The organism is Lactonifactor longoviformis DSM 17459 (genome assembly GCF_900129135.1).
GTDB lineage: Bacteria > Bacillota > Clostridia > Lachnospirales > Lachnospiraceae > Lactonifactor > Lactonifactor longoviformis.
Window position 1 is genome coordinate 1 of the sequence record NZ_FQVI01000020.1, and the last position, 57298, is coordinate 57298.

Consider the following 57298-nt stretch of genomic DNA (forward strand, 5'->3'; position numbering starts at 1 on the left):
CGGAAGTATGGGCAAAGGGCGGCGAAGGCGGAATGGCCCTGGCAGAAGAGGTAGTGAAGCTGGTGGAAGAGCCCAACGACTTTACCTTCTCCTACACGGACGACATGACCATCGAAGAGAAATTAAATGCCATCGTAACCAAGATATATCACGGAGACGGTGTAGTGCTTACCCCGAATGCCAAGAAACAGGCAAAACAGCTGACGGAGCTTGGATTCGGCAAATGCCCGATCTGTGTGGCAAAGACCCAGTACAGCTTTTCAGACAATGAGAAATTGCTGGGAGCCCCCAAGGGATTTGAGGTAACCATCCGTAACCTGAAGATTTCTGCAGGCGCAGGATTCATCGTAGCATTATCCGGAGACATCATGACTATGCCGGGACTTCCGAAAGTACCGGCTGCTGAGAAGATTGATGTGGATGAGACAGGCAAGATTTCCGGATTATTCTAACTGTAGTAATAACACGGAAACTGTGAACTCTACACATAGTTGCGTGTTTCAGTGGGACGGAGGAAGTATTTCTCCGTCCCAAAAAAATATTACATACCATTAAGGAGGACAACATGGGATTTTCAACAGTACCTTGTAATGAATTTGTAGAAGTATTAGCATCAAAGGCCCCTGTGCCGGGCGGCGGCGGCGCATCTGCTCTGGTGGGCGCCGTCGGAACTGCCCTTGGCAATATGGTGGGAAGTCTGACCGTAGGCAAAAAGAAATATGCAGATGTGGAAGAAGAGATGTATGAGCTGAAAGCAAAATGCGACAAGCTGCAGGCAGACTTGCTTACACTGGTAGAAAAGGATGCGGAGGTTTTCGAGCCCCTGTCAAAGGCCTATGGTATGCCGAGAGAGACAGAAGAAGAAAAGGCTGAGAAGGCCAGAGTGATGGAGATTGTCTTAAAAGATGCGTGCTCTGTACCTATGGAAATTATGGAAAAGTGCTGTGAAGCAATTGATATTATTGCAGAGTTTGCAGCAAAGGGTTCTGCCCTGGCAATCAGTGATGCCGGCGTGGGCGCAGCCTTCTGCAAAGCTGCTCTGGAGGGCGCCAGCTTAAATGTGTACATCAACACAAAATCTATGAAAAATAGAGAGTATGCAGAAGAGTTAAATAAAAAAGCTGATCATATGCTGGATGTATATCCGAAAAAAGCAGATGAAATTTTTGCGAGCGTACTTGGCAGACTGAAATAGGAAAGGGGAAGAGACATGGCAAAGCAATTACTGGGAAAAGAAGTAACCGCAGCATTAAATGAGAGAATCAAGGCTGATGTGGCCGGATTAGCAGAAAAAGGAATTCAGCCTAGACTGGGGATCATCCGTGTAGGGGAAAGACCTGATGACGTATCCTATGAGAGAGGAGCTACGAAGCGCTGCGAGACACTCGGTGTTGAGTATGAAAAATTTCTGCTTCCCGCTGATGTAACTCAGGAAGAGTTAATGGCAACACTTGAGAAAGTAAATAATGATGATAAGATTCACGGTATTCTTATCTTCCGTCCTCTGCCCAAGCATCTGGATGAAGCGGCAGTAATTAAAGCCCTGAAGCCGGAAAAGGATGTGGATGGTATTACCGATGGCTCTATGGTCGGGGTATTTGCGGGAACAAAGCAGGGCTTCCCTCCCTGTACCCCTCAGGCGTGTATGGAGATCTTAGACCATTATGGAATCGACTGTAAAGGTAAAAAGGCAGTGGTTGTGGGCAGAAGCCTTGTTGTGGGAAAACCTGCTGCTATGATGCTTCTTCAGAGACACGCCACAGTAACGATCTGCCATACCAGAACGGTAGATATGCCGTCCGTAGTAAAGGAAGCAGAACTGGTAATCGTAGCCGCCGGACGGGCCGGGGTTGTGGACGACAGATATCTGTCTCCTGGACAGATTGTAGTAGATGTGGGAATCAATGTAAATGAAGAAGGGAAGCTTTGCGGAGATGTTGACTACGCAAAGGCAGAACCTGTTGTTGAGGCTATCACTCCGGTTCCGGGAGGCGTGGGAAGTGTTACCACTTCTGTTTTAGTGGGCCATGTGGTAGAAGCTGCTAAGAGGACTTTGGAATAAGCAGAATAGAGAAGCAAAAAAGAATCTGGATGGCCAGGTTCTTTTTTGCTTTATAGAATTCCCTAGGGCAGAAACTCTGTCATGTGTTTGCGGTACCACAGGGGCATCATGGTTCTCTGGCACTGATAATTTTTTCGTTCCTGTATCCCAATAGTACGGAAAAAAGATTTCCACAGGGCAACATAAGGGTCTGTAGTCTCCCTGTGGGCATTCAATTGTTCCAGATCTGCCTGGCCAAGCGGAGTGAGGTAGTATTCCTCGTCTGCCGGGTGTACGGCAGCCAGATTCCTGGTATCATCGATAATCATCCAGTTTTCCGAGGGCATGCGATCGGAAAACTGGGGACCCAGGATTGTGAGAATATTGCATTTGGGTGAGATGCGGGCCATCAAAACGTTCTGATCCATGCGCTCGAAGCGGAGAAATTCACGAAATAAGTGGGCCTCATTCGTGACTTTTCTGCTCAGCTCAAAAACAGTTATCACCTGAGGAGCCTGGAGCATTTGGAGAACCCGGGGACCGGCGGCAAAACCGAGAATCAGAAATCGGTAGATAGCGTCCAGCTTATTGGAGGCAAAAGACATGGCTGATTTGTAGACCAGCTGATAGGCCTCCCAGTTTAGTTTTTTATGGATTGTGCGTATGACCTTCTGTACCTTTTGGGGATCCGGGTCTACGTGTCTGTATTCACAGAATAGTTCCATATCACCGGCCGGCTCTGTCATAAGACGTACACTGCTGTGTCCGATGGCATTGGCCTCTGCCCATGCATCATAGATGCAGGTCATCATATCTTCGAATATATCCTTGCAGGTAAATATAATCATAGGGCAGCTCCTTACATTAAATACTAGAATTGACCGCTGATACTTTTCGCCGCATCCTCAACAGTCGGGGAAGCTGTAAGATTCATATCGTCAAAAAGTGACAGCTGGCGGTAGGTCTGAGGGTGCTCGATTTCCCAGTTAGCCCGGGCGTCCTCTCCGGTCAGCTGCCTGGTAAGGAAATCCTCCTGTATGGGAATGCGGTACATCATCCGTCCTTTGCAGGTGATAAAATATTTCGCCCGCTTTAACACAATTCCCATTCGCTTCAAATGCTCAAAGTCCAGCATCCCCTGGCGTCTGGACTGGACAATCCGGGAAGCTGATTTCATCCCTATCCCTGGTATCTTCAGCAGATCTTCGTAGGAGGCACGGTTGATCTCCATAGGGAAGAACTCAAGATGGCGAAGGGCCCAGTCGCACTTGGGGTCCAGAAGAATATTAAAGTTTGGCTTTTCGATGCTCAGCAGATCTTCGGCGTGGAAACCATAGTAACGAAGAAGCCAGTCTGCCTGATAAAGCCTGTGTTCCCTGAGAAGCGGAGGCGCAGTATCCAGTGATGGGAGACAGGAGTCTTCGTTGAGCGGCACATAGGCGGAAAAGAAGACTCTTTTCAGGTCATACTGCTGATACAGATGCTGGGTAGCAGTAAGAAGCTGGAAGTCATTCTCCGGGGTTGCGCCGATGATCATCTGTGTACTCTGTCCCGCAGGCACAAAGGGAGCAGGCTTGTTGCCGGTATGGTGAACCGGCTGTACGCCCGCGGGCAGGGATACAGATGGCGGGGCAGCTGTCTCAAGCCTTGGAGCAGGACCGGACTGAAAGATCGTATTGCTCAGATAGCGGTTGGAGAAGCTGCGTTCCATGCGGGGATCCTTTCCTATCTGCAGACGGTAGCCGGTGATGCCGGATTGTATCTGCTCCATTGGTTTCAGAATACCGGAAAAGGACTTGTTGGGAGCCAGTGCCTTCAGGCTTTCCCGGGTAGGAAGCTCCATGTTGACACTCATGCGGTCCGCCAGGTATCCGGTTTGGAGAAGCAGTTCCCGGGAGGCACCGGGAATGGCTTTTACATGCACATAGCCGTTAAAGTGATAGCTGGTGCGGAGAAGAAGGAGAGTGCGGTACATCAGCTCCATGGTATAGGTTGGGTTCTTGCATACACCGGAACTCAGAAATAAGCCCTCGATATAGTTCCTTTTATAAAATTCTATGGTTAAGGTACAGAGCTCTTCCGGAGTAAAGGTCGCACGTACCTTGTCATTGGACGCGCGGTTGGGACAGTACTTGCAGTCATAAATGCACTCATTGCTTTGAAGAACCTTGAGAAGGGAAATACACCTTCCGTCGGATGCAAAGCTATGGCAGATTCCTGCTGCACAGGAGTTCCCAAGACTTCCCTTCTGTCCCCGGCGGTCAACCCCGCTGGAAGTGCAGGCCACATCATACTTGGCGGCATCTGCCAAAACGGTCAATTTATCCTGAAGTGTAAGTTGATTTGCAGTATTCATATTGGCTCTCCTGTCAGATAATTAATGCAAACATATGTTCTTTTACAATTATACCATAGTTTGCGGCCAGAAGCAAGATTAAATCGAACAAACGTTTGCAAAAGCCGGATTGCATGTAATAAAGAACAAGCAGAGAGGTTGATTTTGCATACTTCCTATACTATAGTATAAGCGAATGATCGTATACCCGGGGGCCTTACGGCATTGTCCCCTGGCGAAAACAGCTGCATCAGAGGAGGACTATTATGAGAGGACTGGAAACACCTGTAACAAAGCTGAGAAGAAAAGTATTTACGGAGATTGCCAGGCTGGGATTTGAATCCAGCGCGGAGTCATTGAATGACGACATTGAGGCTATTCCCTATAAAATTGTGACGGAGAAACCCCAGTACCGGGAAAGCATTTACCGGGAGAGGGCGGTTGTCAGTGAGAGAATCCGGCTGGCTATGGGGATGGCACTGCGTCCGGAGAACCGATGGGTACATCTGACGCAGGGGATTGAAGAGAGCAATATAGATGAGAAATATTATGAGCCGCCGCTGATGCAGGTGATACCATCTGCCTGTGATGCCTGCGAGCCGAAAAAATATGAGGCCAGCAATATGTGCAGAGGCTGCATTGCTCACCCCTGTATGGAAGTGTGTCCCAAAGACGCCATAAGCAGAGTAAATCAGAAAGCGTTTATTGATCAGGAAAAGTGCATCAAATGCGGGAAATGCAAGGCAAAATGCCCCTATGATGCCATATCCAGAAAGGAACGCCCCTGTGCGCGTGCCTGTGGAGTGAATGCCATTGGCAGCGACGAGCAGGGGAGAGCCAGCATCCAGACAGACAAATGTGTCTCCTGCGGCATGTGCATGGTCAGCTGCCCCTTCGGGGCTATCTCAGACAAATCTCAGATTTACCAGCTGGCCAAAGCGTTAAGAGAGAATGAGGAGATCATTGCGGAGCTTGCGCCTGCGTTTATCGGACAGTTCGGTCCGGAGGTTACCCCGGGGATGCTGAAGCAGGCCTTAAAGGACCTGGGCTTCCGGGGCGTATACGAGGTGGCTGTGGGGGCTGATATAGGGGCTGCCAGCGAAGCCCACCACTATGCGGAAAAGGTATCGACAGGAGAACTCCCCTTCCTGCTGACATCCTGCTGTCCGTCCTGGTCTGTTCTGGCAAAGAAATATTTTCCTGATATGATAGATAAAATTTCTCAGGAACTGACTCCAATGGTGGCTACTGCAAGAAGCATAAAGAAGGAACACCCCAATGCCAGAGTGGTATTTATAGGACCCTGCGCATCCAAAAAGCTGGAAGCCTCCAGAAAAGCGGTGAGAAGTGATGTAGATTTTGTGATCACCTTTGAGGAGCTGGCAGGTATGTTTCTGGCCAGGGATATTCAGGTGGAAGACTACCCGCGGGACATCTCCTCTTTGGAAGAGGGGGATGCAACGGGCGCCGGACGGGGATATGCAGTGGCCGGAGGTGTGGCACAGGCGATTGAAAAATGTCTGGAAGCTTATTATCCGGATATTCAGGTGAATATTAAGCACGCGGAGGGACTGGCAGAGTGCAGAAAGATTCTGAACCTGGCCAAAGCGGGAAAACTTGACGGATGTCTGATTGAGGGCATGGGATGCCCCGGCGGCTGTGTGGCAGGTGCGGGCACCAATATCCAGGTTGAAAAAGCGGCCAGGGAGGTAGAAGAATTTGTGAAAACTTCCTCCAGAGAGATACCGGCTAAAGATCTGTTTGAACTTGAGCTGAAATAGCATGAAAAAGAAAAGAGGACTGTACTGTCTCCATGGAGGCGGTGCAGTTTTTTTGGATAATCAGACAGGATAAATTGTTAATAAAAATTATCAAAATTCATTGTGAAAAAGACGGCAATAAGGTATAATACTTTTTAGGGCATGTGCAATTTATACATATTTTTCAGGGGTGCAGCAGCACATAGCTCTTTTATTATTGGGCAGAACACCAAATTTAAGGAGGAAAACAAATGCTAGATCAGTCTTATTACACCAAGACAGATGAGTTCATCGAACATTATGGACGAAAAGCCAGTTCGCTCATTCCCATTATGCAGGACATCCAGGGGGAATACCGGTACCTGCCAGGGGAATTACTTACTTACGTGGCAAAAGAGATTGGAGTGAAGGAAGCAAAGGCATACAGTGTAGCGACCTTCTATGAGAATTTTTCCTTTGAGCCGAAAGGCAAGTACATAATCAAAGTATGTGACGGAACTGCATGCCATGTCCGCAAATCCACACCTATTTTGGAAGCTTTGTTTAAAGAATTAGGATTAAGCCAGAAAAAGCACACCACAGATGATATGCTTTTTACTGTTGAAACAGTATCCTGTCTGGGTGCCTGCGGACTGGCTCCTACCTTGACCGTGAATGATGAAGTGCATCCTAATATGACTCCTGAAAAAGCGTTGGCTTTAGTGGAAGAACTGAGAGGTGAAGGCTTATGATTATCAATAGCAGAAAAGAATTGGAAAAGCAGAGAAAAGCTGCTTCTGAAGAGATCAAATCCTACAACTGCAGAATTTTAGTATGTGCCGGAACCGGATGTATTGCCACTGGTTCTCAGAAGATTTACGATGAGATGAAAAAGCTCTGCGCAGATCTGGAGGGTGTAACTGTTGAGATGGAAAAGGATGTTCCTCACATTGGCGTTGTAAAGACAGGATGTCAGGGCATTTGTGAGTTAGGTCCCCTGATCCGGATAGAACCCTATCACTACCAGTATGTGAAGGTACAGCTTGAGGACTGCCGGGAGATCTTTGAACGCACCGTGCTGAAGGGAGAACCGGTTGAGCGTTTGTTCTATCACAAGGGAGAAAAGGCTTTTGCGAAACCTAAGGATATCCCCTTTATCGCAAAACAGACAAGAGTTGTATTGGAGAACTGCGGAAATATAGACGCAGAATCTATAGATGAATATATTGCCTCCGGCGGTTTCAAAGCGCTGGCGAAGGCTATTTTTGATATGAAACCGGATGAGGTGGTGGAGGTTGTCGACCAGTCCGGTCTCCGCGGACGGGGCGGCGGCGGATTCCCTGCGGGCAGAAAGTGGAAACAGGTGGCCAGGCAGCCGGAAAAGGTACGCTACGTAGTCTGCAACGGCGATGAGGGAGACCCCGGAGCATTTATGGACGGAAGTGTAATGGAGGGCGATCCCTTCAAGATGATTGAGGGTATGATCATTGCGGCGTACGCGGTAAGCGCCCAGGAAGGCTACATATATGTTCGTGCGGAGTATCCTCTTTCTGTAGCCCGTCTGAAAATGGCGATCGCTCAGGCGGAGGAGTATCATCTGCTTGGAGATAAAATTATGGGAAGTGATTTCTCCTTCCATCTTCATATTAACCGGGGCGCCGGCGCCTTTGTATGCGGCGAGGGAAGTGCGCTGACGGCATCGATTGAAGGCAACAGGGGAATGCCCCGTGTGAAGCCTCCGAGAACTGTGGAGAAGGGACTGTGGGAAAAGCCTACCGTACTGAATAATGTGGAGACATTTGCCAATGTTCCGAACATTATCCTCAAAGGCGTTGAGTGGTTCCGCAGCATTGGTTCCGAGGGCAGCCCGGGAACCAAGACATTCTCTATTACAGGAGCCATTGAGAATACCGGATTGCTGGAAGTGCCCATGGGAACTACTCTTCGGGAGATTATCTACGATATCGGCGGCGGAATCAAAGGCGGCGGAGAATTCAAGGCGGTACAGATCGGCGGACCCTCCGGCGGATGTCTGATTACTCCTCACCTGGATGTGGGCCTGGACTTTGACTCTGTAAAGAAATACGATGCAATTGTAGGATCCGGCGGTCTTGTTGTTATGGATGAGCACACCTGTATGGTAGAGGTTGCCAGGTTCTTTATGAGCTTTACCCAGAGAGAATCCTGCGGCAAGTGTGTCCCCTGCCGTGAGGGAACTAAGCGAATGCTGGAGATTCTGGAACGGATTGTAAAGGGAGAAGGAAAACTGGAAGACCTGGATCAGCTGGAGGAACTGGCTGAGATGGTGCGGAGCATGGCTCTCTGCGGACTGGGCAAGAGTGCGCCTCTGCCGGTATTAAGTACTCTGCGTACCTTCCGTGACGAATACGTGGAACATATTGTGGAGAAGAAATGTGTATCCAAAACCTGTGAGGCTCTTCGCTCCTTTAAAATCAATCCTGAATTCTGCAAGGGATGCAGCAAGTGTGCGAAGAACTGTCCGGTTGGGGCAATTACAGGTAAGTTAAAGGAAGCGTATACCATCAACAACGATCTCTGTATTAAGTGTGGTGCCTGCAAGGATAACTGTGCATTTGATGCAGTATATATTGAAGCATAGGAGGATTTGACATGGGATATATGATGATTGACGGTAGAAAAGTGGAATTTACCGATGAAAGGAATGTTCTTTCTGTAATCAGGAAAGCGGGTATCTCCCTGCCAACCCTGTGCTACCATTCAGAAGTATCTACTTTTGGTGCCTGTCGCTTATGCACAGTAGAGGATGACCGGGGCAGAACCTTTGCCTCCTGTTCCGAAGAGCCAAGGGACGGAATGGTAATCTATACGAATACAGGAAAAATCAAGAAATATAGAAAGTTAATTGTAGAACTCCTGCTGGCAGCACACTGCAGAGACTGTACGACCTGTGTGAAGAGCGGGGAGTGTGTACTCCAGGAGCTGGCCCACAGAATGGGTGTTACCAACGTTCGGTTCGAGAATACCAGGGAGATTCGTCCTCTGGATACCAGTTCTCCATCCATCGTAAGAGATCCGAACAAATGTATTCTCTGCGGTGACTGTGTGAGAGCCTGTGAGGAGATTCAGGGAATCGGCGCTCTCGGATTTGCCTTCCGGGGCACAGAAGCTATGGTTATGCCGGCTTTTGACAAACCATTGGCCGAAACGGACTGTGTAAACTGCGGACAGTGCCGGGTATATTGTCCTACCGGTGCCATTTCCATTAAAACTCATATGGATGAGGTGTGGGATGCCCTGGCGGATAAGGATACAAGGGTAGTGGCCCAGATTGCTCCTGCGGTCAGAGTAGCAGTGGGGGATTCTTTCGGTCTTACAAAAGGCAGAAGCGTGATGGGCAAGATTGTCAATGTTCTCCACAGAATGGGATTTGATGAGGTATATGACACTGCCTTCAGTGCCGACCTTACCGTAATGGAGGAGTCAGAAGAATTTCTGGAGAGACTGGAGCAGAATGAGAATCTGCCGCTTCTTACCTCCTGCTGCCCGGCGTGGGTTAAGTTTGTACATGACCAGTATCCGGAATTTGTTGAAAATATATCAAGCTGCCGTTCCCCTCAGGGAATGTTCTCAGCTGTGATCAAAGAATATTACCGGAGTCCTAAAAATTCCGGCGGAAAGAAAACAATTGTAGTCTCTGTTATGCCATGTACAGCGAAGAAGATGGAGGCAATCCGTCCCAACAGCTTTACAAGAGGCAAACAGGATACAGATATCGTAATCACTACCACGGAATTAATCCGCATGATCCGCAATTCCGGCATTGAATTTGAGACGCTGGATCCAGAAGCCTGTGATATGCCGTTTGGCTTCAGCTCAGGCGGAGGTATGATTTTCGGCGTGACCGGAGGTGTGACAGAGGCGGTTCTGCGCCGTATGACAGAGGGACACAGCAAAGTAGAACTGGATGCCATCTCTGAATGCGGGGTAAGAGGCAGTGAGGGAATCAAAGAGGTTACATTGCCATACAATGATACTCAGCTTAATATCTGTATCGTTAGCGGGCTGGCCAATGCCAGAACGGTGATGGAACGGGTTAGGAATGGAGAGGCCAGCTATCATTTAATAGAAGTAATGGCCTGCCGCAGAGGCTGTATCATGGGAGGCGGACAGCCGCCAAGAGCCGGCGACCGCACAAAGGCTGCCAGAGAAAAAGGTCTGTATAATGCGGACAATGTAACAATTATAAAGAAATCAGACGAGAATCCTTTGATTGCTCCTCTGTATGATGGATTATTAAAAGGCAAAGTACATCAGTTATTACATAACCAAGAATCATAGACACCAGTGTAGACGAATAAAGATGGGGCTCGCCTGCTTCGGCTGGCCCTATCTTTACAGTCTATATGTCAAAAATTTAACATTCCGGAAACAGCAGGCTGGTGATATGGGAAGTCACTGAGCAACTGTTTTAATAAAGGGAACTAGATTCCCAAAGCGTTAAAAAAAGCAGAAAGAGATTGGAAAGGAGGTACTCATGAGTAGACTGAGTATAATTACACAAAACAAAGCACAGACAACAGTAGAAGAACTCTACAAAGATCTGGAGCGAAGAATTGTAGCCAGTCCTCCGGGACTTTGTCCTGTCGATTTAGCGGTATCTTTTCTAAAGGTCTGTCACGCGCAAACCTGTGGAAAATGTGTTCCCTGCCGTGTAGGATTAGGACAGTTGCAATGTTTAATGGAGGATGTATTGGAGGGAAATGCCACCCTGGAAACCATCGATTTAATCGAAAAAACGGCCAGAGGCATTTATTACTCCGCTGACTGTGCCATCGGATACGAGGCAGCCAATATGGTGCTGAAAAGTATCAATGGTTTCAGAGAAGATTTTGAAGAGCACGTATTAAGGGGCAGGTGTACCTGCGAGCTGAATCAGCCGGTACCCTGTGTCGCACTGTGTCCCGCAGGCGTTGATATTCCCGGTTATGTTGCTCTGGTTGCAGAGGGAAGGTATGCAGATGCAGTTTCCCTGATCCGCAAAGACAATCCTATGCCCTCTGTATGTGCTCTGATCTGTGAACACCCCTGTGAGGCTAGATGCCGGCGCAATATGATTGACGACGCCATCAATATCCGGGGGCTCAAGAGATATGCGGTAGATCATGCAGGAGATGTTCCCCTTCCCGCACCTGCGCCTAAAACGGGCAAAAGAGTTGCCGTGATCGGCGGCGGACCCGGAGGCATCAGCGCTGCCTATTACCTGGCGCTGATGGGACATGAGGTTACAATCTTTGAACAGAGAAAGCAGCTGGGAGGCATGCTCCGGTATGGAATCCCCAATTACCGGCTGCCCAGAACTGTGCTGGACAAGGAGATCGAAACCCTGCTGTCCATCGGGGTAAAGGTCGAGACAGAGGTAACCATTGGTGAAAACCCCAATATTGTTGATATCCGCAACCAGTTCCATGCCGTTTACATAGCGATCGGTGCCCATATCGATAAAAAGATAGGGATTGAAGGAGAAGATGCGGACGGAGTAATCTCCGCGGTAGAGCTTCTGAGAAGCATTGGAGATAATGAGGTTCCAGACTTTACAGGAAAAGATATTGTAGTAATCGGCGGCGGCAATGTGGCAATGGACGTAGCCCGCTCGGCGGTGCGTCTGGGGGCTGACAGGGTTCGTATTGTATACAGGAGAAGGATTCCTGATATGACAGCTATGCCTGAGGAAGTACAGGGCGCCATTGCGGAGGGCTGTGAAGTGATGGAACTTATGGCCCCAACCCATATCGAGAAGGATGAGGACGGAAAGGTGGCTGCACTCTGGGCACAGCCTCAGATTATCGGTGAGGTAAGAGGCGGACGCCCCACGCCAAAAGCCGCAGATGCCCCGAAAGTGCGTCTGGAATGTGATACCGTTATGGTGGCTATAGGCCAGGGCATTGAATCTAAATCCTTTGAGGCTTACGGAATACCTGTGAAGCGGGGTGTAATTGAGGCCCTCAGCTGGAGCGGAATCAAGGATATCCCCGGTGTCTTTGCCGGCGGAGACTGTGTCACCGGACCGGCAACCGTGATCCGGGCAATCGCAGCGGGCAAGGTAGCTGCCGCTAATATTGACGAGTATCTGGGCTACAACCACAAGATTACCACTGATGTGGAGATTCCGAAGATCCGTCTGGATGACAGACCCGCCTGCGGCCGGGTAAATATGAAGGAAAGGGATGCCGCGGAACGGAAGGATGATTTTGAACTTATCGAGTGCGGTATGACCCATGAGGAGGCCTGCCAGGAATCAAAGAGATGTCTTCGCTGCGATCACTTTGGATTCGGCGTGTTTAAAGGAGGGAGGATTGACAAATGGTAAAACTGACGATAGACCATCAGGTAGTAGAAGTGCCGGAAGGCACTACCATTCTTGACGCAGCAGCGTCTGCCGGCATTCCTGTCCCTACCCTTTGTTATCTGAAGGAAATTAATGAAATTGGTGCCTGCCGTGTCTGCGTGGTAGAAATAGAAGGAAAAGAAAAGCTGGTTACCTCCTGCAACAATGTTGTGGAAGAGGGGATGACCGTATATACAAACAGCCCCAAGGTAAGGGAGACAAGAAAGACAAATGTAAAATTGATTCTGTCCCAGCACGAAGGGAACTGCCCCACCTGTGTGAGAAGCGGAAACTGCAATCTTCAGAAAATATCCAATGACCTGGGAATTCTGGAAGTCCCCTATGAAACACAGCTTCCCCACAGCAAATCTACAAAAGATTTTCCGCTGTACCGCAATTATAAGAAATGTATTAAATGTATGCGCTGCATTCAGATCTGCGATAAGGTACAGGGGCTTGGCATCTGGGATCTGGCTAATACAGGCTCACGCACCACGGTAGATGTGTCGGGAAACCGAAAGCTGGAAGCTTCTGACTGTGCACTCTGCGGACAGTGTATCACCCACTGCCCGGTAGGGGCTTTGAGAGAACGGGATGACACAGATATCGTATTCGATGCGCTGGCTGACCCGGATAAGATAACGGTAGTACAGATTGCACCTGCTGTCCGTGCCGCCTGGGGTGAAAGTCTGGGGCTAAAACGGGAGTTTGCCACTGTGAAACGCCTGGTATCCGCTCTGAGAAGGATGGGATTTGACTATATATTTGACACGAATTTTTCGGCTGACCTTACGATTATGGAGGAGGGCAGTGAATTTTTGAAACGTCTGGGAAATAAAGAGAAAGAAACATTCCCGATGTTTACTTCCTGCTGTCCCGGATGGGTGCGCTTTGCCAAATCCCAGTTCCCGGATATGGTAGATCAGCTGTCTTCTGCAAAGTCACCCCAGCAGATGTTCGGCGCAATGGCCAAGAGTTATTATGCAGATCTTTTAGGCGTAGATCCGGAAAAGATTTTTTCCGTATCCATTATGCCCTGCCTGGCCAAGAAGCATGAGTGTGCCCTGCCCAACATGAATGATGCGGGAGCCGGCCAGGACGTTGACGTTGTATTAACCACCAGAGAGGTAGACCGCCTTATCCGTGCGGAACATATCGTTGCGGCAAATCTGGAGGAGGAAGAGTTTGACATGCCTCTGGGCGTGGGATCCGGTGCGGGCGTAATCTTTGGAGCTACCGGAGGGGTTATGGAGGCTGCTCTTAGGAGCGCTTACTATCTTGTGACAAAGACGAATCCCGATCCGGATGCCTTTAAAGAAGTGAGAGGAATGGACGGCTGGAAGGAAGCCACCTTTGACTTGGCCGGAACCCCCCTTAAGGTTGCCGTGGCCAGCGGTCTGGGCAATACCAGAAAGCTGCTCCGCGCCCTGCAGAAAGGCAAAGTACAGTATGATTTTGTGGAAATCATGGCGTGTCCCGGCGGCTGCTCAGGCGGAGGCGGACAGCCGATTAAAGACGGAGAAGAACTGGCAGGCGTCCGTGCCGATAATCTCTACGGCCTGGATAAGGTCAGTGATCTGAGATTTTCCCACGAGAATCCATCGGTTCAGAAGTGCTATGAGTGCTATCTGCAGAGACCTTTGTCACACCGCTCCCATGAGCTGCTGCACACGGATCACCATGCCTGGAAGATGCCCGGAGAGCAGTAAGATTACACGGCGTGCGATTTGCTTTAAAATAGTGTCATAGAAAGGATACCCCCCTGCATATACTGTATCAGTATAACAAGGGGGTATTTTGAATGGATACATATAATGTGTATAAAGATATACAAGCCCGCACAAAAGGGGAAATCTACATCGGCGTAGTAGGCCCGGTACGCACCGGGAAATCTACCTTCATCCGCCGCTTCATGGAGCTGGTTGCCCTGCCGAATATGCCGGAGGACCAGCAGGCAGAAGTTAGAGATCAGCTGCCTTTGAGCGGTTCCGGAAAGCTGATTACCACTGTAGAGCCGAAATTTATTCCCAAGGAGGCAACAGAGGTTACACTGAGTGATGATGTGAAAGCAAAGATACGGCTGATAGACTGTGTGGGCTATATGGTGCCGGAAGCCACCGGGAATATGGAAGAGGAAAAGGAACGCATGGTCAAAACACCCTGGTTCAGTTATGAGATCCCCTTTCACCAGGCGGCAGAAGTAGGGACACAAAAGGTAATTCAGGAACACTCCAGCATAGGTCTTGTGGTTACCTGCGACGGCTCCTTCGGTGAAATCCCCAGAAATAATTACATAGACAGTGAAGAGAAGACAATCCAGGAGTTAAAAAAGCAGGGGAAGCCGTTTTTGGTGCTTGTAAACTCGCAAAAACCATATAAAGAAGAAACCGTACAGCTGGTACAGTCTCTGCAGAAGAAATACAACGCATCGGTGATTAGTGTCAACTGCGAACAATTAAGAAAAGATGATATCGTGCGGATTCTGGAAAAGGTTCTCTATGAATTTCCGGTAGTTCAGCTGGAATTCTACATACCTAAATGGGTGGAGATGCTGCCTCCCAGCCACTATCTGAAGTCTGACCTGATTGCTAATATTAAAGAGCTGCTGGGGAAGGTGAAGTATGTCAGAGATATCTCAAAGGATAATCTCCAGATGTCTTCTTCCTACATTAATAAAGCTGTTATTGATCAGGTAGATCTTGCCACAGGCAAGGTAAAGGTACATCTGGAAATGGATGAAAAATACTATTACGAGATATTGAGTGAAATGACAGGGGTAGATATCTCTGACGAATACCAGCTGATACACACCATGAAAGAGCTTTCCAGAATGCATGAAGAGTACATTAAGGTCCAGGATGCCCTTTCCTCTGTTAGGGGTAAAGGATACGGGGTGGTAACTCCGGATCGCAGTGAAATTGTTCTGGAAGAACCGGTTGTCATTAAGCAGGGCAATAAATACGGAGTCAAAATAAAGTCCTCTAGTCCGTCCATTCATATGATAAAAGCAAACATCGAGACGGAGATTGCCCCTATTGTGGGAAGCGAGGAGCAGGCAAAAGATCTGATTGCGTATATCAAAGCCGGGGAACAGCGCCAGGAAAGCATCTGGCAGACAAATATCTTTGGTAAATCCATTGAGCAGCTGGTAGAAGACGGAATCCATACAAAGCTCGTACAGATCAGCGACGAAAGTCAGGTGAAGCTCCAGGATACCATGCAGAAAATTGTAAATGACAGCAAAGGCGGCATGGTTTGTATTATAATCTGACCAGATACTGGCAAGTCCTGTCTGCCGGCGCTGAATTGTAATTTCAGAAACGTGGATGGCTGTATGCAAGGCATAATTTATGTGCTGCATACAGCCATCTTTTTTCGCGTTTTTGGGACACTGCCCCCAGTTCCTTCCGATTGACTTTTACCGAATAAAATTATATAATGGATAAGTCTAAGCAGCATGATCGGACAAAGAATGACATAAGAAAAAGGGGTACAGCATGAAACGAGACTTGAAAGTACAGGCCTTACTATATCTGCTGACCTTCAGTATGTGCGCACCTGTCACTGCCCGGGGGGAGCAGCTGGAGGCAGGACAATTTGCGGATATTCTGGAGAATGCAGAACCGGCAGAAGCAGAAACAGACCCGTCCGGAGAAGAGATTCCTGCGGAAGAAAATCCTACGGAAGAAGTACAGACAGAGACTGGAGACATGCGGACAGCCAGTGAAGGATGGGTGAGTCAGGAAACTTCCGCACAGGGTACAAAGTGGTGGTACCGGTATGCGGATGGCACATATCCGGCAGACGGACTCTATGAAATCGGAACAAAGACCTATTATTTTGATGCAGACGGGTGGATGAAAACAGGCTGGGTTCTCCTGGAGGACAGGTGGTATTACTTTCTTTCGGACGGAGCCATGGCTGTTAGCCAGTGGGCAGGAAATTATTATCTTCTGGAAGATGGTACTATGGCTGTGAACCAGTGGGTTGGAAGCTGGTATGTAGGAGATGACGGAGCCTGGATTCGCGATTACGGTAAGGGAAAGTGGATCCTTCAGTCCGGCAAATGGTGGTTCAGGGAATATGACGGAAGCTATCCCAAATCAGCTTTTAAGGAAATCGACGGAAACATCTATTATTTTGATACAGATGGCTGGATGATGACCGGATGGGTGTACATAGAACAGAAATGGTATTATTTTAATTCCTCAGGCGTTATGCTCACAGGGTGGCAGAAGCTGGGGAACGTATGGTATTACCTGGAGCCGGACGGGACTATGGCCACAGGCTGGAAAAAGCTGGGGAGCCAATGGTATTATCTGAACAGCAGCGGTTCTATGGCCACGGGCTGGAAGCTGCTGGGAAACCAGTGGTATTATTTTCATTCCTCCGGAGTTATGGCTGCCGGCTGGACGCTTGTGGGGAAGCAGTGGTTCTATCTGAATGCGGATGGTGTGATGCAGACCGGGAAGCTGGTGCAGGGAAATCACACGTATATTCTGAGCAGCAGCGGCGCTCTGGTCACGGGATGGTACCTGGAAAAGGGTGCGTGGTACTACTATGACAGCAATGGATTTATGGTCAAAGGCTGGCAGCAGGTGGGGAATACCTGGTACTATCTCAGAGAAGACGGGACTATGGCCACTGACTGGCTGCAGCTTGGGAAAACCTGGTATTACCTGGACAGCAGCGGAGCTATGGCTGTCGGCTGGACCTATGTACGGGGCAAATGGTATTACATGGACCGTTCCGGGGCTATGACTACCGGCTGGCAGAAGCTTGGGAATACCTGGTATTACCTGAATGCCAGCGGGTCTATGGCTACGGGCTGGAATTTTATAGGGAATAAATGGTATTATTTGAACGGAAACGGGTCCATGGCTGTCGGCTGGACCTATGTAAAGGGCAAATGGTACTATATGGACCGTTCCGGGGCTATGGTTACGGGATGGATTCAGCTTGGGAAAACCTGGTATTATCTGAACGGAAGCGGAGCCATGGTTTCCGGATGGAATATCATCGGCAGTCATTGGTATTTCTTTAACGGAAACGGAGCCATGCTTACAGGCTGGCAGAAAATAGGCGGCATCTGGTATTACATGGATGGAAGCGGGGCAATGGCCGCCGGACGCTGGGTAGGCAACTACTATCTGAGGGATAACGGAGCCATGGCGGTAAACTGTATTCTCACGATCGGAGGGGTCAAATACAGCTTTGACGCTGCCGGTATCGGCAGCAAAGTAGTGGAATCCGGCGGATATATTGAGATAAGAGATTCTAACGGAAAGATTTATAAGGTAGAGGCCAGCTATGCCACAGATCCTCAGGTCTCCGACGAGGATTTCCTCACAGCGATTGCATACGCGGAGGCCGGAGACCAGGGAATCTCCGGAATGTCGGCGGTTGTTATGGTGATTTTAAACCGTATGAACAGCAGTGCTTTTCCCAATGACCTGCGGACGGTTGTCTATCAGAGAAAGCAGTTCGAACCTGCCAGAACAGGGGTTCTCACAAAATATCTGAAGAATCTGAACGCTATTCCCAATCCCTATCTGTCGAATACCAGAACAGCGGTGCGAAACGCAATGTCGACGTACAAGCTGTATAAAGAAGGGAAAGGCAAGCGCCTGATTAACGGGGTTACACTTCCCTCAGGGAAAACAGAATTTGACTATTTATATTTTATGACCCCAAAGGCATTTGAAAACCTGGGACTTGATGAGAAAAAATGTGATGTATTGTATTTATCCCCGTCTTCAGATAAATACAAAGGGCATATTTTCTTTAATAAATGGGTAGAAAAATAAGAAAACTGAATGCAGGATAGCAGAGGAAGCAGGTGGAAGTCCTGCGCAAGTCCGTTACTGTGAAAGCCAGATACTAGGCTATCCTGACACACAAAAAATGCCTGCGGCAACCGGGCTTTTGTGGGACAGGTAGGAGTTCGTTGCCATTTTGCGGCGGACTCTTTTTTCTTTTTTGAACGGACCGCTGCGGTCAAAAGGAGTTGTGTATGGAACATAAAAATGGTTTGGAAGACTTCTATATCGTGAAGAATAACAAGAAAATGCGGTATGGTTATACGACAGGGTCCTGTGCCGCCGCTGCGGCAAAGGGGGCGGCCAGGATGCTTTTGTCTCAGGAACAGGTGGAGGAAGCGGATCTGATGACGCCAAAAGGAATCCTTCTGCATCTGCTTCTTATGGATATCCGCTGGAATAAAGAAAAGGCAGAATGCTGCGTGCAGAAGTATGCGGGGGATGATCCCGATGCCACAGACGGGATGCATATTTATGCAACTGTGGAAAAACGCAGAGAACCCGGGGTTGTCATTGACGGGGGCATCGGTGTGGGAAGGATTACCAGGAAAGGGCTGGAACAGCCCGTGGGAGCTGCCGCCATTAACCGGGTGCCCAGGCGTATGATTGCCAGGGAAGTGGAACAGGTGATAGAGGAAGAAAACTACGAGGGCGGCCTGAAGGTGACGATCTGGACACCGGAAGGAGAGAAGATTGGAAAACGGACGTTTAACCCAAGACTTGGAATCCAGGGAGGGATCTCCATCTTAGGCACTTCAGGAATTGTGGAACCAATGAGTGAGGCGGCGCTGATTAAAAGCATAGAGATTGAGATGCACATGCGGGTTGAAAACGGGGGAAGGTATCTTCTGGTGACTCCCGGCAATTACGGCGCCGCCTACCTGAAGGAACATATGGAACTGGACTTCTCCCAGAATATCAAGTGCAGCAATTATGTTGGGGAAACCATTGATATGGCTATTGGCATGGAAGCAAAGGGAATTCTTTTTATTTCTCATATCGGCAAATTTATTAAAGTGGCAGCCGGCATAATGAATACCCATTCCCGGTCTGCGGACGGAAGGGCCGAGATCATGGCGGCAAATGCGGTACGGGCGGGCGCTTCCCTTGAGATGGCAAAAGAGCTATTGCAGACAGGAACTACAGACGAAGCCCTTGGGATTCTGCAGAGGGAAGGCCTTGTGGAAAAGACCATGGAGGAGGTTCTGGAGAGAGTGGAATACTACTTGAATCACAGAGCTTACGGACAGCTGGAGACAGGGGCAATTCTGTTTTCTAACACATATGGGTATCTGGGAAATACATCCCGTGTTCCGGATTTGCTGGATAAACTGAGAGAACAACAAAATATTACATAGACAAAGGAGATATTATGATGCAAGGAAAGCTTTATGGAATTGGGGTTGGACCGGGAGACCCGGAGCTGCTTACTTTAAAAGCGCTGCGGCTGGTGAAAGAGTGTGATGTGATAGCGGTACCGGGTACGGCGGCGGAGGAAAGTGTGGCCTACCAGATTGTGAAGGGGGCCTGGCCAGAGATCGCTCTAAAAGAGCTGCTTCCCGTACCTATGCCCATGACAAAGGATCCCAGGCAGCTGGAGGAAAATCATGAAAACGGTGCCAGAAGCATTGAAGCGATTCTGCAGGAAGGAAAGCAGGTTGCCTTTTTGACCCTGGGAGATCCCACCGTGTATTCCACCTATCTCTATGTGCACAAGAAGATTCAAAGCTGGGGCTATGAGGTAGAGATTGTCAGCGGAATCACCTCCTTTTGCGCCGTTGCTGCCAGAATGAATATGGGGCTGGTGGAAAAGGCAGAACCCCTCCATGTGATACCTGCCTCTTATCAGATTGAAGAAGCGCTGAAGCTTCCGGGCACGAAGGTACTTATGAAGGCCGGGAAAAAGCTGGGAGAGGTCAAGGAGCAGCTTCTGTCCATGGGAGCACAGGGAGTGATGATAGAAAACTGCGGGATGGAAAATGAAAAAATATACCATACCATTGAAGAGATTCCTGAGAATGCAGGATATTATTCCCTGACTATTATTAAAGAATAAACATACAAAGGAGAAGATATGATACATTTTGTTGGAGCGGGCTCTGGTGCCCCGGATTTGATTACTGTAAGAGGAAAGAAATATTTAGAGGAAGCGGATGTAATTATCTATGCCGGTTCGCTGGTAAATCCACAGCTGCTGGAGTATGCCAAAGAAGGATGCAGGGTATACAACAGTGCCAGGATGACTCTGGAAGAGGTCCTGGATGTGATGCGCAGCGGGGAAAAAGAAGGAAAAATCACTGTGCGTCTGCACACAGGAGATCCCTGTCTCTATGGCGCCATCCGGGAGCAGATGGATGTGCTGGATGAGGAAAATATTGCATATGACTCCTGCCCGGGAGTGAGTTCCTTCTGCGGGGCAGCCTCTGCCCTGAATCTGGAGTATACGCTGCCGGATGTGTCTCAGAGCGTCATCATCACCAGGATGGCGGGAAGGACGCCTGTACCTCCAAAAGAGAGCATTGAGTCATTTGCCGCCCACCAGGCAACTATGGTCGTATTTCTAAGTACCGGGATGTTAAAGGAACTGAGCGCCCGTCTGATTGAGGGCGGGTATACCGAGGATACGCCTGCGGCCATTGTGTACAAGGCAACCTGGGAAGATGAAAAGGCCTTTGTATGTACCGTGGGAACGCTGGATAAGACAGCAAAAGAAAATCATATTACGAAAACAGCTTTAATGATTATCGGCGATGCGGTAGCCCATAATCACTATGAGCGTTCCAAATTATATGATCCGGGATTCACCACTGAATTCCGTCAGGGTACAGATACCAAATAAGCGGAGGAAAATATGAAGATAGCAGTTATCAGCTTCAGCCGGTCCGGCTATGCTCTGGGGGAAGCTCTCCACGCAGGACTTATAAAGGAAGGGCATGAAGTAACCACCTACACAAAAAGTAAGTATACAAAGATGGTTTTAGATGAATCCCAGCTGGATATTGACGCGAAGACAATACGCAATGTAAAGCAGTTTGCCAAACCAGTGGATGAATCCATCGGTGCATGGACCAGTCTGCGGTTTCAGAATTCTGATGCCCTGATCTTTATCGGGGCCTGCGGGATAGCAGTAAGAGCCATTGCGCCTTATGTCAAGGATAAGAAAAAGGATCCCGCTGTGGTTGTGGTGGACGAGCAGGGAAATTATGCCATCTCACTCCTGTCAGGGCATATCGGCGGCGCCAATGCGCTTACGCTGGATGTGAGCAGAATCACAGGCGCAAAACCTGTGATCACGACAGCAACTGATATCAATGAGAAGTTTGCGGTGGATGTATTTGCAAAGAGGAATGGCTTTTATATTTCTGACATGGGGCTGGCCAAGGATGTATCGGCGGCACTGGTAGCAGGAAAGGAAGTTGGATTTTACAGTGATTTTCCCTGGATTGGGGAACTGCCGGAAGGCCTTAAGATAGCCCATGAAGATGAGGAGCGGCCGGAGCTTGGGATTGCGATTACCAGCAGTTACCTGGAGCATCCGTTTGTACATACTCTGTACCTGGTTCCCAGGGTCATTACCCTGGGGCTTGGCTGCAGAAAAGACACTGCAAAAGAGGAGATACAAAATGCAGTGCGAAAGGCCTGTGATGAGCAGCTGATTCCAACCGTTGCCATGGAGCAGGTGGTCAGCATTGACCTGAAAAAAGATGAGCCGGGGATCCTGGAGTACTGCCGGGAGAGAAACCTTCCCTTTATCACATACACCAAAGAGGAATTGGCTCAGGTAGAAGGAAAATTTACTAAATCTGAATTCGTAGAATCCATTACAGGGCTGGACAATGTCTGTGAGAGAAGTGCGGTGAAGGGAAGCGAAGACGGAAGACTGATAGTAAGAAAACATGCAGAAAATGGGGTAACGGTTGCGTTAGCCATGAAGAAATGGAGTGTGGAATTTGAATAAATTATATGTAGTGGGCATTGGGCCCGGCGAGTATGAACAGATGACCATTAAGGCAGCCAATGCCCTGAAAGAAAGCGATGTAATCATAGGATATACCGTATATGTGGATCTGGTAAAAGAACATTTTCCAGGAAAAGAGTTTATGACAACACCAATGAAAAAAGAGGTAGACCGCTGTGTGATGGCGTTCGAGGAAGCAAAAAAAGGAAAAACGGTCTCCATGATCTGCAGCGGAGATGCCGGGGTATACGGTATGTCGGGTCTTATGTATGAAGTGGGAGTCAGCTATCCTGAGGTAGAGCTGTCTGTGATTCCGGGAGTGACGGCTGCCACAGGGGGAGGGGCTGTGCTGGGCGCTCCCCTGATTCACGACTTCTGCCTCATTAGCTTAAGTGATCTTCTTACACCGTGGGAAAAGATTGAGGGAAGACTGCTGGGAGCTTCCAAAGCTGATTTTGTGATCTGCCTGTACAATCCCTCCAGCAAAAAGCGCTGCGATTACCTGGCCAAGGCATGTGACCTTATGATGCAGTATAAATCAGAGGATACCGTGTGCGGCATTGTGGGAAATATCGGGAGAGACGGAGAAGCTTTTAAGGTTATGACATTAAAAGAACTGAGGGATACGCCTGTTGATATGTTTACAACGGTTTTCATCGGCAATTCCCAGACAAAAGTGATTAACGGAAAAATGGTAACGCCCAGAGGATACCGGAATGTGTGACGTTCTTATTTTTGGAGGGACAACAGAAGGAAGAAAAATTGCAGAATATGTCAGCCGGCACCATATCTCGGGGTATGTGTGCGTGGCCACAGAGTATGGTGAGAGTCTTCTGCCTCAAAATGAGTATGTCAGGGTTTCCCATGAGCGTCTGAAGGAAGAGCAGATGTGCGGGCTTATAAAAAAGGAATCTCCCAGATTTGTGATCGATGCCACGCATCCATACGCTGCTGAGGTGACGCGCAATATTAAGAGCGCCTGCCAAAAGGCTGAGGTGCCCTACGTTCGTCTGCTCAGAGAGAGCGCCGGCCCGGATGACGGCACAGCTGTAGAGCATGCAGTCTATGTGGACTCGATTGAGGAGGCCGTGGACTATCTGGAGCATACAAAGGGGGGGATCCTGGTCACCACAGGCAGCAAGGAAATCGGTAAATTCACCCGTCTTTCGGATTACAGAGAAAGGGTCTATGCCAGGGTTCTCTCTCTTCCCAAAGTAACTGCGGCCTGTGCAGAGATGGGATTTGAGGGAAAGCATCTGATCTGTATGCAGGGACCGTTTTCCAGGGAACTCAATGAGGCAATGATACGGCAGCTGGACTGCAGGTATCTGGTCACCAAAGAATCCGGGAGTACCGGAGGGTTTTTAGAAAAGTGCGAGGCGGCAAAAGCCTGCGGCTGTGAGCTGGTAATCGTCGGCAGGCCTCTTCAGGAAAAGGGCCTGTCCCTTCTGGAGTGCAAAAGATATCTTGCAGGTGAATTCGGTCTGTCGGGAAAGACAGAGGTCGCCCTGGTAGGCATCGGCATGGGGGATGAGAATACCATGACTGTGGGAGGCAGAGAAGCGTGCAGGAAGGCTGAGGTAATCATAGGAGCCGGGCGTATGGCAAAAGCAGCGGCACAGCCGGGACAGGACGTTTATTGTGAATACGACGCCAAAAGGATTCGGGAGTACCTGAGAGAACACCCGGAATATGAGCGCGCCGCGGTTGTCCTGTCAGGAGATGTGGGGTTTTACAGCGGCTGCAGAAGGCTTCTGGAAGAGCTGAAAGAATTCCAGGTAGAACTGTACTGCGGAATCTCCAGTCTGGTATATTTTATGTCCAGAATCCAAAAGCCGTGGGAGGATGTTAAGATTGCAAGTGCCCACGGCAGAGCGTATAACCTCATACAGGGAATTCGAAGCAATCCCCGCTTTTTTGCTATCCTGGGCACCGGAGACGGGGTATCCCGCCTGGCTGAAAAATTAATGGAATATCATATGGAAGATGTTTCTATTTACCTGGGAGAAATGCTGTCCTATCCGGAGGAAAAGATACAGAAAGGAAAGCCGGCTGATTTCCTGGGATACCAGGGGAATCCGCTGAGTGTAATATACATAGAAAATCCCGGGGCCAAAGAGCTTCCGGTGACACATGGAATCAGTGACGGGGCATTTGTCAGGGGGAAGGTTCCCATGACAAAAGAAGAGGTGCGCAGTATTTCACTGTCCAAGCTGCGTCTGAAAAAGGACGCTGTCTGTTATGACGTAGGCGCCGGGACAGGCTCCGTCTCTATTGAAATGGCGCTTATGGCCCGGGAGGGCAGAGTCTATGCCGTGGAGAAGAAGCCGGAGGCCGCAGCACTTTTGGAAGAAAATAAGAAAGTGTTTGGGGCGGATAATCTTACAGTAATCCCCGGTCTGGCGCCGGAGGCTTTGGAGGATCTGGACCCCCCCACACATGCGTTTATCGGAGGCTCTTCCGGAAATATGAAAGAGATCCTGCAGCTTCTTCTGAATAAGAACCCCGAAATCCGGATCGTAGTGAACTGCATCGCTCTGGAAACCGTAGCAGAGACAGTAAACTGTATGAAGGAACTGCCGGTGACTGATGTCGATATCGTATCTGTATCCATCAGCAAATCCAAGACGGTGGGACGATATCATATGATGATGGGAGAAAACCCTATTACTATTATCTCCTGTACAGGAAAAGAGGTGGACGAAGGATGAAAATCCCCAGATTTCTTATAGCGGCAGGAGCAAGCGGCAGCGGGAAAACCCTCCTGACCTGCGGGATTCTGAAGGCATTAAAGAACCGTGGACTGCAGGTGGCATCTTTTAAGTGCGGTCCTGATTATATTGATCCCATGTTTCACAGCAAGGTGATACGGGCCAAATCCCGGAATCTGGATACGTTCTTTACGCCTCCTGAGATTGTCAGACATCTCCTGGAAATAAACTGCATGCAACAGGATATTGCTGTGATGGAAGGGGTTATGGGGTATTATGACGGAATCGGAGGCACCACATCACAGGCCAGCGCGTATGAACTTGCCGCTGTTACCAAAACCCCGGTGGTGTTTGTTGTAAACTGTAAGGGAATGAGCGTATCCATACTTCCTTATATTCAGGGCTTTCTCGAATTTAAAGAAAACAGCGGTATCCGCGGCATTATTTTGAATCAGATGTCCCCCATGCTGTATCCCAGGGTGAAGGAATTGATTGAGGAGACGCTTCCGGTGAAAGTACTGGGCTATGTGCCCAATGTGAAAGAGTGTGCCATTGAAAGCCGCCACCTTGGACTGGTTCTGCCGGATGAGGTGGAACAGCTCCAGGAAAAGCTGGGGCAGCTGGCAGAAATTCTAGAAAAAACAATTGATATGGAAGCACTGCTTGCGCTGGCAGAGACAGCGGAAGATATCTCTGCTTCCAGTCCGGAGGCTTTCTCCCCGGACTATGGATTTACCCTGGACAGGCCTGTTAAAATTGGTGTTGCAAGAGATGAGGCCTTTTGCTTTATCTATGAGGATAATCTGCGTCTTCTGAAAAAGATGGGAGCGGAGCTTGTTTATTTCTCCCCCCTGCAAGACAGCAGGCTACCGGAAGGGATTCAGGGACTTCTCTTATACGGGGGCTATCCGGAACTCTACGCTGAAGCTTTGGCGGCCAACACAGGGATGCTGGAGAGTATCCGCCGGGAGTTTGGAAACGGGATTCCCGTGATCGCGGAGTGCGGCGGATTTATGTATCTTCATGAAACTATGGAGGATATGGAGGGATGTGCCCACCGCATGACGGGTATCATTCCGGGGCGTGCATACCGTACGCCGCAATTAAACCGTTTCGGCTATATCTACGTATCTTCCGGGGGAGGAACCGTATTTGGGGAGCCCTTGGAGCAGATTCCGGCCCATGAATTTCACTATTTCGACTCCACTGCCTGCGGGGGAGATTTTCTGGCCAGAAAGCCTGTGGGACGCAGGAGCTGGAACTGTATGTATGGAAGAGAACATATGCTGGCAGGCTTTCCGCATCTGTACTATTACGGCAAGCCTCAGATTGCGAAGGCTTTTTTGCAGGAGTGCAGCCGCTATGCACCGCAAAGCCAGTCAAACGTCTAACAATGGGAAAGAAGGAAAAGAAAATGAATTTAGAGGAAACGCTGAAATGTATCGGTCCGCTCGACGAGGAAGCTATGAAAATCAGCCGGAAGCGCTGGGACAGTATCGCAAAACCTTTGTACAGCCTGGGTAAGCTGGAATCTCTGCTGGTGCAGATTGCCGGAATCACAGGAAGCCAGGAAATTGATCTTTCAAAGAAAGCCCTTGTGCCTATGTGCGCGGACAATGGGGTGGTGGCAGAGGGGGTCACACAGACCGGACAGGAGGTTACTGCCATTGTGGCGGAGAACTTTTTAACCTGTGAAACCTCTGCGGCTATTATGTGCAAGAATGCCGGAGCCGATATTTTCCCGGTAGACATCGGAGTTGCCGTGGATACCAATATCATAAACCGTAAAATCGCCTATGGGACCAAAAATATGGCTGTGGAGCCGGCTATGACGAGGGAAGAAGCCATCCGGGGTCTGGAGACCGGAATCGCAATGGTAAAGGAGCTAAAAGACAAAGGCTACAAGATCATTGCCACCGGCGAGATGGGAATAGGCAACACGACAACAAGCAGTGCAGTGGCGGCGGTTCTTCTGGGGCAGCCGGCAGAAGCGGTCACAGGCAAAGGGGCCGGACTGACAAGCGCCGGACTGGAAAAGAAGATAGCAACGATCAAAAAGGCGATTGCCCTTCATAAACCAGACAGAGAAGATCCCATTGATGTGCTGGCAAAGGTGGGAGGCTTTGATATTGCGGGGATTGCAGGTATGTTCCTGGGAGGGGCAGCCTATCATGTCCCTGTGGTCATTGACGGATTCATATCAGCGGTAAGCGCCCTTCTGGCCTGCCGGCTGGCTCCCCTGGCAAAAGGCTATATGATATCTTCTCATGTCTCCAAAGAGCCTGCGGCCCATATGATTCTGGAGGCGCTGGACCAGTCTCCCTGCCTGCACTGTGATATGTGCCTGGGCGAAGGAACAGGGGCAGTAGCTTTATTCCCTGTTTTAGAGATGGCGGCTGCGGTCTATCAGGGGATGAGTACGTTCAGCGACATAGAGATTGAGGAATACAAACCACTGAGCTAAAAGGAGAAGGGTATGATTACATTAATTACCGGTGGAAGCGGAAGCGGAAAATCAGCATACGCAGAAGATACCCTGCTGTCCTTTGGCGAGGGAGAGCGAATCTATATCGCTACCATGTATCCCTTTGATGAAGAAAGCCACAGGAGGATAGAGCGCCACAGAAACATGCGCCGGGAAAAGCATTTTACTACCATTGAACGGTATATTAACCTGAAAGAGCTCACCGTGCCGAAGGATTCTTATGTTCTTTTAGAGTGTATGTCGAACCTGGTGGCCAATGAGATGTACCAGGAAGGAGGTGCCGGGAAAGATACGGTGCCCGCTGTCCTGGAAGGCATCTTTGCCCTGGATCGTCAGGCAAAAGAGCTGTGCATTGTAACCAATGAGATTTTCTCCGACGGCATCCCCTATGAGGAAGAGACAGAAAGATATCAAAAGTATCTGGGAGAGATCAATCAGGCACTCGGAAGAGTCGCCGCAAGAGTAGTGGAAGTGGTATACGGTATCCCTCTCGTACTGAAGGAGAATTAAATGAAACAGATTTGGAATAGTTTTAAAATAGCTTTTGCCATGTACTCAAAGATTCCCATGCCAAAAAGTGACTGGACGAAAGAGAATATGAGATATACCATGTGCTTTTTCCCCGCTGTGGGGCTGGTCATCGGAGGGCTTACCTGGCTTTGGGGCGTCTGGGGGAGGAATCTGGCAGAAAGCCATATCTTCTATACCGTAATCCTTCTGCTGATTCCTGTGGCAGTGACAGGGGGGATCCATCTGGACGGACTTCTGGATACCTCGGATGCCCTGTCCTCCTATCAGGAAAGAGAGAGAAAGCTGGAGATTCTGAAGGACTCCCATGCAGGTGCCTTTGCTATTATAATAGGAATTACTTACTTTCTGCTTTATTTCGGCATTTACAGTGAGCTGACCTTACAGGGGCTTCCTGTGGTATGCCTCAGTTTTGTTCTGTCCAGGTGTTTCAGCGGACTGTCCATTGCGGCATTTCCTATGGCGAAGAACACTGGTCTGGCGGCAACTTTTTCGGATGGTGCCCAGAAACAGACGGTTCGCATTACCACCGTGGCTTGGGGACTTCTTACGATTCTCCTTATGTGCCTGTATCAGCCCCTGCTGGGTGCCTGTGCGGCCATAGGAGGAATGGCAGCATTCGTTTTTTACTATCGTATGTCCATGAAGCAATTCGGGGGAATCACTGGAGATCTGGCGGGCTTTTTCCTTCAGATATGCGAATTGGTGATGGCACTCTGTGTGGTGGCAGGAGAGATTCTGCTGAGAAAAATGGCATAACAAAGGAGATACAGGTATGATTTTAATTATCGGGGGCATGTTCCAGGGAAAAAAGGAGTATGTGCGCAGCAGATTTGGGCTGGAAGCGAGAGATATGGCTGACGGCAGTGTCTGTTCTTACGAAGAATTGTTCCGCTGCCGTGGAATTTTTCATTTTCACGAATGGATTAGGCGGATGCTGCGGGAGAATAGAGATTTAACGAATCTGGCCGGCCGGCTGGAAAAAGAAAATCCTCAGATCCTTATCATTTCAAACGAGCTGGGGTACGGCGTGGTGCCTGTAGATTCTTTTGACAGAGAATACAGGGAGGCCACAGGAAGGATATGCACCCGGATTGCCCGGTCTGCCGATTCGGTACACCGGGTAGTCTGCGGCATTGGAACGGTGATCAAAGATGCTTGATTTATTTCTTGTACGTCACTCCATTACCTATGGGAATACCCTGGGGCGCTATATAGGAAAAAGGACCGATGAACCCCTTACAAAAGATGGGATTGCCCTGCTGAAACGCAGATATTATCCCCAGGTACAGACTGTTTTTACCAGCCCTTTGAAGCGGTGTGTGCAGACTGCGGCACTCTGTTATCCGGATACCCCAGTTCATACACTGGAGGAGCTGGCAGAGTGTGATTTCGGAGAGTTTGAAAACAAAAACTACAAAGAACTCTCGGGAAATGACAAATACCAGGAGTGGATTGACAGCAATGGCACCCTGCCTTTTCCGGGTGGCGAGAGCAGGGAAGCCTTCATGGAGCGTTGTCAAAGAGGATTTTCCCGCTGTGTGGAATACTGCCTCAGGGAAGGACTGCACTCCGGGGCTTTGGTGGTTCACGGAGGGACTATCATGAGCATTTTGGATGCATATGCCGTTCCCCATCAAGGGTACTATGACTGGCAGGTGGGAAACGGCGGGGGATACCAGGTGAGGACCTCCGCAGAAGAATGGAATGAAAGAGTACAGGAACTGCATGTGGTGAAAAAGCTTGCAGAATAAATACAGGAGAGGACTTTATTAAGATGCTGAAGTGGACAATATTTGCCCTGGTTTTGGGCTTTTTTATAGATTTGATCGTGGGAGACCCTCCGTTTTTATACCATCCGGTCAGAATTATCGGGAATGGAATTGCACTGACGGAAAAAGGACTCAGGCGCATATTTCCCAAAACTCCAGGGGGAGAGCGGGCGGGCGGTTTCTTTCTTATCCTGATTATCTGCCTGTTCAGCGCGGGAATTCCCGGATTAATTCTGTGGTTTGCCTACCATTGGCGTACTTGGCTGGGGGTACTTTTGGAAACCTTTATGTGTTATCAGCTTCTGGCTGCAAAGTCCCTGAAGGCGGAGAGCATGAAGGTATACGAGCAGCTGAAGGCGGGAAACCTGGAGGGGGCCAGATATGCCGTTTCAATGATTGTGGGACGGGATACCAAGAGTCTTGACGAAGAGGGTGTGACAAAGGCAGCTGTGGAGACCATTGCGGAAAATACCTCGGACGGAGTTATTGCTCCGCTGTTTTATATGGCCCTGGGGGGCGCTCCTCTGATGTTTCTGTACAAGGCCATTAACACTATGGATTCTATGGTGGGATATAAAAACGATAAATATCTCAACTTTGGAAGACTGCCTGCAAAATTAGATGATGCCGCCAATTTTGTACCTGCCAGAATATCCGCATGGCTTATGGTGGCGGCCAGCTTTTTTCTGAAGATGGACAGCAGGAACGCAGCACGGATTTACAGAAGAGACAGGCGGAATCACGCAAGTCCCAATTCTGCCCAGACAGAGGCAGTGATGGCCGGTGCACTTGGGGTGCAGCTGGCCGGCGATGCCTATTATTTCGGAAAGCTTTATCAGAAACCAACGATTGGGGACCGCATCCGTAAGATTCAGTATGAAGATATCCGTTATGCCAACAATCTGCTCTATGCCAGTGCGGGAATTGGCGTGCTGTTTTTCGGACTGATTCGGCTGATGCTTCAGATTGCACTTCAAATCGTATAGAACCGGGAGAATACATATGAAGAAACATATACACGGCGGGGATGTGTACCGTCATCAAAACGTAATTGATTTTTCGGCAAACTGTAATCCACTGGGGACTCCTGACAGCGTAAAGCGGGCGGTCACCGAAAGTATGGAGCAGGTGTACCATTATCCTGATGTAAGATGCCAGAAGCTAAGAGACGCATTGTCCGCCTATGAAGAAGTGCCGGCGGACTGGATCATCTGCGGAAATGGAGCTGCAGATCTGATTTTTTCTCTGGTGCTGGCCCTGAAACCTAAGAGGGCACTTCTGCCAGCCCCTACCTTTGCGGAGTACGAGCAGGCTCTGGAAAGTGTGGGATGCCAGGTGCTTCATGCTGCAGGCAGAGAGGAGGACGGGTTTGCCGTGGATCAGGCGCTTTTGCAGGCTATAGACGATACCATAGATATTTTATTTCTGTGCAATCCCAATAATCCCACAGGGATTCTCACAGAGCCTGAGAGACTGGAGCAGGTGATGGATGCCTGCCGCAGCCACGGAGTTTTTCTGGTGCTGGATGAATGCTTTCTGGACTTTGTATGCAGCCCTGGAAAGTATACCCAAAAGCCTTCCCTGGAAAAACGGACGGATCTGTTCATCCTGAAAGCCTTTACAAAACGGTATGCCATGGCAGGAATACGGCTGGGCTATGGACTGTGCAGCAGCCGGGACCTGTTGGAGAAGATGAAGGAGGTCACCCAGCCCTGGAATGTTTCCACCCTGGCTCAGGCAGCCGGAATCGCTGCTTTAAAAGAAAAAGAATATGTGGACAGAGCCACAGAACTGATTCACAGGGAGCGCGGGTTCCTTAAGGAGAAAATGCGTGAGGCGGGGCTTCAGGTATACGACTCCCAGGCTAATTATATCTTTTTCAAGGGACCTGAAAACCTTCAGGAACTCTGCCTGCAGGAGGGGTTATTAATCCGGGACTGCGGCAATTACTATGGACTGGCCAGGGGCTATTACCGGATTGCCGTCCGAACCCATGAAGAAAATCTGACCCTTATGAGGGCATTTGAAAAAGTACTGTAATACAGAGAAAAGAGGGATATATTATGGCAAAAGCAATTATGATTCAGGGTACCATGTCCAATGCCGGAAAAAGCCTGCTTACAGCGGGACTCTGCCGTATTTTCACCCAGGACGGATATAAAGTAGCACCTTTTAAGTCACAGAATATGGCGCTGAACTCCTTTATCACAGAGGAAGGACTGGAGATGGGGAGAGCTCAGGTAATGCAGGCGGAAGCGGCGGGAATCAAGCCATCTGTTCTTATGAACCCGATACTTCTAAAGCCTACCAATGATGTAGGATCCCAGGTGATCGTCAACGGAGAGGTTCTTGGCACTATGAGTGCAAGAGACTATTTTGCTTATAAAAAGAAACTGATACCTGAAGTTATGAAAGCCTACCATGCATTAGCAGAGAAGAATGATATTATTGTCATTGAAGGTGCCGGAAGTCCTGCGGAAATCAATCTGAAGGAAGAGGATATCGTTAATATGGGCATGGCAAAGCAGGCCAAAGCTCCCGTGCTTTTAGTGGGGGACATTGACAGAGGCGGCGTATTTGCCCAGCTGATTGGAACTATTATGCTTCTGGATGAGGATGAGAGAAAAATAGTAAAAGGCACAATTGTGAACAAATTCAGAGGCGATAAGACTATTCTGGATCCGGGTCTGAAGATATTGGAAGAGAAAACAGGCGTTCCGGTTGTAGGTGTGGCCCCCTATCTGAATATTGAGGTAGAAGACGAGGACAGCCTCACGGAGCGGTTTGAAGCGCCCCGGGAAGTCGGGGTCATTGATATTGCAGTAATCCGCCTTCCCAGAATCTCTAACTTTACTGATTTTAACCCTCTGGAGAGTATACCTGGAGTTTCCCTCAGATATGTGAAGCACCCTCATGAGCTGAAACAGCCGGATATGATTATACTGCCGGGAACCAAGAATACTATGGAAGATCTTCTGTGGATGCGCCAGACAGGTCTGGAGGCATTGATCCTGAAAGAAGCGGCAAAAGGAAAGATAATCTATGGAGTCTGCGGGGGATATCAGATGCTGGGAGAAACCCTTTCCGATCCCCATCACGTAGAAGCAGGGGGAGAGATTAAAGGAATGGGCCTTCTCCCTATGGATACGATTTTTGAGCAGGCAAAGACCAGAACCCGAGTGACGGGCACCTTCAGACATATGGGAGGGGCGTTAAAGCTTCTGGAAGGGACCAAACTGGAGGGCTATGAGATTCATATGGGAGAGAGTGTCCTGAAGGAGGGCGCGGTATCCATGAATGAGATCACGGATGGGGTCAGCCATGTAACAAAGTCTGACGGCGCCTGCAAAGACAATGTCTACGGCTCTTATGTGCACGGGATCTTTGACAGGGAAGAGGTGGCCGGAAAAATTATCCGGGCAATTGGAGCCATAAAAGGAATTGATGTGGAGGAAATGACCAGTATTGATTTTCAGGCATTTAAAGAAACCCAGTATGACATTCTTGCGGCAGAGCTGAGAAAACATCTGGATATGAAGAAAATATATGAGATTTTAGAAGCTGGTATATAAAAAGGAGAGGAGAACGTATGAAAATAGAACTGGAAAATGTATTGCCTAAGGAGATAGAAAACAGAAGCTTTGAGATAATTACAGAGGAACTAGGAGATACGCCTCTGCTCCCCGGCACTGAGCTGATCGTAAAGCGGTGTATCCACACCAGTGCAGACTTCGATTATGCCCGAAATCTCTGCTTTTCTGACGGAGCGGTAGAAGCTGCCATAGAGGCTGTTAAAAGAGGGGCCAGCATTGTCACGGATACCCAGATGGCCAAAGCCGGTATCAACAAAAAGGCCTTGCATAAATACGGCGGCAATGTCTATTGCTTTATGTCTGATGAAGACATTGCTGAGATTGCTAAAAAAAGCGGATCCACCAGAGCAACTGCAAGTATGGATAAAGCTGCGTCTATGGAAGAAGAATTCATCTTTGCCATCGGAAACGCGCCTACTGCGCTGGTAAGGCTTTATGAATTGATTCAGGAGGGAAAGATCCACCCCAAACTGATCATTGGAGTTCCCGTGGGATTTGTAAATGTAGTTCAGTCAAAAGAATTGATCATGGAGACAGATGTGCCTTACATCGTGGCCAAAGGCCGCAAGGGGGGAAGTAATATTGCTGCCTGCATCTGCAATGCATTGCTGTATATGATCGATAATTCCAGGGAGTAGATAGGAGGGGGACGGTGAGAGAGAGTCCGTGCCGGAGGGTGGCTCTAGGGATACGACCATTACCCCATTCCAAATAAATGTAAAGTGAGCCGATACCAGGATATGGAAGGGAGGAGGGGGACTGGGGCATGGGCAGGTCGGGGAGGTTAAGCGGAGTGAGCCGAAGATCCAGTCCACCAGCTGATTTGCGAGGAAGGCTCTCCTGACGAGCTTAGCAGCTGGTAGGACTTAGCTGAGGGGAGCGGAGCCTCGAGCTGACCTGCCCATGCCCCAGTCCCCCTCCTCCCTTTTATATCCGTCCGTTTTGTACGCTTTATTAAGAATGCGTAACCGCCCTCTGATAATACCTGGACGTCAGTTTGGACAAAACTCCATACACCGGCTTAAACAGCAGCAAGGTAATGACTACATTTCCCACGCAGTGGAGAATGTCTGAGGGGATTCCGCTGATCCAGTATGCGATTCCGCCCCCAACGCCGGAGATGACGAAGTAGGGGAAAGAGCAGAGGAATCCGAATCCCAGGCCGAAGGCGCCTGAGATGATGGACCACATGACCGGGGAGTCGTTTTTAGAGCAGATCATGGTGATCACTGCCAGGATGGTCCAGACGTAGAGGTACATAAACCACCAGATTCCAAAGCCATATATCATACCTTCTAAAAACGCAAAGATGTAGATAATATAAAATACCTTTTTCCTGAAGAGAAGGGTATAGATGATGATAAGGAGAGAGACTACTTCTATATTATGAAGAAAAGCCATTCCCACCTGGCCCACCAGGAGTATTGCTGTGAGGAAGGCCAGGATTACCATATCTTTAACTTTTGTACTCATAAAAATCATCTCCTGTCTAGCCGGCAGTATAAGTAAGTTCGTAGTGCTCCCCGTCTTCTATGGGAGTCTGATCCGCGGAAGTGTTCAGCATTTCCCCGTCCTTGGTGATACACCACCAGTCTGTGCCCTCTACGGACTCTCCGTCAGCTGCTGTGATAAAGAGTCCATATTGTCCGTCTTCCCCTTCCACAAGTTTTTCTTCTGTAATCACTTCACCCAGATATTCTTTATCTGTGTGGTAGACAAACTCTTTGGAGCTTCCGTCCTTGTGGACAACCTCTACTGTAATTTCCTTGCTTCCCTGGGAAGTCTTAGGCTTCATAGAACTGCTCAGCATAAACAGCGCGCCTATAAGTACCAGCAGGGTGATGGCAGCCGTCAGTATCTGCGCTTTATTCGGCTTCTTTTTTTCAGTCATAAACATACCTTCCTTCCTATCCTTCGTATATCTGTTCTATAACGTCTGCAGAGCAATGGCATCCTTCACATGGCGGATAAAGAGCCGGCGGATTCCTGGGTATTCTCCAAGGCCTTTCAGGACAGAGGAGACTGCAAAGCCGGCTTTCTCAAACTGACAGCGCCAGGAATCAGGATCATCGCTTGCCATATCATTTCTGGCATGGTCTCCTGCCACAATCATAAACGGAGCCAGCACAACCTTTTTGGGCTGGTATTCTTTTACCATGCGCAGAAGGCTTTCCATGGAAGGGTAGGCTTCTACGGTGCCTAAAAAGAAGTTTTTGTATCCGTGGTCTTTAAACTGATAGTCCAGGGCCGCATAGATTGCGTTGGAATAGTGAGTGGTTCCGTGCCCCATTAGAACCAGCACCTCATCTTCCGGAAGAGCAGAGAATTCGTCCACAATTGACTGGATTACTGCAAGGTTATCTTCCTCTGCGGTCAGGAGCGGAGTGCCGAAAGTGATGGAGTGAAAATCTTCCTGATAGGAGAGCGCATCCTCCTTCATCAAGTCGTTTTCAATTCCGTTAATCACATGAGTGGGCTGGACAATAACATCAGTAATCCCGTCCTTTCGCATAAGTTCCATGGCTTCCTTTACATTTGGAATTATAAGGTTGTCCCGTTTGGCCAGCTTGGCCAGTATCATTTTACTGGTCCATGCCCGGTAAATTTTATGGTCCGGGAAGGCTTGGGCAATGTCGGCTTCAATGGCATCAATGGTTACTTTCCTTGTCTCTTCATAGCTGGTGCCGAAGCTGACAACTAAAATTGCTTTGTTGGTTTCGCGGTTCATAAGGCGGCTTCCTCCGTAAAATGTTTTTTCATTTATATTTTCTATGTAGCCTTCCAGGGTTTTCAGATCTCTGGGAAGGGGAAGAGAGGGTTTTAAGATTCCTTTCTTACACAGACTCTCAAACAGCTGCAGTACAGCCGGCTGTTCCAGGTTTGTCATGGCCAGTGCGGTGTGGTTGGTAAAGACCTCCAGAGGAGAACCATGTATCAGCACTTTCCCCTCGTGAAACAGGGCGATTTCATCGGCCCATTCCAGGGCATAATTTACATCGTGGGTGGCCATTAGGACGGTGATTCCATTTTCTGTCAGCTGATTTACAATTTTATTTACCATGGTGGTATGCCTGGGGTCTAAGGCGGCTGCCGGCTCATCTAAAATAATGATTTCCGGGTGCATCACAAGAATATCAGCAATAGACACCTGTTTTTTCTGGCCGCCGCTCAGCGCATGGGTTGGTTTGTGCCGGAACGGAGTAATCTCCAGATAGTCAATCACATTCTCAACTTCCTTTTTTGCTTCTTCCTCTGAAACCCCGAGGTTCAGAATCCCAAAAGAAATTTCCTGGTAAACACTGGCGGAAAAAAGCTGATTGTCCGGGTCCTGAAAGATAATTCCCACCTTGCTCCGGAGCTTTAAAAGCCCCTCCCGCGAATAATCAAAGGGTTCTCCGTCCAGGTATAATTTCCCCTTTGCCGGGCGGTTGATCCCATTGCAGCACAGAAAGAAGGTGGACTTTCCGGAACCGTTGGCACCCATAAACGCTACCTTCTTTCCGCGTCTGATGGAAAGGGAGAGTCCGTTTAAAGAGTGCGTATTTTCATCGTCATAAGAAAAGTACAGGTCTTCTGCTTTCAGAATAATATCATTCATATAAGTAATCTCCATATGGTAACGCCGAGCAGGAAACATTCAAACAGTACAATGTACATGATTTCGTTGGCTTTCGGCGGATAATTTTCGTTCAGAACTCTGAGTTTGCCGTCATAGCATCTGGATTCCATGGCATCGTACAGGGCATTCGATTTTTTCATAGCCCTTAAAAGAAGTACGGAAGCCAATGCGCCGAAGGATTTCAGAGATGTTTTATAGTCTTTATTACCCAGGCGGGAATCCTGGGAGGTGGAGATGGCAGAGGATATCTCCATTAAAACAAAGATAAAGCGGTAGATCAGCATCATCAGCTCAATCACCAGCTCCGGACAGTGTATTTTCCGCAGTACCAGAAGAATGTCTGTCATAGGAGTGTTCAGAGAGAGAAAGTACAGACAGGAGACGCTGGCGAGAGCTGTTGCTATGAGCTGCACGGCAAATGCCAGAGACGCCCGGCTTCCTGTTATATAATAGCTCCCTACGGAAAGAGCAAAGGCGTCCAGAGGGGTCCTGGAAATATTTACGATAATGGCAAGTGTACTTAAGAATAAAAATGCCAGGGGAATCATGAGAAGTTTCCGATAACGAGAAAGTGGGATTCCCCCTTTCTTAACAGTGAGAATCCCATTTGCCAATAATACCAGAAGTGCCACAGCAATCGAACGGCTGACAACGCAGAAAAGCAGCGTGATAATAGAGTATATGAATTTTTCGCTTGCATTTACGTACCGTAATTTCGAATAATAGCAAAGCTTATCAATGACAATCATGATAAAATTCCTTTCTCGTCAGTGTGCTATTGTCTGCCCAATTCCTTCTGCAGCTTTTTCCGCTCTACAAACCGTCCCATAAAGAAGGACAGGATGCCCACGCCGATTCCGGTCTGAAGGCAGAAGATAAGACTTTCTACTTCTCCGGGGAGCTCGCCGCCCAGCATGCTTTCCAGCACAGGGGTGAACCAAGGCTCGTATTCTCCGTGGATCTCTTCAATCATCTGGCTTCCCGCATCGTCGGAGCCTCCAAACTCAGCGCCCTTTAATGCAAACAAAGGTACAATGGCGATGAGCGCGGCTACAATCAGCAGGATGACAACGGTTTTTGTGTTTTTACTCATGAGCTTTTCCCTCCTTGATAAATCCGATTGACTTCAGCTCCGGCAGAGCAAAAGATTCCAGACCAATCATAATGATTACTGTCAGAATTCCCTCGATCACTGCGAGAGGCATCTGGGTTGGCGCGAAAATACCCAGGAACTTTACTGCGGAGGCAGCGATACCGCCTTGTTCAGAGGGATATGCTACGGCCAGCTGAATACTGGTAACGCAATATGTAAACAAATCACCCAGGCAGGCGGCCAGGAAAATAGACACCTTCCGGTTAACATTTAACTTCTGGCAGAGCTTATAGATGCCGTAAGAGACAAAAGGTCCCGCAATTGCCATGGAAAATGTATTGGCTCCCAGTGTGGTGAGTCCTCCGTGGGCCAGCAGAATCGCCTGGAAGAGCAGTACAATGATCCCCAGAATGCTGACTGCGGAAGGTCCGAACAGGATGGCGCCAAGGCCGGTGCCGGTCATATGGGAACAGCTCCCGGTAACAGATGGAATCTTTAAGGAAGAGATAACAAACACGAAAGCGCCGGACATAGCCAGGATCGTCAGGGCCCTTCTGTTTTCCCTCAAAGTCTTCCGAATGGAAAAGAATCCCGCAATTACAAAGGGAACACAGATAACTCCCCATGCAATACAGAATGTTGCCGGAAGATAACCTTCCATAATGTGCATAGCGCTTACCACCGGTGTGATACCGAAGCAGAGGGCAAATGCAGCAGCCAGTGTTACAACTTTTTTTTGCTTACTTGTCATTTTTCTTTCTCCTTTTCTCAAGCTGTTGTGACATTACTGTAACGTGGTTCAAGAGTAAAAGAAAAGCCCAGTAGTATCTACTACTGAGCGTCTGAGAACAGATTCCGGTCTTGATAGGGGTGGCCCCTGACGGATAAGAACCGTTCTTACACTCAGCCATCGTTCGTAACTAAAGTGCAAATCGCTTGTGACAGGCAGGTCTTCTGACTTAGGGGGTCTTCATTGAATTTCGCCTTCCCAGTTATCCCAGTGACATAAATGAAATTCAACTCGTCCCATACAGCGGCGTGACCGTGTGAGCTTTTACTCACTTTCCTATTAACCTGATTGCTCAGGACCATATCACACTCAATTTTAGCGGAATATTCCGCATACCGCAGATCTGAATCTGGCATTGTCAAATCTGCGGACCTATTGTCATTCTATACTTTCGATTGTAATTTGTCAATAACTATGGTCCATTCTTTTCCAACCTAATACCGTCAATGGTCTGCCTCTACAAATTTCTATTTGATTTTTCTCACTCATATGCTATTATGAAAAAAGATTGACACAATAAGAGAATCAGGAGAAGGATATACTATGGGAATATGTATGCTGGGTATTGACCACAACCGAGCCTTACTGGATGTGCGTGCCCTTTTTTCATTTACCAAAAAGAACACGGCTGAGGCACTGGAAGTACTCAGGGAAAAAGAAGGAGTTCTGGGCTGTATTATTTTATCCACCTGCAACCGCATGGAAATTTGGGCCAGCACTGTGGAGGACTGGGACGGTTCCCTCTACGACTGCCTCTTGGAGTTAAAGGGAGCTGAGTCCGGTAAGTACAGGGAGTATTTTGTGGAGCGGAAGGAGAAAGAAGCGGTAGAACATCTCTTTTACCTGACCTGCGGTCTGAAGTCACAGATACTGGGAGAAGATCAGATTCTGACCCAGGTAAAGGATGCACTGGCTCTGGCGAGAGAGAACTTCTCTACGGACAGTGTACTGGAGGTACTCTTTCGGATGGCTGTAACGGCAGGAAAAAAGGTGAAGACAGATGTAACATTCTCCAGGGGAAATTCCTCTGTGATCCATCAGGCAATTACCATGCTGGAGGATGAGGGATTCCGCCTTCAGGACAAGACCTGTATGGTAATCGGCAACGGAGAGATGGGGAAGGTTGCGGCTCAGGCACTTCGGGAAGCCGGTGCATATGTGACGGTAACCGTCCGTCAGTACCGCAGCGGGATGGTAAGTATTCCTCAGGGCTGTGCCCGGATTAACTATGGAGAGAGGATGGAATATCTGCCTCAGTGTGATCTGGTGGTCAGTGCTACGGCAAGCCCTAATTATACGTTAAAAAAAGAACTGTTTCAGGAGGCAGTGCTGCCCTCGGATCTGCGGATTATTGATCTGGCGGTGCCGAGAGATGTAGAACCGTCGGTAGGGGAGCTTCCTGAGATAACACTATATGATATGGACAGCTTCCGTATGGAGGGAACGCCTGAGGAGCTTTCTCAGAGTCTGGAACAGGCGGGAGTGATTCTGAACGCACAGATGGAGGAATTTTATTCCTGGCTGGAAGGACGGGATCTGATTCCCAGGATTCAGGAGATTAAGGCAGACGCCGTGCAGGATCTGAATCTTAGGATTTTGAAGATTCTGAACAAAACTCCAATGGAGGAAAAAGACAGGGAAAAGCTATTGCATACCATTGACACGGCGGCGGGCAAAGTGGTGAACAAAATGATATTCGGACTGCGGGACACGCTTGAAAAGGAAGCCTTTCTGGAGTGTGTGGCAGGATTGGAGAAGGTGTACGATGAATAATCAGGAAAAACCATATTTCCCTTTGTTTGTTGATCTGTCCGAAAAGAAAATCCTCGTGATCGGAGCCGGAAAAATAGCGGCCCGAAGGATTCAGACCCTGCTCCCTTTTGCCGGGGAGATACGGGTGATTGCCCCCAGGGCGGCGGCAGAAGTGGCAGAAATGGCAGAAAACGGGAGGATCCAGTATGAGGCCAGAGAGTATGAAAGAGAGGATCTGTACGATGCCTGTATAGTCATAGCAGCCACTGACCGGGAACAGATCAATCATGAGATCTACAGTGTCTGCAAATGTATGGGCATTCTGGTCAATGTAATCAGTGATAAGAACAAATGTGATTTTTATTTTCCGGGAATCGTCCACAGGGATGAGATTGTAATAGGCGTCAGCGCCAGCGGAAAGGATCATAAAAAGGCGAAAAAAGTGCGGGAGGATATCGCCGCATTTTTACAGGAAGAGGAGAAGGTATGAGTAAAAAAAGCATCGTTGTGGGCAGCAGAGAGAGCAAGCTTGCTGTCATTCAGAGCGAAATGGTAATAGAGTATGTGAAAGGGGCGTGTCCCCAGGCTGAGGTGAGTCTTCTCACTATGAAAACCACAGGAGATATTATTCTGGACCGCACGCTGGACAAAATCGGCGGCAAAGGTTTATTTGTAAAGGAACTGGACAAAGCCCTGATGGAGAGACGAAGTGACTTGTCTGTGCACAGTCTGAAGGATATGCCCATGGAGATTCCGGAGGAACTGCCTATTGTGGCGTTCTCCAAAAGGGAAGATCCCAGGGATGTTCTGATACTTCCGCAGGGAGAGACAGAGATTCCGGCGGGGAAGCCTATCGGGTGCTCCAGTCAGAGAAGAACCCTTCAGCTGAAGGAATTATTCCCGGACATCCCCTGCAAAAGTATCAGGGGAAATGTAATTACCAGGCTTTCCAAACTGGATGCCGGGGAATACGGGGCACTGGTTCTTGCGGCAGCAGGAGTAAAGAGACTGGGGCTTGCGGACAGAATCAGCCGGTATTTTGAACCTGAGGAGATGATTCCTGCGGCCGGCCAGGGTATTCTTGCAGTCCAGGGCCGCGCAGGGGAGGATTATTCCTATCTGGACGGGTACCGGGATTCGGATGCTTCCTTCGCTGCCCTTGCGGAACGGGCATTTGTGCGGTATCTGGACGGCGGATGCTCTTCCCCCATTGCAGCACACGGGGTGGTAAACGAAGGCAGAATAACGCTCACAGGACTGTATTACTGTGAAGAGACGAATACATACAGAAAAGGCAGGATGGAGGATTCGGCCGAACACGCAGAAGAACTGGGAATTGCACTGGCAAAAACCCTGAAGGAACAGACAGGAGGTAAGCAGTAAATGACAGCAGGCAAAGTATGGTTGGTTGGAGCAGGACCGGGAGATATCGGGCTCTTTACGGTAAAAGGTATGGAAACCTTAAAGAACGCTGAGGTTGTGGTCTATGACAGCCTGGTTGGCCAGGGGGTTCTTTCCATGATCCCGGATACCGCCAGATGTATTAATGTGGGAAAACGGGCAGGGCACCATACCATGCCCCAGTGGCAGATTAATCAGGTGCTTCTGGAAGAGGCTAAAAAAGGATACCGGGTAGTGCGGCTGAAGGGCGGGGATCCCTTCCTCTTCGGGCGCGGAGGCGAAGAGCTGGAACTTCTCAGGGAACATGGAATCCCCTACGAAGTGGTTCCCGGAGTCACCTCCCCCCTCTCGGTTCCGGCGTACAATGGAATCCCTGTCACCCACAGGGACTACTGCTCTTCCCTGCATATTATCACGGGCCACAAAAAAGCGGGAGAAAGCTACGACATTGATTTTGAGGCTTTGGTGCGTACCAAAGGAACTCTGGTATTTCTCATGGGAGTTACCGCCCTGGCAGATATCTGCAGCAGTCTTCTCAGAGCGGGGATAGACCCGCAGATGCCTGCGGCTATCCTTCAAAAGGGCACCACCGCAGGGCAGAAACGGATTGTTGCCACGGTATCTACCCTGAAGCAGGAGGTAGACAGGCAGGGAATAGAGACACCGGCAATTATTGTAGTGGGCAGGGTGTGCGAGCTGGCAGAAAAGTTTGCCTGGTATGAGGAACTCCCGCTCTTTGGATTCAAGGTCCTGGTAACCAGGCCCAGAGATCTTATCTCCTCCATGGCTTCCAGACTCCGCAGAAAAGGTGCGGAGGTGCTGGAGCTTCCTGCTATACGGACAGAAGCGCTTGAGAATCAGGAACTTCTCGTCCGTGCATTTGCGCGCATGGACACTTATGACTGGATTGCCTTTACCAGCCCTACCGGCGTTAAGGTTTTCTTCCAGGAGATGAAGAGAGCTAAGATGGACATCCGCGCTCTCGGCAGAGTTAAAATTGCAGCCATCGGGACAGGAACAAAGAGAGAGCTGGAGGAACGGGGGCTGTATGTGGATCTGATGCCGGAGGTATACGACGGGGCTTCTCTTGGGGCTGCCCTGGCAGAGGCCTGCCGTGGAGGGGAGCATATTCTGATCCCCAGGGCTAAAATTGGAAACCATGAGATCCTGGAGGAACTGGAGAAAAAACAGAACCTGATCATTGATGATATTCCAACGTATGATACCCTGTATGAAACCTCAGAGATGATTGATGAAAAGAAAGAATTTGAGATGGGTTCTATTGACTGTGCGGTGTTTACCAGTGCCTCTACGGTAAAAGGATTCGCTGAGGCGACGCCGGGCCTGGACTACAGCCGGGTTACGGCTGCCTGCATCGGAAAACAGACAAAAGCGGCGGCGGACCGCTATGGAATGCAGACCTATATGGCAGAGAAAGCCACCATTGACAGTGTAATTGATTTGGTAATAAACTTAAAAACGAAAAAGGGGTGCTGAAAACATGGATATGATTAAACGGCCAAGAAGATTAAGAGGAAATGAGGCAATCCGGAAAATGGTCAGAGAGACCAGAATAGACAAGAGCTCTCTGATCTATCCGCTGTTCGTAATAGACGGGGAAAACATTGAAGAAGAAATTCCGTCCATGCCGGGACAGTATCGGTTCAGCGTGGACCGGCTGCCCTATGAGCTGGAGCGTCTCACCAAAGCCGGTGTGGAAAACCTGATGCTATTTGGAATTCCTGCCCATAAAGATGAGATGGGAAGTCAGGCATATGCAGAGAACGGAATTGTTCAGCGCGCACTCCGGGAAGGGAAGAAACAGTTCCCCGGTCTCTATTATATTACGGATGTATGTATGTGTGAGTATACTTCCCACGGCCACTGCGGTGTGCTCTGCGGCCATGATGTTGAAAATGATGCAACACTTGAACTCCTGGCAAAAACTGCCCTGTCCCATGTGCAGGCAGGAGCCGATATGGTTGCGCCCTCTGATATGATGGACGGCCGTATCCTTGCGCTCCGGAGATGCCTGGACGGCAATGGCTTTAAGGAAACCCCGATTATGTCCTACGCTGTGAAATATGCCTCTGCCTTTTACGGGCCATTCAGAGACGCTGCAGGTTCAGCCCCGTCTTTCGGGGACAGAAAAAGCTACCAGATGGATTTCCATAACAGAAAAGAGGGAATGAAAGAAGCGCTTATGGACGTGGATGAGGGCGCTGATATTATTATGGTAAAGCCGGCACTTTCCTATCTTGATGTAATCTCAGAGGTATCTAAGGAAATCAATCTTCCCATCGCTGCCTACAGCGTAAGCGGGGAATATGCCATGGTAAAGGCTGCGGCTAAGATGGGATATATAGATGAGGCGAAGATTATCTGCGAAATGGCGGTCAGCACTTACCGGGCGGGAGCGGATATCTATCTTACGTATTTTGCAAAAGAACTGGCCGGATATATGGCCGAAGGGAGAATTGGATAATGACAAGATCACAGGAATTATTTCAGAGAGCGGTTAACTATATTCCAGGAGGGGTGAACAGCCCTGTGCGCGCTTACGGGGCCATCGGAGAGACTCCGCGCTTTATACAGGGCGCGGTGGGAAGCCGTATATTTGACGCGGACGGCAATTCCTATATAGATTTCATCGACTCCTGGGGCCCAATGATTTTAGGCCACAACAATGAGGCAGTCAAGGAGAGTGTGATCAAGGCCTGTGAAAACGGCTTAAGCTTTGGGTGCGCCACAGAAGTAGAAGTGGATATGGCAGAATTTATCTGTGAGCATATCCCAACCATTGAGATGATCCGTATGGTAAACTCCGGTACAGAAGCGGTTATGAGTGCAATTCGTGCTGCCAGAGGATATACCGGAAAGAATAAAATCATTAAATTCGCAGGCTGTTATCACGGCCACAGCGATGCGATGCTGGTGAGTGCAGGCTCAGGGGTTATGGCCAGCGGCGTTCCAGACAGCGCAGGCGTGCCGAGAGGATGCACGGAGGATACCATGCTTGCCATCTACAACGATCTGTCCAGTGTAGAGGCGCTGATGAACGAATGCCGGGATCAGGTGGCCGCAGTGATTGTGGAGCCGGTAGGAGCTAATATGGGAGTGGTGCCTCCTGCAGAGGGATTTCTCCAGGGACTTCGCAGACTCTGCGATGAGCACAAAGCACTGCTGATTTTTGATGAGGTGATCACCGGATTCCGTCTGGCCTTTGAAGGGGCTGCAGGCTATTTTCATGTGACGCCGGATCTGACCACATACGGCAAAATCATAGGTGCAGGTATGCCTGTGGGAGCCTACGGCGGAAGAAAAGAAATCATGGAGATGGTATCCCCTGTGGGCCCGGTATACCAGGCAGGTACGCTGAGCGGCAATCCTGTGGCCATGGCAGCAGGGCTGACGCAGCTGAAAATTTTGTATGAACATCAGGAGATCTATACAAACTTAAGAGATAAGGGAGAAAAGCTGTACGGCGGCATCCGTGAGATTCTGAAAGAAAAGGAAGCTCCCTGTGTCATAAACCATATTGGCTCCCTGGGATGTGTATTCTTTACGAGAGAGCCTGTCACAGACTATGCATCTGCCAAGACAGCGGATACCAAGGCGTATGCAGAGTATTTCAAACATATGCTGCGTTCGGGCATTCATCTGGCACCGGCTCAGTTCGAAGCTATGTTCCTGTCAGATGCCCATACAGAGGAAGATATTCAGGCAACATTAGAGGCAGTCAGAAAGTTTTTCTGACAGATTCCCTTTAGGGGACGGGAGGAATGGGATTCCCCCGTCCCCAAGTGATTTTACCGGCAGAGAGGAGGCAGAAAATGGAAGAACAATTTATATTTGCAGGGCTGATTCTATGCCTGTTCATCACCATGATTACGGTGATGGCCAGAGAGAACAAAAGGCAGAGAGAGAAAGTCAGGGAAAAAATAAGAGAAATGTGGGGGAATATACCGGATAAAGAGTATTCCAGGGATCTCCTGGACTCCATTTCCCACTATTTCATGCGCCGGGAAAGCCAGGAGAGCGGCTTTTTCCTGGATGATATAACCTGGAACGATCTGGATCTGGACAGAATCTTTATGCTTATGAACCAGACCATGTCTTCTCTGGGGGAAGATTATCTTTACTATATGCTGAGAAAACCAGAATTCACACCAGAAAAGCTACAGGAACGTCAGCGTCTGGCAGATTATTTCAGAGGACACCAGGAAGAGAGAGTGCGCCTGCAGCTTCTTCTGGGCAATCTCAAGCGTCTTCCGACGGTCTCACTGTCAGACTCCCTGTATGTTCTCACAGATGCTAAAGAACATAAGAGAGGAAAGCACATTGCCTGTGCTCTTTTGATGATCCTGAGTATTCTGGCTATGATTGTGATTCCAAAATACGGAGTCTTCCTCATGCTGGGCATGATGGTCTTTAACGTGATTCAGTATCTCTTCAGCAAACAGGAGATCGAGACGTATCTGTCCTGCATCCGGAGCATTATGAGAATCCTGGAAGCGGCAAAAGAAACCTGTAAACTGCAGATGCCGGAGCTGTCGGAGTATCTGGAACAGATAAAAAAGGCGAGAAATGAACTTGGACAGTTCAGCAGAGGCGCCGGGCTTGTCATGAACAGAAGCGACGCGGGCGGCGGCCTGGAGACGATTATTCTGGATTATATCCGCATGATCTTTCACGTAGATATGATAAAGTTTAACAGTATGCTCAAGGAACTTCAGAAACACTTTGGAGCGGTGGAAACACTGATGGAGACGTTCGGGTTTCTGGACAGCTGTATCGCAGTGGCCTCTTTTCGGGAGGTTATGCCCTATACCTGTATTCCTCAGTTTGAAGCACCGGGGAAACGTGCTGCCATGGAGGTGACAAATCTGTATCATCCTCTCATCAAAGAACCGGTTGCCAACAGTATTGCTGTGGCAGGGGGAACCCTGGTTACCGGCTCCAATGCCTCTGGAAAATCAACGTTTCTGAAGAACGTTGCCGTGAATGCCATCCTGGCACAGACGATTGGACTGTGCGTGGCCTCAGAATACAAAAGTTGTTATCTGCGGGTGATGACATCCATGGCTTTAAGGGATGATCTGCTGAGCAAAGAGAGCTATTATATTGTAGAAATCAAGTCCCTGAACCGGATTCTTAAAGCTGCCCGCAAGACCACACCGCTGCTCTGTGTGATTGACGAGGTGCTGAGGGGAACGAATACCATTGAGAGAATCGCTGCATCCTCTAATATTCTGGCAGCTCTGTGCCAGGATCACGTCCTTTCCTTCGCGGCAACCCATGACATTGAGCTGTCATATATGCTGGAAGCGCTGTACACAAATTATCATTTCGAGGAAGAGGTAAAGGAGCACGATGTAGTCTTCAACTATCTGCTGAAAAAGGGACGGGCCACCACCAGGAATGCCATCCGGCTTCTTGAGATGATAGGCTATGACCAAAAGATAATAGAAAACGCCAAACGGGCGGCTGAAATTTTTGAGAAAAAGGGAGCCTGGGCTCCTGTGAAGAAAGAGGAGGGGCAATGTTAGTAAAGATATACACAGACGGATCTGCCAGAGGCAACCCTGACGGGCCGGGAGGATACGGGACAGTCCTCCACTATACAGACAGCAGGGGACAGCTTCACAAGCGGGAATACTCCCAGGGATATAAGCAAACCACCAATAACCGGATGGAGCTGATGGCAGCCATCGCAGGCCTGGAGGCGCTGACCCGTCCCTGCCAGGTGGAGCTGTACTCGGACTCCAAATACCTGGTGGATGCCTTCAATCAGCACTGGGTCGACAGCTGGCTGAAAAAGGGCTGGAAACGGGGAAAGAATGAACCCGTAAAAAATGTGGACCTTTGGAAACGGCTGCTAAAAGCAAAGGAGCCTCACCAGGTAACATTCATCTGGGTCAAAGGCCACAACGGCCACGAGGAGAATGAGAGATGTGACTTTTTGGCCACCCAGGCCGCTGATTCCGGGGATCTCATCGAAGACACGGTGCAAGAATTTGGCTTGAAATAGGCGTAATCCTATGATATGATTAACGACAGAAAATATTGCGTCCGACAGGATATGATTCATATAGAACTCCGGAAAAAGGACCAAGGATGAAAACAGGAGGTAATAACAACGTGCAGAAATATGGAGTAAATGAACTTCGTAAAATGTTTTTAGAATTTTTTGAGAGCAAAGGACATCTGGCAATGAAGAGTTTTTCTCTGGTGCCTCACAACGACAAGAGTCTGCTTTTGATCAATTCCGGCATGGCTCCCTTAAAGCCGTACTTTACAGGGGCTGAAGTTCCGCCGAGAAAGAGAGTGACAACCTGCCAGAAATGTATCCGAACTGGAGATATTGAGATAGTGGGAAAGACCGCCCGCCACGGCACATTTTTTGAAATGCTGGGCAATTTTTCCTTTGGGGATTATTTTAAAAAAGAGTCCATCGCGTGGACCTGGGAATTTCTTACGGAAGTAATCGGTCTGGAACCGGACCGCCTCTATCCCTCTATCTACCTGGATGATGAAGAAGCCTTTGAAATCTGGAATAAAGATATCGGCATAGCACCCGAGCGCATTTTCCGCTTTGGAAAGGAAGATAATTTCTGGGAGCACGGGGCAGGTCCCTGCGGTCCCTGTTCTGAAGTATATTACGATCGTGGGGAAAAGTTCGGCTGCGGAAAGCCGGACTGTACCGTAGGCTGTGACTGCGATCGGTATATGGAAGTTTGGAATAACGTATTTACCCAGTTTGACAATGACGGCAACGGCAATTATACAGAGCTGGATTATAAGAACATTGACACCGGTATGGGACTGGAGCGTCTGGCAGTGGTGGTACAGGAGGTAGATTCTATCTTCGATATAGATACCATAGAAGCCCTGCGGAACAAGGTCTGTGAGATTGCCGGGGTTACCTATAAGGAAAAGGAAGAGCAGGATGTCTCTATCCGTCTGATTACGGACCATATCCGTTCCACGACCTTTATGATCTCCGACGGCATTATGCCTACCAATGAAGGGAGAGGCTACGTCCTGCGCCGTCTGATCCGCCGGGCTGCCCGCCATGGCCGTCTCCTTGGAATCGAAGGCCGCTTCCTTGCAAAATTAAGCGCTACCGTTATCGAAGAATCCAAGGACGGATATCCGGAGCTGGAGGAAAAAAGAGATTTTATCTTTAAAGTACTGAACCAGGAAGAGGAGCAGTTTAATAAAACCATTGATCAGGGTCTGCGTATTCTTGGGGAATTAGTGGACAAGATGCAGGCGGAGGGAACCAGAGAACTGTCCGGGGAAGATGCGTTCAAATTATACGATACCTACGGATTCCCCATTGATCTGACAAAAGAAATCTTAGAAGAAAAGAACTATACCATAGACGAAGCGGGATTCCGTGAAGCAATGGAAGAACAGCGTCAGAAGGCCAGAAATGCCAGAGAAGTCACCAACTATATGGGCGCTGACGCGACCGTATATGACAGCATTGACCCTACCGTTACGACCGTGTTTGTTGGATACGATAAATTAGAATACGAATCAGAGGTAACCGTTCTCACCACAGAGACGGAGCTTACAGATGCGCTGACCGACGGACAGAAGGGAACTGTGTTTGTAAAGGAAACACCTTTCTATGCAACTATGGGCGGTCAGGAAGGAGATTCCGGGACCATTACAGTCGGAGATTCCCTCTTCCAGGTAGAGGATACCATCAAGCTGCTGGGAGACAAAGTGGGCCATGTGGGCCATATTGTCAAAGGGATGATTAAGACAGGAGATAAAGTAACCCTTCGTGTATCGGCCAGAGGGAGAGCGGATACCTGCAAGAATCACAGTGCCACCCACCTTCTTCAAAAAGCTCTGAAAACTGTGCTGGGCGCTCACGTAGAGCAGAAGGGGTCTTTGGTAACCCCCGACAGACTCCGTTTCGACTTTGCCCACTTCCAGGCTATGACCCAGGAAGAACTGGATAAAGTAGAAGCAATCGTAAATGAAGAGATCCAGAAGGCACTTCCTGTGGAAACACAGGTTATGAGTCTGGAAGACGCCAAGAAAACAGGAGCTGTGGCTCTGTTCGGAGAAAAATACGGCGACAATGTCAGAGTGGTATCCATGGGGGACTATTCCAGGGAACTCTGCGGCGGTACTCATGTGCCCAACACAAGCGCCATTACTACGTTCAAAATCATTTCAGAGGCTGGTATTGCCGCAGGTGTCCGCCGAATTGAGGCACTGACCGGCGACAGTGTTTTTGCGTATTATAAAAAAATAGAAGAGAAACTGAAAGATGCTGCGGCTATGCTCCGGACAGCCCCGGGTGAGGTTTCAGAGAAAATTGCCCATCTGCAGGCTGAGCTAAAGACTCTTCACAGTGAGAACGAGTCTCTGAAGAGTAAGCTGGCACAGGATGCAGTAGGCGATGTCATGAGCCAGGTGCAGGACGTTAAAGGCGTGAAGCTTCTTGCAGCCGCAGTGGAAGATGTAGATATGAACGGCCTGCGGGATCTGGGCGATCAGTTAAAAGAGAAACTTGGAGAAGGCGTCGTGATTCTGGCATCCACTATGGGCGGCAAGGTAAGTCTCTTAGCTATGGCAACCCAGGGAGCTATGGATAAGGGGGCCCATGCGGGCAATCTGATTAAGGGAACTGCAGCTGTTGTAGGCGGAGGCGGAGGCGGCCGTCCCAATATGGCCCAGGCCGGAGGCAAAAACCCGGAAAAAGTTCCGGAAGCGCTTGAGACAGCAGCAAATCTGCTGAGAGAACAGCTAAAATAAAGAAAAAATAAAAAAAACCTTCGAAACAGGTTGACGAATGGGAAAAATCTGCTATAATATTTTTGTGCAGTAAAAAATACCCAGACAGTTGTATTATGCACAATCTACAACTGGAGGGAGGTTAGGTGTGAGACTATGTCAAATGTTATCGTAAAAGAGAACGAGACTTTGGATAGCGCTTTACGCAGATTTAAGCGTAGTTGTGCCAAAGCCGGCATTCAGCAGGAGATTCGTAAGAGAGAACATTACGAAAAACCAAGCGTTCGCCGTAAGAAAAAATCTGAAGCCGCTAGAAAACGTAAATATAATTAATGTGCAGTAAAAGTCCTTGGCTTGTTGCCAGGGACTTTTTTACAGAGGAACGGTGCGGGTATGAAGAAATTAATCAAACTAGTTTTTAGCCGGATCTTCGTAGTAGCTCTGGCCATTCTGCTGGAATTGGCGTGGATTGCCGCTCTGGTCTGGGGGATCAGTGCAATCTCTACCCATGTGGCAAGAATTATTTCAATTTTAAGTCTGTTTTTGGTATTATGGATTGTAAACAAAAAAATCAATCCTTCTTATAAATTAGCCTGGACAATATTGATTCTGACCATTCCATTTTTCGGGGTAACCATCTATTTTCTGTTTGGAAAGTCCAGAATTGCGAAAAAAATGTCAAGGGAGTTTCAGTATGTTTTAAACCGCATATCCGATCTGATCCAGGAGGACCCAGAGGTCCGCGCTGAACTGGAGGAGGAGGACAAAGGCATCTCCAACCAGTCTCAATATATCAGGGATCATGCGGGCTTTCCGGTTTATAAAAATACAATTACTGAATACTATTCGGTGGGAGATGATATGTTCCCGGCGATGATCGAGGAATTAGAGAAGGCGCAGCATTTTATTTTCCTGGAATATTTTATTATTAATGACGGCCGTATGTGGCAGACGGTTCTTGAGATCCTGGAGAGAAAGGCAAAAGAGGGAGTGGATGTCAGACTGATTTACGATGACATGGGCTGTGCGACTACCCTTCCCTATCACTTTTATAAGCAGCTCCAGTCAAAGGGCATCAAGTGCGCTTCCTTTAACCCTTTGCGGCCGATCCTGAATATCATACTGAATAATAGGGACCACAGAAAAATACTGGTAATAGACGGGCATACGGGCTTTACAGGGGGCATTAATCTGGCCGATGAGTATATCAATGAAAAAGACAGATTCGGCCACTGGAAAGACACAGGAATAATGCTGAAGGGCGAGGCAGTATGGAATTTCACGGTTATGTTTCTGCAGATGTGGTGCGTGATTACAAAAATGAAATGTGACTTTAAAGAGTTCGAACCACACATGTATCATCCGGGCCCCTTTGCCAGCGACGGGTTTGTCCAGCCCTACAGTGACACCCCCCTGGATGAAGAGATTGTGGGGGAGAATGTCTATCTGAATATAATCAACCGGGCAAAAAAATATATTTATATCTGTACCCCGTATCTGATTATAGACAATGAAATGATGACAGCTCTGTGCCTTGCTTCTAAGAGTGGTGTAGAGGTGACGATTCTGACTCCTGGAATTCCGGATAAAAAAATGGTGTTTCTGCTGACCCAGTCCTACTATGAACAGCTGTTGGAAGCAGGGGTTAAGATTTACGAATATACCCCCGGATTCCTTCACGCAAAATCCTTTGTGTGTGACGATGAGGTTGGTGCTGTGGGAACTGTAAATATGGATTACAGAAGTCTGTATCTCCACTTTGAATGCGGTACCTGGATGTATAAGAGCAATGCCATTATGCAGATTAAGATGGATATGCTCAGTATGCTTCCAAAGTGTAATGAGATCACACTGGAATTCTGCAGGAACAGAAATATTGTTGTCCGGGGTATGCAGAGTATTCTGCGCCTGTTTGCACCGATGCTGTGATATCTTAACGAAATTTTAACATTTCTTTAATTTGCAGATGGATTGCTGGTATTTTACAGAGGTCTATGATAAAATGACCAAGTAAACTAACACCGTCTGCATTTTTAGATAGAAGGGAGTAGTTTTATGTGGACAAGAACTTTATTTAACACGGACTTATATCATATCGTTCACTGGTTCCTGATTTATAGTATACTGGGATGGATTGTAGAATCTATTTACATGTCTGTATGCAATAAAAAGCTGACTAACAGGGGGTTTGTGAAAGGTCCTATCTGCCCTATTTACGGCGTGGGGGCTTTGACCGTCTATTTTCTGCTGAGACCTTTTTCAGGTGATTATTTTCTCCTCTATGTTCTTGGATGTGCGATACCCACGGCGCTGGAATATCTGACCGCCCAGCTGATGCTCTCCGTTTTCGGGGAAGTCTGGTGGGATTACTCGGAAAAGCCTTACAACTATAAAGGCATCCTATGCCTGGAGAGCAGTATTGTTTGGGGCTTCTATACGGTATTGCTGTTCGTCTTTCTGCAGCGCGGCGTGGAAGCAATCGTAAACAGCTATCCCTTTTCCGTGGGAAGAGTGGCAGGATCCATCGTACTGGCAGGTTTTATTATTGATTTTATACATAGCCTGTACAATGCAAAGAGAGATGTACTCCCGGGAAGTTTCGGGGAACTAAAAGACTCCATAAGGGAATTCTGTCAAAGGTAAGAGAGGGACGGCCGATCATGTCAAAGAAGGCAAACTGTGAATGCTGCGGGAATTATGTGTATGACGAAGAGTATGGATACTATATTTGTGAGATGGATTTAGATGAAGATGAAATGCTTCGGTTTCTGAACGGGACATTTGGGAATTGTCCGTATTTTCAGTATCAGGATGAGTACCGGATTGTTCGGAGACAGATGTAGGATGGGAGAGGGACTGCTTTGAGTGGCAGTCCTTTTTAAGTTGTGGAAGGGGACGGTGAGAGGATGCTCTTGGCGGCGGGCGGGCTGGTTGGGACCGGAGGGAGGCTTAAGTTTCGGGGACACCTCCGTCGCGAAGAGAGTCTAAGACAAAACCGGAATCCCCTCCGGCCCCAACCAGCCAGCCCGCCGCCAAGAGCATCCTCTCACCTGGGTATGGGAAAGTTCAGGGGGAGGTTTTTGTAGAACAAGGAGCGAGTTTGTTTATAAGTGAGAATGAGGTTGTAATACTATGCCGGAGATTATACAATATTTGTGAAAATGATGAAAGGAGTAAAGGTATATGAGAAATAGATATGTTATGGCTCAGTAGTCTGAGCTTAAAATAAATACGAATTGTTAAGCTCAGATGAATCCCCATAAGTAACAGGAGGATTACAATGAGCTATGTTAGAGCAGAGGATATTCTGCCCAAAGAATTAATAGAATCTATTCAGCAATATGTAAGCGGAAAAACGATATATATCCCATGTAAAGAGAAAAAAATCTGGGGAAGCCAGTCCAAATCGAAGCAGTATTATGAAATACGAAATCACGAAATATGCAAGAAGCATAGCATAGGGATTTCCATAAAAAAACTTGCCAATGAGTATTCCTTATCAGAAAAAAGCATCCAAAGAATCCTAAGGACTACTATCTTTACCGGTGAGGCTGCTCCATGAAAGTGACTTCTCTAAAGGTATATCATCGCTGTGGGGGATGCAAAAAAAAGCAGGAGTTCATAAATTCAGGGAAATTCAGAGTGAATGCAAACGGTAATAAAGTAGATGTATGGCTTATATACAGATGTAAAAAATGCAAACATACCTGGAATCTAACAATTTATGAACGGATAAAAGCCTCAAAAATAGAGCCCGCAGAGTATGCATTATTCATGGAAAATGATTTTAATCTTGCTGTCAGATATGGAAAGGATATGAATTTTTTGACGAGAAACAAAGCTGAATTTAGGTAGAAGGTAAGCCGGATAGTGCGCTATCCGGCTTTGTGCTACTTTGAGGGGGAACTGTTTTTCATTGCCGAATAGCCCATCCATACCATCCAGACATACGCACAAGTTTTCGGGATCATCAGTGCACCGATGGGGGGGATCTTGCCGGCTAGAAGTACCACCGGCAGGTAGCAGGCAAAGCTGACGGCAATGGCAAGCCACATAAAGCGGAATGCCTGATCGTGAGTTTCCTTTGCTTTTTTGTAGAACAGGACTAAAACAATCACTCCAAGTATTGAAAATGGAATATTGCGGTAGATCCCCCAGCTCAGAGGAGCGTTAGAGCTCATCCAACGGTTCTGCGGGAAGAGGCACAGAAGGACTCTCAGGAAGGCCAGTACGTAGACGGTAATACGCAGAGGGGAAACTGATATCTGCCGGTAACGTATCTCCCAGATATGATAGAGAAGTACGTAAAATATAGTCATGGTAACGGAGGTTACTGCCTGCCCGAATCCCAGAGGGGCGGCAGCAGCGTTAAGCCCTACGGTATGCATTGCCCAGACTCTGGGAACCAGATGAAAGGCATCCCCGCATCCCAATATAACAGCCATCAGTCCAAAGAGCCAGTATTGGCTTTTCCGGGGAGAAGACAGAATCATCTTTACCCCAATTGTAATTACGGTAATCAAATAAACAATATCAAAAATAGTTTCTCCCAGTATCATTGTGAAATCTCTCCTTTCGTTAATGCAGGCCGCGTAAATTTTGCAAACTGAAAAATAAAACTGACTCCCGCAAGCAGCAGGGAAGTCCCCAGTCCCGTATAAAATACGGCAATAAATATATCAGATACAATGCCTGAAAGGCGAAGGCCGATGCCAAACGTCATCATAAAAGCCATAATGCCATAAGACTGCTTGTTGAAAAAACGGTAGAAAGGCTGCCGGGATTCCAGATACCCAAGGATCCGCCGGGTATGCTTTTTGACCATTCTTCGAAATACAAGAAAGTGAAACAGAAGAAGGATTGCAAAGCTTGTGAATATCATCCACAGATCCCAGGCAGGAACACTGGCTGTCACACCGATTCGGAAGATGTTAATTCCCGCCGCAAGCCAGACTAAGCCGGCAATTAATAGTAAAAACTTTTTGTGTATCATACACTGCCTCCTTTTTATGAACAACGTTCATATTGACGATTATAACAGCGGATCCCCTATGAAAGTATCAGTACAGGATCCGCTGCAGGGTTTTTACAAAAAAGGTACAGTCCTTTTGACCTGTCCTCAGCATCTGAACCATATGCCAAAATACAAAATCTATAAATTCATCCTTCGGATATTCCTCTGACCAGGCAGATGCAGGGATCGACGGATCTGAAGAGAGGACCTGCAAAAGCAGAAACTTCAGACGGCTGAAACATTGTAGTTCCAGTTCTTTACCCCGTTCTTTGTCCTCCGGTGCCATAGTTTCCATCTGTGTCAGCCATTCTCTCTGAAAATCAGACAGACTGACATTTATCTGATGGTAAAACAGTTCGACATACTGTGTAAAACAGTTGTCTTTTACGTGAATATCCTGTAACATGGAACTGCTTGTTTCCCAAAAATGGGATACAACTGCAAAAATTAAGTCCGCTTTCGTAGGAAAATAATTGTACAGTACTCCCACAGAAATAGAACACTTATGTGCTATATTACGGATGCTGACTTTATGAACTCCCTCTTCCCGGGCAATTTCCAAAGCAGCAGCAACAAGCTCTTCTTTGGAAGTAACGTTTTTATTCAAGATTTCACCTCCATATGAACAGTGTTCATTATATGCCTTTCCCTCTTGTTTGTCAAGACGCTTTTTCTTGTTCTTTACCCTGCTGCATACCTTGCCAATCCGTCCGGTTTCCTGTATACTGAATTTGACTGTTACTATTAAGTTAGAATTCAGCCGTTCTCTGTGAAATTACCGAGCATGGATGAAACAACCGGGAGGTAGAATATTATGTTTCATATTTCCAATTTTACTGACAATGATGATATTAAGACACTGGCGTCTCTGGGTCCCTTTACAGTAATTGAATATGAGCGGGATTTAAGCGTTATGCCCAGTGACGCACAGACAGCTTATTTCTGCAATGCAATGAATGTACGCAAACGACAGGTGATCTGCGATCTCAGCAGAGCAAACATTACTCTGCAGGCGGGCGCGATGCAGTGGATGGTGGGAAATGTCAATGCAACCACAGGCATCAAAGGCGTAGGTGATCTGTTCGGTAAGGCAGTGCGGGGCAAGGTGACCGGAGAATCAGCCATAAAGCCAGAGTATACAGGAGACGGAATTCTTGTTCTGGAGCCTACATACCGGCATATACTTTTGCTGGATCTTCAGGACTGGAATGGCTCTGTGGTGCTGGATGACGGACTCTTTCTGGCCTGTGACGCCAAACTGAAGCATAAAGCAGTTATGCGTTCTAATGTCTCTTCTGCCGTTGCCGGCGGTGAGGGATTGTTTAACCTGGGCATCAGCGGGAGCGGAGTACTTTGCCTGGAGTCTTCCTGTCCAAGGGAAGAGCTGGTTGAGATTGCATTGGAAAATGATGTCTTAAAGGTAGACGGAAATATGGCCATTGCCTGGAGCGGCAGCCTGGACTTTACCGTAGAACGTTCCGGAAAAACACTGGTAGGCTCGGCGGCGTCCGGTGAAGGACT

At 48.4% G+C, this 57298-nt stretch carries 54 protein-coding genes and 1 riboswitch (1 of these 55 cut by a window edge); of the genes, 43 read left to right on the forward strand and 11 right to left on the reverse strand.

What is annotated here, in order from left to right; genetic code table 11:
* The 3 genes from BUA56_RS15840 to BUA56_RS15850 all read left to right on the forward strand — a co-directional run.
* Positions 1-452 (forward strand): formate--tetrahydrofolate ligase (locus tag BUA56_RS15840; RefSeq protein ID WP_139249492.1); only part of this gene is annotated, 452 nt, incomplete at its 5' end.
* 113 nt (positions 453-565) lie between these two features.
* The gene (locus tag BUA56_RS15845) at positions 566-1195 is read left to right on the forward strand and encodes a cyclodeaminase/cyclohydrolase family protein (protein ID WP_072853469.1); all 630 of its coding nucleotides are present in this window, start codon (positions 566-568) and stop codon (positions 1193-1195) included.
* A 15-nt stretch (positions 1196-1210) separates the two neighbouring features.
* On the forward strand, positions 1211-2062 hold the full coding sequence (locus BUA56_RS15850; RefSeq protein WP_072853470.1) for a bifunctional 5,10-methylenetetrahydrofolate dehydrogenase/5,10-methenyltetrahydrofolate cyclohydrolase: 852 nt from the start codon (positions 1211-1213) through the stop codon (positions 2060-2062).
* Positions 2063-2124: 62 nt separating this feature from the next.
* Here BUA56_RS15850 and BUA56_RS15855 read toward each other — a convergent pair whose 3' ends face one another.
* Positions 2125-2889: a TIGR03915 family putative DNA repair protein gene (locus BUA56_RS15855; protein ID WP_072853471.1), complete on the reverse strand. Its 765-nt coding sequence runs from the start codon at positions 2887-2889 to the stop codon at positions 2125-2127.
* A 23-nt stretch (positions 2890-2912) separates the two neighbouring features.
* Positions 2913-4397, reverse strand: coding sequence for a putative DNA modification/repair radical SAM protein (locus BUA56_RS15860; RefSeq protein WP_072853472.1), 1485 nt, complete (start codon positions 4395-4397; stop codon positions 2913-2915).
* Between the two features lie 245 nt (positions 4398-4642).
* Between BUA56_RS15860 and BUA56_RS15865 the strand changes: the two genes are divergently transcribed.
* The 24 genes from BUA56_RS15865 (at position 4643) to BUA56_RS15980 (ending at position 33986) form a co-directional block, all read left to right on the forward strand.
* Positions 4643-6157 (forward strand): 4Fe-4S dicluster domain-containing protein, encoded by a 1515-nt coding sequence (locus tag BUA56_RS15865; RefSeq protein WP_072853473.1) that lies wholly within the window; start codon positions 4643-4645, stop codon positions 6155-6157.
* Between the two features lie 230 nt (positions 6158-6387).
* The gene (locus BUA56_RS15870) at positions 6388-6867 is read left to right on the forward strand and encodes a complex I 24 kDa subunit family protein (protein ID WP_072853474.1); all 480 of its coding nucleotides are present in this window, start codon (positions 6388-6390) and stop codon (positions 6865-6867) included.
* Positions 6864-8735, forward strand: coding sequence for an NADH-ubiquinone oxidoreductase-F iron-sulfur binding region domain-containing protein (locus tag BUA56_RS15875; RefSeq protein ID WP_072853476.1), 1872 nt, complete (start codon positions 6864-6866; stop codon positions 8733-8735). Before BUA56_RS15870 ends, BUA56_RS15875 begins: the two co-directional genes overlap by 4 nt.
* An 11-nt stretch (positions 8736-8746) precedes the next feature.
* Positions 8747-10435, forward strand: a complete 1689-nt coding sequence (locus BUA56_RS15880) for a [FeFe] hydrogenase, group A (RefSeq protein WP_072853478.1) — start codon at positions 8747-8749, stop codon at positions 10433-10435.
* A gap of 196 nt (positions 10436-10631) precedes the next feature.
* The gene (locus tag BUA56_RS15885; RefSeq protein WP_072853480.1) at positions 10632-12464 is read left to right on the forward strand and encodes an NAD(P)-binding protein; all 1833 of its coding nucleotides are present in this window, start codon (positions 10632-10634) and stop codon (positions 12462-12464) included.
* Complete coding sequence (locus tag BUA56_RS15890) at positions 12458-14191, forward strand: NADH-dependent [FeFe] hydrogenase, group A6 (protein ID WP_072853482.1); 1734 nt, start codon at positions 12458-12460, stop codon at positions 14189-14191. The genes BUA56_RS15885 and BUA56_RS15890 overlap by 7 nt, the downstream gene beginning before the upstream one ends.
* 92 nt (positions 14192-14283) lie before the next feature.
* Entirely contained in the window at positions 14284-15753 is a 1470-nt protein-coding gene (gene spoIVA, locus BUA56_RS15895; protein WP_072853484.1) for a stage IV sporulation protein A, read from the forward strand.
* Between the two features lie 226 nt (positions 15754-15979).
* Positions 15980-18289 (forward strand): cell wall hydrolase, encoded by a 2310-nt coding sequence (locus BUA56_RS15900; protein WP_072853486.1) that lies wholly within the window; start codon positions 15980-15982, stop codon positions 18287-18289.
* A 206-nt stretch (positions 18290-18495) separates the two neighbouring features.
* Positions 18496-19659, forward strand: a complete 1164-nt coding sequence (gene cbiD / locus BUA56_RS15905; RefSeq protein WP_072853488.1) for a cobalt-precorrin-5B (C(1))-methyltransferase CbiD — start codon at positions 18496-18498, stop codon at positions 19657-19659.
* 14 nt (positions 19660-19673) lie between these two features.
* On the forward strand, positions 19674-20357 hold the full coding sequence (cobI, locus tag BUA56_RS15910) for a precorrin-2 C(20)-methyltransferase (RefSeq protein WP_455428636.1): 684 nt from the start codon (positions 19674-19676) through the stop codon (positions 20355-20357).
* An 18-nt stretch (positions 20358-20375) separates the two neighbouring features.
* Positions 20376-21140, forward strand: a complete 765-nt coding sequence (gene cobM / locus BUA56_RS15915) for a precorrin-4 C(11)-methyltransferase (protein ID WP_072853492.1) — start codon at positions 20376-20378, stop codon at positions 21138-21140.
* A gap of 12 nt (positions 21141-21152) precedes the next feature.
* Positions 21153-22259 (forward strand): cobalt-precorrin 5A hydrolase, encoded by a 1107-nt coding sequence (locus BUA56_RS15920; protein ID WP_072853494.1) that lies wholly within the window; start codon positions 21153-21155, stop codon positions 22257-22259.
* Entirely contained in the window at positions 22252-22983 is a 732-nt protein-coding gene (gene cobJ / locus BUA56_RS15925) for a precorrin-3B C(17)-methyltransferase (protein ID WP_072853496.1), read from the forward strand. The genes BUA56_RS15920 and cobJ overlap by 8 nt, the downstream gene beginning before the upstream one ends.
* Complete coding sequence (gene cobK, locus BUA56_RS15930) at positions 22976-24970, forward strand: precorrin-6A reductase (RefSeq protein WP_072853499.1); 1995 nt, start codon at positions 22976-22978, stop codon at positions 24968-24970. Before cobJ ends, cobK begins: the two co-directional genes overlap by 8 nt.
* A complete protein-coding gene (locus BUA56_RS15935; RefSeq protein WP_072853501.1) occupies positions 24967-26361 on the forward strand; it encodes a cobyrinic acid a,c-diamide synthase CobB in 1395 nt (464 codons plus the stop codon). Before cobK ends, BUA56_RS15935 begins: the two co-directional genes overlap by 4 nt.
* 23 nt (positions 26362-26384) lie before the next feature.
* Positions 26385-27434, forward strand: a complete 1050-nt coding sequence (cobT, locus tag BUA56_RS15940; protein ID WP_072853503.1) for a nicotinate-nucleotide--dimethylbenzimidazole phosphoribosyltransferase — start codon at positions 26385-26387, stop codon at positions 27432-27434.
* Positions 27435-27446: 12 nt separating this feature from the next.
* The gene (locus tag BUA56_RS15945) at positions 27447-27965 is read left to right on the forward strand and encodes a bifunctional adenosylcobinamide kinase/adenosylcobinamide-phosphate guanylyltransferase (protein ID WP_072853505.1); all 519 of its coding nucleotides are present in this window, start codon (positions 27447-27449) and stop codon (positions 27963-27965) included.
* Positions 27966-28742 (forward strand): adenosylcobinamide-GDP ribazoletransferase, encoded by a 777-nt coding sequence (gene cobS / locus BUA56_RS15950; protein ID WP_072853508.1) that lies wholly within the window; start codon positions 27966-27968, stop codon positions 28740-28742.
* A gap of 16 nt (positions 28743-28758) precedes the next feature.
* On the forward strand, positions 28759-29145 hold the full coding sequence (locus tag BUA56_RS15955) for a bifunctional adenosylcobinamide kinase/adenosylcobinamide-phosphate guanylyltransferase (RefSeq protein WP_072853510.1): 387 nt from the start codon (positions 28759-28761) through the stop codon (positions 29143-29145).
* Positions 29138-29737, forward strand: a complete 600-nt coding sequence (locus BUA56_RS15960) for a histidine phosphatase family protein (RefSeq protein WP_072853512.1) — start codon at positions 29138-29140, stop codon at positions 29735-29737. The genes BUA56_RS15955 and BUA56_RS15960 overlap by 8 nt, the downstream gene beginning before the upstream one ends.
* Before the next feature lie 23 nt (positions 29738-29760).
* The gene (gene cbiB / locus BUA56_RS15965) at positions 29761-30741 is read left to right on the forward strand and encodes an adenosylcobinamide-phosphate synthase CbiB (RefSeq protein ID WP_072853514.1); all 981 of its coding nucleotides are present in this window, start codon (positions 29761-29763) and stop codon (positions 30739-30741) included.
* Between the two features lie 16 nt (positions 30742-30757).
* Positions 30758-31795, forward strand: coding sequence for a threonine-phosphate decarboxylase CobD (gene cobD / locus BUA56_RS15970; protein ID WP_072853517.1), 1038 nt, complete (start codon positions 30758-30760; stop codon positions 31793-31795).
* Positions 31796-31818: 23 nt separating this feature from the next.
* Positions 31819-33327, forward strand: coding sequence for a cobyric acid synthase (locus BUA56_RS15975; RefSeq protein ID WP_072853519.1), 1509 nt, complete (start codon positions 31819-31821; stop codon positions 33325-33327).
* 17 nt (positions 33328-33344) lie between these two features.
* Entirely contained in the window at positions 33345-33986 is a 642-nt protein-coding gene (locus tag BUA56_RS15980; RefSeq protein WP_072853521.1) for a precorrin-8X methylmutase, read from the forward strand.
* A 316-nt stretch (positions 33987-34302) separates the two neighbouring features.
* On the opposite strand, the gene BUA56_RS15985 is transcribed toward BUA56_RS15980, so the two are convergent.
* Genes BUA56_RS15985 through BUA56_RS16010 form a run of 6 tightly spaced genes read right to left on the reverse strand, consistent with a single transcriptional unit; the run spans position 34303 to position 38811 of the window.
* On the reverse strand, positions 34303-34821 hold the full coding sequence (locus tag BUA56_RS15985; protein WP_072853523.1) for a hypothetical protein: 519 nt from the start codon (positions 34819-34821) through the stop codon (positions 34303-34305).
* 16 nt (positions 34822-34837) lie between these two features.
* Entirely contained in the window at positions 34838-35239 is a 402-nt protein-coding gene (locus tag BUA56_RS15990; protein WP_072853614.1) for a DUF4430 domain-containing protein, read from the reverse strand.
* A 36-nt stretch (positions 35240-35275) separates the two neighbouring features.
* Complete coding sequence (locus BUA56_RS24000) at positions 35276-36946, reverse strand: sirohydrochlorin cobaltochelatase (RefSeq protein ID WP_072853525.1); 1671 nt, start codon at positions 36944-36946, stop codon at positions 35276-35278.
* Entirely contained in the window at positions 36943-37716 is a 774-nt protein-coding gene (cbiQ, locus tag BUA56_RS16000; protein ID WP_072853527.1) for a cobalt ECF transporter T component CbiQ, read from the reverse strand. Before cbiQ ends, BUA56_RS24000 begins: the two co-directional genes overlap by 4 nt.
* A gap of 26 nt (positions 37717-37742) precedes the next feature.
* Positions 37743-38060, reverse strand: coding sequence for an energy-coupling factor ABC transporter substrate-binding protein (locus BUA56_RS16005; RefSeq protein WP_072853529.1), 318 nt, complete (start codon positions 38058-38060; stop codon positions 37743-37745).
* The gene (locus tag BUA56_RS16010) at positions 38053-38811 is read right to left on the reverse strand and encodes an energy-coupling factor ABC transporter permease (RefSeq protein WP_072853531.1); all 759 of its coding nucleotides are present in this window, start codon (positions 38809-38811) and stop codon (positions 38053-38055) included. The genes BUA56_RS16005 and BUA56_RS16010 overlap by 8 nt, the downstream gene beginning before the upstream one ends.
* Before the next feature lie 176 nt (positions 38812-38987).
* Positions 38988-39169, reverse strand: a riboswitch (cobalamin riboswitch).
* Positions 39170-39393: 224 nt separating this feature from the next.
* Here BUA56_RS16010 and hemA point away from each other — a divergent pair.
* The 15 genes from hemA to BUA56_RS16085 all read left to right on the forward strand — a co-directional run bounded on the left by hemA (position 39394) and on the right by BUA56_RS16085 (position 54618).
* Positions 39394-40623: a glutamyl-tRNA reductase gene (gene hemA / locus BUA56_RS16015; RefSeq protein WP_072853533.1), complete on the forward strand. Its 1230-nt coding sequence runs from the start codon at positions 39394-39396 to the stop codon at positions 40621-40623.
* Positions 40616-41092, forward strand: coding sequence for a precorrin-2 dehydrogenase/sirohydrochlorin ferrochelatase family protein (locus BUA56_RS16020; protein ID WP_072853535.1), 477 nt, complete (start codon positions 40616-40618; stop codon positions 41090-41092). The genes hemA and BUA56_RS16020 overlap by 8 nt, the downstream gene beginning before the upstream one ends.
* Positions 41089-41985 (forward strand): hydroxymethylbilane synthase, encoded by an 897-nt coding sequence (gene hemC / locus BUA56_RS16025; protein WP_072853538.1) that lies wholly within the window; start codon positions 41089-41091, stop codon positions 41983-41985. Before BUA56_RS16020 ends, hemC begins: the two co-directional genes overlap by 4 nt.
* A complete protein-coding gene (gene cobA / locus BUA56_RS16030) occupies positions 41986-43500 on the forward strand; it encodes a uroporphyrinogen-III C-methyltransferase (protein ID WP_072853540.1) in 1515 nt (504 codons plus the stop codon).
* Positions 43501-43504: 4 nt separating this feature from the next.
* On the forward strand, positions 43505-44488 hold the full coding sequence (gene hemB / locus BUA56_RS16035; protein WP_084068015.1) for a porphobilinogen synthase: 984 nt from the start codon (positions 43505-43507) through the stop codon (positions 44486-44488).
* Complete coding sequence (gene hemL / locus BUA56_RS16040; protein WP_072853542.1) at positions 44488-45759, forward strand: glutamate-1-semialdehyde 2,1-aminomutase; 1272 nt, start codon at positions 44488-44490, stop codon at positions 45757-45759. The genes hemB and hemL overlap by 1 nt, the downstream gene beginning before the upstream one ends.
* Positions 45760-45836: 77 nt before the next feature.
* Positions 45837-47552, forward strand: coding sequence for a MutS-related protein (locus BUA56_RS16045; RefSeq protein ID WP_072853544.1), 1716 nt, complete (start codon positions 45837-45839; stop codon positions 47550-47552).
* Positions 47546-48034: a ribonuclease HI gene (gene rnhA, locus BUA56_RS16050; protein ID WP_072853547.1), complete on the forward strand. Its 489-nt coding sequence runs from the start codon at positions 47546-47548 to the stop codon at positions 48032-48034. The genes BUA56_RS16045 and rnhA overlap by 7 nt, the downstream gene beginning before the upstream one ends.
* 86 nt (positions 48035-48120) lie before the next feature.
* The gene (gene alaS, locus BUA56_RS16055; RefSeq protein WP_341443510.1) at positions 48121-50784 is read left to right on the forward strand and encodes an alanine--tRNA ligase; all 2664 of its coding nucleotides are present in this window, start codon (positions 48121-48123) and stop codon (positions 50782-50784) included.
* A gap of 135 nt (positions 50785-50919) precedes the next feature.
* Positions 50920-51096, forward strand: a complete 177-nt coding sequence (gene rpsU / locus BUA56_RS16060) for a 30S ribosomal protein S21 (protein WP_004222305.1) — start codon at positions 50920-50922, stop codon at positions 51094-51096.
* A 60-nt stretch (positions 51097-51156) separates the two neighbouring features.
* Positions 51157-52692 carry a cardiolipin synthase gene (gene cls / locus BUA56_RS16065; protein WP_072853551.1) on the forward strand — a complete coding sequence of 512 codons (1536 nt, stop codon included), beginning with the start codon at positions 51157-51159 and terminating at the stop codon, positions 52690-52692.
* 126 nt (positions 52693-52818) lie between these two features.
* Positions 52819-53406: a putative ABC transporter permease gene (locus BUA56_RS16070; protein ID WP_072853553.1), complete on the forward strand. Its 588-nt coding sequence runs from the start codon at positions 52819-52821 to the stop codon at positions 53404-53406.
* Positions 53407-53423: 17 nt separating this feature from the next.
* On the forward strand, positions 53424-53606 hold the full coding sequence (locus BUA56_RS16075; RefSeq protein ID WP_072853555.1) for a DUF6472 family protein: 183 nt from the start codon (positions 53424-53426) through the stop codon (positions 53604-53606).
* Between the two features lie 437 nt (positions 53607-54043).
* Positions 54044-54325 carry a CD3324 family protein gene (locus BUA56_RS16080; RefSeq protein WP_072853557.1) on the forward strand — a complete coding sequence of 94 codons (282 nt, stop codon included), beginning with the start codon at positions 54044-54046 and terminating at the stop codon, positions 54323-54325.
* A complete protein-coding gene (locus BUA56_RS16085) occupies positions 54322-54618 on the forward strand; it encodes a DUF1062 domain-containing protein (protein ID WP_072853559.1) in 297 nt (98 codons plus the stop codon). Before BUA56_RS16080 ends, BUA56_RS16085 begins: the two co-directional genes overlap by 4 nt.
* A 35-nt stretch (positions 54619-54653) precedes the next feature.
* Here the strand turns inward: BUA56_RS16085 and BUA56_RS16090 are convergent, their stop codons facing one another.
* The 3 genes from BUA56_RS16090 to BUA56_RS16100 all read right to left on the reverse strand — a co-directional run bounded on the left by BUA56_RS16090 (position 54654) and on the right by BUA56_RS16100 (position 56384).
* Positions 54654-55322, reverse strand: coding sequence for a hypothetical protein (locus BUA56_RS16090; RefSeq protein ID WP_072853561.1), 669 nt, complete (start codon positions 55320-55322; stop codon positions 54654-54656).
* On the reverse strand, positions 55319-55756 hold the full coding sequence (locus tag BUA56_RS16095) for a hypothetical protein (RefSeq protein WP_072853563.1): 438 nt from the start codon (positions 55754-55756) through the stop codon (positions 55319-55321). Before BUA56_RS16095 ends, BUA56_RS16090 begins: the two co-directional genes overlap by 4 nt.
* A gap of 67 nt (positions 55757-55823) precedes the next feature.
* Positions 55824-56384 carry a TetR/AcrR family transcriptional regulator gene (locus BUA56_RS16100; RefSeq protein WP_072853565.1) on the reverse strand — a complete coding sequence of 187 codons (561 nt, stop codon included), beginning with the start codon at positions 56382-56384 and terminating at the stop codon, positions 55824-55826.
* Positions 56385-56591: 207 nt separating this feature from the next.
* On the opposite strand from BUA56_RS16100, the gene BUA56_RS16105 reads away from it, so the two are divergent.
* Positions 56592-57298: the 5' portion of an AIM24 family protein gene (locus BUA56_RS16105; protein WP_072853567.1), read on the forward strand. It continues 64 nt past the right edge of the window; the window shows 707 of its 771 coding nt (coding positions 1-707); it begins with the start codon at positions 56592-56594; its stop codon lies beyond the right edge, outside the window.

What these genes read in the sequence shown, in the direction of transcription:
- BUA56_RS15870 (WP_072853474.1), top strand. Translation starts at nt 6,388, where the DNA reads ATGCTAGATCAGTCTTATTACACCAAGACAGATGAGTTCATCGAACAT.
- BUA56_RS15845 (WP_072853469.1), top strand. Translation starts at nt 566, where the DNA reads ATGGGATTTTCAACAGTACCTTGTAATGAATTTGTAGAAGTATTAGCA.
- cobA (WP_072853540.1), top strand. Translation starts at nt 41,986, where the DNA reads ATGACAGCAGGCAAAGTATGGTTGGTTGGAGCAGGACCGGGAGATATC.
- BUA56_RS15975 (WP_072853519.1), top strand. Translation starts at nt 31,819, where the DNA reads ATGGCAAAAGCAATTATGATTCAGGGTACCATGTCCAATGCCGGAAAA.
- BUA56_RS15960 (WP_072853512.1), top strand. Translation starts at nt 29,138, where the DNA reads ATGCTTGATTTATTTCTTGTACGTCACTCCATTACCTATGGGAATACC.
- BUA56_RS15850 (WP_072853470.1), top strand. Translation starts at nt 1,211, where the DNA reads ATGGCAAAGCAATTACTGGGAAAAGAAGTAACCGCAGCATTAAATGAG.
- BUA56_RS15920 (WP_072853494.1), top strand. Translation starts at nt 21,153, where the DNA reads ATGAAGATAGCAGTTATCAGCTTCAGCCGGTCCGGCTATGCTCTGGGG.
- BUA56_RS16010 (WP_072853531.1), bottom strand. Translation starts at nt 38,811, where the DNA reads ATGACAAGTAAGCAAAAAAAAGTTGTAACACTGGCTGCTGCATTTGCC.
- BUA56_RS16020 (WP_072853535.1), top strand. Translation starts at nt 40,616, where the DNA reads ATGAATAATCAGGAAAAACCATATTTCCCTTTGTTTGTTGATCTGTCC.
- cobK (WP_072853499.1), top strand. Translation starts at nt 22,976, where the DNA reads ATGTGTGACGTTCTTATTTTTGGAGGGACAACAGAAGGAAGAAAAATT.
- BUA56_RS16075 (WP_072853555.1), top strand. Translation starts at nt 53,424, where the DNA reads ATGTCAAAGAAGGCAAACTGTGAATGCTGCGGGAATTATGTGTATGAC.
- BUA56_RS16085 (WP_072853559.1), top strand. Translation starts at nt 54,322, where the DNA reads ATGAAAGTGACTTCTCTAAAGGTATATCATCGCTGTGGGGGATGCAAA.
- cls (WP_072853551.1), top strand. Translation starts at nt 51,157, where the DNA reads ATGAAGAAATTAATCAAACTAGTTTTTAGCCGGATCTTCGTAGTAGCT.
- spoIVA (WP_072853484.1), top strand. Translation starts at nt 14,284, where the DNA reads ATGGATACATATAATGTGTATAAAGATATACAAGCCCGCACAAAAGGG.
- cobD (WP_072853517.1), top strand. Translation starts at nt 30,758, where the DNA reads ATGAAGAAACATATACACGGCGGGGATGTGTACCGTCATCAAAACGTA.
- cobT (WP_072853503.1), top strand. Translation starts at nt 26,385, where the DNA reads ATGAATTTAGAGGAAACGCTGAAATGTATCGGTCCGCTCGACGAGGAA.
- hemC (WP_072853538.1), top strand. Translation starts at nt 41,089, where the DNA reads ATGAGTAAAAAAAGCATCGTTGTGGGCAGCAGAGAGAGCAAGCTTGCT.
- BUA56_RS15955 (WP_072853510.1), top strand. Translation starts at nt 28,759, where the DNA reads ATGATTTTAATTATCGGGGGCATGTTCCAGGGAAAAAAGGAGTATGTG.
- BUA56_RS15855 (WP_072853471.1), bottom strand. Translation starts at nt 2,889, where the DNA reads ATGATTATATTTACCTGCAAGGATATATTCGAAGATATGATGACCTGC.
- BUA56_RS15980 (WP_072853521.1), top strand. Translation starts at nt 33,345, where the DNA reads ATGAAAATAGAACTGGAAAATGTATTGCCTAAGGAGATAGAAAACAGA.
- BUA56_RS16095 (WP_072853563.1), bottom strand. Translation starts at nt 55,756, where the DNA reads ATGATACACAAAAAGTTTTTACTATTAATTGCCGGCTTAGTCTGGCTT.
- alaS (WP_341443510.1), top strand. Translation starts at nt 48,121, where the DNA reads ATGAAAACAGGAGGTAATAACAACGTGCAGAAATATGGAGTAAATGAA.
- BUA56_RS15890 (WP_072853482.1), top strand. Translation starts at nt 12,458, where the DNA reads ATGGTAAAACTGACGATAGACCATCAGGTAGTAGAAGTGCCGGAAGGC.
- BUA56_RS15990 (WP_072853614.1), bottom strand. Translation starts at nt 35,239, where the DNA reads ATGACTGAAAAAAAGAAGCCGAATAAAGCGCAGATACTGACGGCTGCC.
- cbiQ (WP_072853527.1), bottom strand. Translation starts at nt 37,716, where the DNA reads ATGATTGTCATTGATAAGCTTTGCTATTATTCGAAATTACGGTACGTA.
- BUA56_RS15985 (WP_072853523.1), bottom strand. Translation starts at nt 34,821, where the DNA reads ATGAGTACAAAAGTTAAAGATATGGTAATCCTGGCCTTCCTCACAGCA.
- BUA56_RS16045 (WP_072853544.1), top strand. Translation starts at nt 45,837, where the DNA reads ATGGAAGAACAATTTATATTTGCAGGGCTGATTCTATGCCTGTTCATC.
- BUA56_RS15880 (WP_072853478.1), top strand. Translation starts at nt 8,747, where the DNA reads ATGGGATATATGATGATTGACGGTAGAAAAGTGGAATTTACCGATGAA.
- BUA56_RS16070 (WP_072853553.1), top strand. Translation starts at nt 52,819, where the DNA reads ATGTGGACAAGAACTTTATTTAACACGGACTTATATCATATCGTTCAC.
- cbiD (WP_072853488.1), top strand. Translation starts at nt 18,496, where the DNA reads ATGGAACATAAAAATGGTTTGGAAGACTTCTATATCGTGAAGAATAAC.
- BUA56_RS15860 (WP_072853472.1), bottom strand. Translation starts at nt 4,397, where the DNA reads ATGAATACTGCAAATCAACTTACACTTCAGGATAAATTGACCGTTTTG.
- cobM (WP_072853492.1), top strand. Translation starts at nt 20,376, where the DNA reads ATGATACATTTTGTTGGAGCGGGCTCTGGTGCCCCGGATTTGATTACT.
- hemA (WP_072853533.1), top strand. Translation starts at nt 39,394, where the DNA reads ATGGGAATATGTATGCTGGGTATTGACCACAACCGAGCCTTACTGGAT.
- hemL (WP_072853542.1), top strand. Translation starts at nt 44,488, where the DNA reads ATGACAAGATCACAGGAATTATTTCAGAGAGCGGTTAACTATATTCCA.
- rpsU (WP_004222305.1), top strand. Translation starts at nt 50,920, where the DNA reads ATGTCAAATGTTATCGTAAAAGAGAACGAGACTTTGGATAGCGCTTTA.
- cbiB (WP_072853514.1), top strand. Translation starts at nt 29,761, where the DNA reads ATGCTGAAGTGGACAATATTTGCCCTGGTTTTGGGCTTTTTTATAGAT.
- BUA56_RS16090 (WP_072853561.1), bottom strand. Translation starts at nt 55,322, where the DNA reads ATGATACTGGGAGAAACTATTTTTGATATTGTTTATTTGATTACCGTA.
- BUA56_RS15875 (WP_072853476.1), top strand. Translation starts at nt 6,864, where the DNA reads ATGATTATCAATAGCAGAAAAGAATTGGAAAAGCAGAGAAAAGCTGCT.
- BUA56_RS15885 (WP_072853480.1), top strand. Translation starts at nt 10,632, where the DNA reads ATGAGTAGACTGAGTATAATTACACAAAACAAAGCACAGACAACAGTA.
- BUA56_RS15945 (WP_072853505.1), top strand. Translation starts at nt 27,447, where the DNA reads ATGATTACATTAATTACCGGTGGAAGCGGAAGCGGAAAATCAGCATAC.
- cobS (WP_072853508.1), top strand. Translation starts at nt 27,966, where the DNA reads ATGAAACAGATTTGGAATAGTTTTAAAATAGCTTTTGCCATGTACTCA.
- BUA56_RS16005 (WP_072853529.1), bottom strand. Translation starts at nt 38,060, where the DNA reads ATGAGTAAAAACACAAAAACCGTTGTCATCCTGCTGATTGTAGCCGCG.
- hemB (WP_084068015.1), top strand. Translation starts at nt 43,505, where the DNA reads ATGGATATGATTAAACGGCCAAGAAGATTAAGAGGAAATGAGGCAATC.
- rnhA (WP_072853547.1), top strand. Translation starts at nt 47,546, where the DNA reads ATGTTAGTAAAGATATACACAGACGGATCTGCCAGAGGCAACCCTGAC.
- BUA56_RS15935 (WP_072853501.1), top strand. Translation starts at nt 24,967, where the DNA reads ATGAAAATCCCCAGATTTCTTATAGCGGCAGGAGCAAGCGGCAGCGGG.
- BUA56_RS15900 (WP_072853486.1), top strand. Translation starts at nt 15,980, where the DNA reads ATGAAACGAGACTTGAAAGTACAGGCCTTACTATATCTGCTGACCTTC.
- cobI (WP_455428636.1), top strand. Translation starts at nt 19,674, where the DNA reads ATGATGCAAGGAAAGCTTTATGGAATTGGGGTTGGACCGGGAGACCCG.
- BUA56_RS15865 (WP_072853473.1), top strand. Translation starts at nt 4,643, where the DNA reads ATGAGAGGACTGGAAACACCTGTAACAAAGCTGAGAAGAAAAGTATTT.
- BUA56_RS24000 (WP_072853525.1), bottom strand. Translation starts at nt 36,946, where the DNA reads ATGAATGATATTATTCTGAAAGCAGAAGACCTGTACTTTTCTTATGAC.
- BUA56_RS16080 (WP_072853557.1), top strand. Translation starts at nt 54,044, where the DNA reads ATGAGCTATGTTAGAGCAGAGGATATTCTGCCCAAAGAATTAATAGAA.